Annotated in this window: 55 protein-coding genes and 1 pseudogene (1 of these 56 running past the window's edge); 39 read left to right on the top strand and 17 right to left on the bottom strand. The window is 38.7% G+C overall.

Features of this window, described 5'->3' with window-relative positions; translation table 11 throughout:
- Both B9T33_RS13710 and B9T33_RS13705 read left to right on the top strand, forming a co-directional pair.
- Positions 1–871, top strand: the 3' portion of a protein-coding gene (locus B9T33_RS13710; protein WP_086179460.1) for a nitrite/sulfite reductase. 773 nt of this gene lie to the left of the window's left edge; only the last 871 of its 1,644 coding nucleotides appear in the window; its start codon lies beyond the left edge, outside the window; the stop codon is at positions 869–871.
- The gene (locus B9T33_RS13705) at positions 864–1,349 is read left to right on the top strand and encodes a DUF934 domain-containing protein (protein ID WP_086179459.1); all 486 of its coding nucleotides are present in this window, start codon (positions 864–866) and stop codon (positions 1,347–1,349) included. Before B9T33_RS13710 ends, B9T33_RS13705 begins: the two co-directional genes overlap by 8 nt.
- Positions 1,350–1,406: 57 nt before the next feature.
- Here the strand turns inward: B9T33_RS13705 and B9T33_RS13700 are convergent, their stop codons facing one another.
- From B9T33_RS13700 to B9T33_RS13690, 3 genes are all read right to left on the bottom strand, one after another.
- Positions 1,407–1,853 carry a VOC family protein gene (locus tag B9T33_RS13700; protein WP_086179458.1) on the bottom strand — a complete coding sequence of 149 codons (447 nt, stop codon included), beginning with the start codon at positions 1,851–1,853 and terminating at the stop codon, positions 1,407–1,409.
- A 193-nt stretch (positions 1,854–2,046) separates the two neighbouring features.
- Positions 2,047–3,222 carry a thiolase family protein gene (locus B9T33_RS13695; RefSeq protein WP_086179457.1) on the bottom strand — a complete coding sequence of 392 codons (1,176 nt, stop codon included), beginning with the start codon at positions 3,220–3,222 and terminating at the stop codon, positions 2,047–2,049.
- A gap of 121 nt (positions 3,223–3,343) precedes the next feature.
- Positions 3,344–3,865 (bottom strand): GspH/FimT family protein, encoded by a 522-nt coding sequence (locus B9T33_RS13690; protein WP_086179456.1) that lies wholly within the window; start codon positions 3,863–3,865, stop codon positions 3,344–3,346.
- A 380-nt stretch (positions 3,866–4,245) separates the two neighbouring features.
- Between B9T33_RS13690 and omp38 the strand changes: the two genes are divergently transcribed.
- Positions 4,246–5,283 (top strand): outer membrane protein Omp38, encoded by a 1,038-nt coding sequence (gene omp38 / locus B9T33_RS13685; RefSeq protein WP_086179455.1) that lies wholly within the window; start codon positions 4,246–4,248, stop codon positions 5,281–5,283.
- A gap of 558 nt (positions 5,284–5,841) precedes the next feature.
- On the opposite strand, the gene B9T33_RS13680 is transcribed toward omp38, so the two are convergent.
- From B9T33_RS13680 to B9T33_RS13670, 3 genes are all read right to left on the bottom strand, one after another.
- The gene (locus B9T33_RS13680; RefSeq protein WP_086179454.1) at positions 5,842–7,305 is read right to left on the bottom strand and encodes an amino acid permease; all 1,464 of its coding nucleotides are present in this window, start codon (positions 7,303–7,305) and stop codon (positions 5,842–5,844) included.
- Between the two features lie 2 nt (positions 7,306–7,307).
- Positions 7,308–8,339, bottom strand: coding sequence for a methyltransferase (locus B9T33_RS13675; RefSeq protein ID WP_086179453.1), 1,032 nt, complete (start codon positions 8,337–8,339; stop codon positions 7,308–7,310).
- A 65-nt stretch (positions 8,340–8,404) separates the two neighbouring features.
- Complete coding sequence (locus B9T33_RS13670; protein WP_086179452.1) at positions 8,405–9,775, bottom strand: uracil-xanthine permease family protein; 1,371 nt, start codon at positions 9,773–9,775, stop codon at positions 8,405–8,407.
- Positions 9,776–9,948: 173 nt separating this feature from the next.
- Here B9T33_RS13670 and typA point away from each other — a divergent pair, with 173 nt between their 5' ends.
- Together typA and mscL are read left to right on the top strand one after the other, a co-directional pair.
- Positions 9,949–11,784: a translational GTPase TypA gene (gene typA, locus B9T33_RS13665; RefSeq protein ID WP_086179451.1), complete on the top strand. Its 1,836-nt coding sequence runs from the start codon at positions 9,949–9,951 to the stop codon at positions 11,782–11,784.
- Between the two features lie 288 nt (positions 11,785–12,072).
- On the top strand, positions 12,073–12,507 hold the full coding sequence (mscL, locus tag B9T33_RS13660; RefSeq protein ID WP_086179450.1) for a large conductance mechanosensitive channel protein MscL: 435 nt from the start codon (positions 12,073–12,075) through the stop codon (positions 12,505–12,507).
- A gap of 154 nt (positions 12,508–12,661) precedes the next feature.
- Here mscL and B9T33_RS13655 read toward each other — a convergent pair whose 3' ends face one another.
- Positions 12,662–12,943: a peptidylprolyl isomerase gene (locus tag B9T33_RS13655; protein WP_067764891.1), complete on the bottom strand. Its 282-nt coding sequence runs from the start codon at positions 12,941–12,943 to the stop codon at positions 12,662–12,664.
- The gene (gene mutM, locus B9T33_RS13650) at positions 12,940–13,794 is read right to left on the bottom strand and encodes a bifunctional DNA-formamidopyrimidine glycosylase/DNA-(apurinic or apyrimidinic site) lyase (protein WP_086179449.1); all 855 of its coding nucleotides are present in this window, start codon (positions 13,792–13,794) and stop codon (positions 12,940–12,942) included. Before mutM ends, B9T33_RS13655 begins: the two co-directional genes overlap by 4 nt.
- A 392-nt stretch (positions 13,795–14,186) precedes the next feature.
- Here mutM and B9T33_RS13645 point away from each other — a divergent pair, with 392 nt between their 5' ends.
- From B9T33_RS13645 to B9T33_RS13630, 4 genes are all read left to right on the top strand, one after another.
- Positions 14,187–15,455, top strand: a complete 1,269-nt coding sequence (locus B9T33_RS13645) for a carbohydrate porin (RefSeq protein ID WP_086179448.1) — start codon at positions 14,187–14,189, stop codon at positions 15,453–15,455.
- 19 nt (positions 15,456–15,474) lie between these two features.
- Positions 15,475–17,616, top strand: a complete 2,142-nt coding sequence (locus B9T33_RS13640) for a TonB-dependent receptor (RefSeq protein WP_086179498.1) — start codon at positions 15,475–15,477, stop codon at positions 17,614–17,616.
- Between the two features lie 15 nt (positions 17,617–17,631).
- The gene (locus tag B9T33_RS13635) at positions 17,632–18,747 is read left to right on the top strand and encodes an NADH:flavin oxidoreductase/NADH oxidase (protein WP_086179447.1); all 1,116 of its coding nucleotides are present in this window, start codon (positions 17,632–17,634) and stop codon (positions 18,745–18,747) included.
- Positions 18,748–18,849: 102 nt separating this feature from the next.
- Positions 18,850–19,776 (top strand): AEC family transporter, encoded by a 927-nt coding sequence (locus tag B9T33_RS13630; protein ID WP_086179446.1) that lies wholly within the window; start codon positions 18,850–18,852, stop codon positions 19,774–19,776.
- A gap of 79 nt (positions 19,777–19,855) precedes the next feature.
- Here the strand turns inward: B9T33_RS13630 and B9T33_RS13625 are convergent, their stop codons facing one another.
- Complete coding sequence (locus tag B9T33_RS13625) at positions 19,856–20,665, bottom strand: tetratricopeptide repeat protein (protein WP_086179445.1); 810 nt, start codon at positions 20,663–20,665, stop codon at positions 19,856–19,858.
- A 251-nt stretch (positions 20,666–20,916) separates the two neighbouring features.
- Between B9T33_RS13625 and B9T33_RS13620 the strand changes: the two genes are divergently transcribed.
- Together B9T33_RS13620 and B9T33_RS13615 are read left to right on the top strand one after the other, a co-directional pair.
- Entirely contained in the window at positions 20,917–21,162 is a 246-nt protein-coding gene (locus tag B9T33_RS13620) for a hypothetical protein (RefSeq protein ID WP_086179444.1), read from the top strand.
- Between the two features lie 211 nt (positions 21,163–21,373).
- Positions 21,374–22,552, top strand: a complete 1,179-nt coding sequence (locus tag B9T33_RS13615; protein WP_086179443.1) for a PQQ-dependent sugar dehydrogenase — start codon at positions 21,374–21,376, stop codon at positions 22,550–22,552.
- A 48-nt stretch (positions 22,553–22,600) separates the two neighbouring features.
- Here the strand turns inward: B9T33_RS13615 and B9T33_RS13610 are convergent, their stop codons facing one another.
- The 3 genes from B9T33_RS13610 to B9T33_RS13600 form a co-directional block, all read right to left on the bottom strand.
- A complete protein-coding gene (locus tag B9T33_RS13610; RefSeq protein ID WP_086179442.1) occupies positions 22,601–24,493 on the bottom strand; it encodes an AAA family ATPase in 1,893 nt (630 codons plus the stop codon).
- A gap of 56 nt (positions 24,494–24,549) precedes the next feature.
- Complete coding sequence (locus tag B9T33_RS13605) at positions 24,550–25,275, bottom strand: YgfZ/GcvT domain-containing protein (protein ID WP_086179441.1); 726 nt, start codon at positions 25,273–25,275, stop codon at positions 24,550–24,552.
- Positions 25,276–25,418: 143 nt separating this feature from the next.
- Entirely contained in the window at positions 25,419–27,524 is a 2,106-nt protein-coding gene (locus B9T33_RS13600; RefSeq protein ID WP_086179440.1) for a multicopper oxidase family protein, read from the bottom strand.
- A gap of 590 nt (positions 27,525–28,114) precedes the next feature.
- Here B9T33_RS13600 and acnD point away from each other — a divergent pair.
- The 24 genes and pseudogenes from acnD (at position 28,115) to B9T33_RS13480 (ending at position 49,353) form a co-directional block, all read left to right on the top strand.
- Positions 28,115–30,730, top strand: coding sequence for a Fe/S-dependent 2-methylisocitrate dehydratase AcnD (gene acnD / locus B9T33_RS13595; RefSeq protein ID WP_086179439.1), 2,616 nt, complete (start codon positions 28,115–28,117; stop codon positions 30,728–30,730).
- A 137-nt stretch (positions 30,731–30,867) separates the two neighbouring features.
- Positions 30,868–31,419, top strand: coding sequence for a hypothetical protein (locus tag B9T33_RS13590; RefSeq protein ID WP_086179438.1), 552 nt, complete (start codon positions 30,868–30,870; stop codon positions 31,417–31,419).
- A gap of 171 nt (positions 31,420–31,590) precedes the next feature.
- Entirely contained in the window at positions 31,591–32,343 is a 753-nt protein-coding gene (locus B9T33_RS13585; protein WP_086179437.1) for an abortive infection family protein, read from the top strand.
- Between the two features lie 221 nt (positions 32,344–32,564).
- The gene (locus tag B9T33_RS13580; RefSeq protein WP_086179436.1) at positions 32,565–32,924 is read left to right on the top strand and encodes a hypothetical protein; all 360 of its coding nucleotides are present in this window, start codon (positions 32,565–32,567) and stop codon (positions 32,922–32,924) included.
- 186 nt (positions 32,925–33,110) lie between these two features.
- Positions 33,111–33,254 (top strand): zinc ribbon-containing protein, encoded by a 144-nt coding sequence (locus tag B9T33_RS13575; protein WP_086179435.1) that lies wholly within the window; start codon positions 33,111–33,113, stop codon positions 33,252–33,254.
- A gap of 122 nt (positions 33,255–33,376) precedes the next feature.
- Positions 33,377–33,952: a DUF4126 domain-containing protein gene (locus B9T33_RS13570; protein WP_086179434.1), complete on the top strand. Its 576-nt coding sequence runs from the start codon at positions 33,377–33,379 to the stop codon at positions 33,950–33,952.
- Positions 33,953–34,123: 171 nt separating this feature from the next.
- A complete protein-coding gene (locus B9T33_RS13565) occupies positions 34,124–34,624 on the top strand; it encodes a DUF2569 domain-containing protein (protein WP_086179433.1) in 501 nt (166 codons plus the stop codon).
- A 225-nt stretch (positions 34,625–34,849) separates the two neighbouring features.
- The gene (locus tag B9T33_RS13560) at positions 34,850–35,056 is read left to right on the top strand and encodes a hypothetical protein (RefSeq protein ID WP_086179432.1); all 207 of its coding nucleotides are present in this window, start codon (positions 34,850–34,852) and stop codon (positions 35,054–35,056) included.
- Between the two features lie 280 nt (positions 35,057–35,336).
- Positions 35,337–36,055 (top strand): annotated as a pseudogene (locus tag B9T33_RS13555) (hypothetical protein).
- Between the two features lie 66 nt (positions 36,056–36,121).
- Positions 36,122–36,364 carry a DUF6868 family protein gene (locus B9T33_RS13550; protein WP_086179431.1) on the top strand — a complete coding sequence of 81 codons (243 nt, stop codon included), beginning with the start codon at positions 36,122–36,124 and terminating at the stop codon, positions 36,362–36,364.
- Positions 36,365–36,476: 112 nt separating this feature from the next.
- Positions 36,477–37,181, top strand: coding sequence for a DUF1003 domain-containing protein (locus B9T33_RS13545; RefSeq protein ID WP_086179430.1), 705 nt, complete (start codon positions 36,477–36,479; stop codon positions 37,179–37,181).
- Between the two features lie 1,112 nt (positions 37,182–38,293).
- Entirely contained in the window at positions 38,294–38,752 is a 459-nt protein-coding gene (locus tag B9T33_RS13540) for a hypothetical protein (protein ID WP_086179429.1), read from the top strand.
- Positions 38,753–38,868: 116 nt separating this feature from the next.
- Positions 38,869–39,534 carry an RluA family pseudouridine synthase gene (locus B9T33_RS13535; RefSeq protein ID WP_086179428.1) on the top strand — a complete coding sequence of 222 codons (666 nt, stop codon included), beginning with the start codon at positions 38,869–38,871 and terminating at the stop codon, positions 39,532–39,534.
- Between the two features lie 423 nt (positions 39,535–39,957).
- A complete protein-coding gene (locus tag B9T33_RS13530; RefSeq protein WP_086179427.1) occupies positions 39,958–40,893 on the top strand; it encodes a hypothetical protein in 936 nt (311 codons plus the stop codon).
- 141 nt (positions 40,894–41,034) lie between these two features.
- The gene (locus B9T33_RS13525) at positions 41,035–41,418 is read left to right on the top strand and encodes a ribonuclease E inhibitor RraB (protein WP_086179426.1); all 384 of its coding nucleotides are present in this window, start codon (positions 41,035–41,037) and stop codon (positions 41,416–41,418) included.
- 353 nt (positions 41,419–41,771) lie between these two features.
- Positions 41,772–42,218: an SRPBCC family protein gene (locus tag B9T33_RS13520; RefSeq protein WP_086179425.1), complete on the top strand. Its 447-nt coding sequence runs from the start codon at positions 41,772–41,774 to the stop codon at positions 42,216–42,218.
- A 40-nt stretch (positions 42,219–42,258) separates the two neighbouring features.
- On the top strand, positions 42,259–42,651 hold the full coding sequence (locus tag B9T33_RS13515) for a DUF488 domain-containing protein (RefSeq protein ID WP_086179424.1): 393 nt from the start codon (positions 42,259–42,261) through the stop codon (positions 42,649–42,651).
- Positions 42,652–42,796: 145 nt separating this feature from the next.
- Positions 42,797–43,138 (top strand): zinc ribbon domain-containing protein YjdM, encoded by a 342-nt coding sequence (locus tag B9T33_RS13510; RefSeq protein ID WP_086179423.1) that lies wholly within the window; start codon positions 42,797–42,799, stop codon positions 43,136–43,138.
- Positions 43,139–43,300: 162 nt separating this feature from the next.
- Positions 43,301–43,666, top strand: coding sequence for a 5-carboxymethyl-2-hydroxymuconate Delta-isomerase (locus B9T33_RS13505; protein WP_086179422.1), 366 nt, complete (start codon positions 43,301–43,303; stop codon positions 43,664–43,666).
- 280 nt (positions 43,667–43,946) lie between these two features.
- Positions 43,947–44,282 (top strand): YegP family protein, encoded by a 336-nt coding sequence (locus B9T33_RS13500; RefSeq protein ID WP_086179421.1) that lies wholly within the window; start codon positions 43,947–43,949, stop codon positions 44,280–44,282.
- Between the two features lie 207 nt (positions 44,283–44,489).
- Entirely contained in the window at positions 44,490–45,146 is a 657-nt protein-coding gene (locus tag B9T33_RS13495) for a DUF2939 domain-containing protein (RefSeq protein WP_086179420.1), read from the top strand.
- 45 nt (positions 45,147–45,191) lie between these two features.
- Complete coding sequence (locus tag B9T33_RS13490) at positions 45,192–45,644, top strand: YybH family protein (RefSeq protein WP_228145833.1); 453 nt, start codon at positions 45,192–45,194, stop codon at positions 45,642–45,644.
- A gap of 135 nt (positions 45,645–45,779) precedes the next feature.
- Positions 45,780–48,215, top strand: coding sequence for an AI-2E family transporter (locus B9T33_RS13485; RefSeq protein ID WP_086179419.1), 2,436 nt, complete (start codon positions 45,780–45,782; stop codon positions 48,213–48,215).
- 85 nt (positions 48,216–48,300) lie between these two features.
- Positions 48,301–49,353 carry a DUF1176 domain-containing protein gene (locus B9T33_RS13480; RefSeq protein ID WP_086179418.1) on the top strand — a complete coding sequence of 351 codons (1,053 nt, stop codon included), beginning with the start codon at positions 48,301–48,303 and terminating at the stop codon, positions 49,351–49,353.
- A gap of 66 nt (positions 49,354–49,419) precedes the next feature.
- On the opposite strand, the gene B9T33_RS13475 is transcribed toward B9T33_RS13480, so the two are convergent.
- Positions 49,420–50,187: a hydroxymethylpyrimidine/phosphomethylpyrimidine kinase gene (locus tag B9T33_RS13475; protein WP_086179417.1), complete on the bottom strand. Its 768-nt coding sequence runs from the start codon at positions 50,185–50,187 to the stop codon at positions 49,420–49,422.
- A 98-nt stretch (positions 50,188–50,285) separates the two neighbouring features.
- Between B9T33_RS13475 and B9T33_RS13470 the strand changes: the two genes are divergently transcribed.
- On the top strand, positions 50,286–50,939 hold the full coding sequence (locus tag B9T33_RS13470; RefSeq protein ID WP_086179416.1) for an HAD-IA family hydrolase: 654 nt from the start codon (positions 50,286–50,288) through the stop codon (positions 50,937–50,939).
- A gap of 34 nt (positions 50,940–50,973) precedes the next feature.
- Here B9T33_RS13470 and B9T33_RS13465 read toward each other — a convergent pair whose 3' ends face one another.
- The gene (locus B9T33_RS13465) at positions 50,974–51,441 is read right to left on the bottom strand and encodes a hypothetical protein (RefSeq protein ID WP_086179415.1); all 468 of its coding nucleotides are present in this window, start codon (positions 51,439–51,441) and stop codon (positions 50,974–50,976) included.
- Positions 51,442–51,653: 212 nt separating this feature from the next.
- On the opposite strand from B9T33_RS13465, the gene B9T33_RS13460 reads away from it, so the two are divergent.
- Positions 51,654–52,823 carry a low temperature requirement protein A gene (locus tag B9T33_RS13460; protein ID WP_086179414.1) on the top strand — a complete coding sequence of 390 codons (1,170 nt, stop codon included), beginning with the start codon at positions 51,654–51,656 and terminating at the stop codon, positions 52,821–52,823.
- 91 nt (positions 52,824–52,914) lie between these two features.
- On the top strand, positions 52,915–53,328 hold the full coding sequence (locus tag B9T33_RS13455) for a TM2 domain-containing protein (protein ID WP_213033202.1): 414 nt from the start codon (positions 52,915–52,917) through the stop codon (positions 53,326–53,328).
- Between the two features lie 40 nt (positions 53,329–53,368).
- Here B9T33_RS13455 and B9T33_RS13450 read toward each other — a convergent pair whose 3' ends face one another.
- From B9T33_RS13450 to B9T33_RS13440, 3 genes are all read right to left on the bottom strand, one after another.
- Entirely contained in the window at positions 53,369–53,968 is a 600-nt protein-coding gene (locus B9T33_RS13450; RefSeq protein WP_086179413.1) for a DUF805 domain-containing protein, read from the bottom strand.
- Positions 53,969–54,032: 64 nt separating this feature from the next.
- Positions 54,033–54,641 (bottom strand): DUF805 domain-containing protein, encoded by a 609-nt coding sequence (locus B9T33_RS13445; RefSeq protein ID WP_086179412.1) that lies wholly within the window; start codon positions 54,639–54,641, stop codon positions 54,033–54,035.
- 304 nt (positions 54,642–54,945) lie between these two features.
- A complete protein-coding gene (locus B9T33_RS13440) occupies positions 54,946–57,030 on the bottom strand; it encodes an endonuclease NucS domain-containing protein (protein WP_086179411.1) in 2,085 nt (694 codons plus the stop codon).
- A gap of 306 nt (positions 57,031–57,336) precedes the next feature.
- Between B9T33_RS13440 and B9T33_RS13435 the strand changes: the two genes are divergently transcribed.
- Positions 57,337–57,540 (top strand): hypothetical protein, encoded by a 204-nt coding sequence (locus B9T33_RS13435; protein WP_086179410.1) that lies wholly within the window; start codon positions 57,337–57,339, stop codon positions 57,538–57,540.
- The last annotated feature ends 131 nt before the right edge of the window (positions 57,541–57,671 follow it).

Raw genomic sequence — 57,671 nt, 5'->3', positions numbered from 1 at the left:
ACTGACTCCAGCTGTATTTGCTGAAAAAGTGGAAGCTGAATTTGCACATACCATCAAAACGTTAAAAATTGATGCTGATACCTTGAAGAAAATGGATGAAAACTTCACGCCATTTGATTATCAAGATTATGCAGATGAAGATTTTGCTGAACAATTTGCTGCTGAACCGAAGTTTAAACAATGGTTCAACATCAATACCAATGCACATAAAGTACAAGGTTATCGTATCGTTACGATTTCATTGAAACGTGCAGGTATTGCACCGGGTGACATGACTGTTGAAGAAATGCAATTGATTGCAGATCTTGCAGACAAATACACCTTCGGTGAATTCCGTACAACGCATGAGCAAAATATTGCGCTTGTCGATGTACCGCAAAAAGATTTGTTTGAATTGTGGAAGATCCTTGATCAACACAATTTGGCGCGTGCGCATATCGGTTTCTTAACTGACATTATCTGCTGCCCAGGTGGTGATTTCTGTTCATTGGCAAATGCGAAATCTATTCCAATTTCTGAAGCCATTTCACGCCGTTTCGATGACCTAGATACTATTTACAACTTAGGTAAATTGGATCTAAACATTTCAGGTTGTATGAATGCTTGTGGTCACCATCATGTAGGTAATATTGGTATTTTAGGTGTCGACAAAAAAGGCGCAGAATTCTACCAAATTACTTTGGGTGGTAATGCTGACCATGATGCTTCAATTGGTGACATCTTAGGCCCATCATTTGCAGCTGACGTTGTACCAGACATCATTGAAGAAATTTTAAATACTTATCTTGACCTACGTGCTGAAGGTGAAGAGTTTATTGATACATACCGCCGTGTTGGTATTCAACCATTTAAGGAGCGTGCATATGCTTAATACCGCACTTCAAGTCCTCTCTAAAGATGGCACTGTTGCTGACAACACTTTTCAAGTGATTGGTGAAGATGGCGCGTTACCGCAAGGTGATGTGGTATTAACAGTTGAGCAATTGGATCAATTGGCGAATGTGTCTGGTAAAAAAGGCTTGTTTGTCACTGTAGATGCTTCTCCTGAAGATCATCAGTTCCCGCTAGATCAGTTGGATACGATTTTTATCGACTTCGCTGGCTTCAATGATGGTCGTGGCTATTCATTTGCTGCTTTGCTTCGTCGTCAAGGTTTCCAAGGTGAACTTCGCGCAACAGGTGATGTATTCAAAGATGTTTTGAATTATATGAAGCGTTCTGGTTTTGATACTTTTGTGGTGAAAGAAGGTAAAGATATTCAGGAAGCAGCATTGGGTCTGGGTGATTTTACTAATCCATACCAAGCGTCGACTGCTGTTGCACAAGCACATTATCAAACAGGTGCTTAAGCTACCTTTTGAATAAAAAAAATCCTCCCAAGTGGAGGATTTTTTCATCATAGTTTATTAATGGTCAAGCTCGCAATTTACCATCCATTGAATGCCAAATTGATCGGTAAGTGCGCCATATAAAGCACCCCAAAAGGTCTTCTCAAGCGGCATTTCGATCGTGCCATCTTGAGAAAGCGCATCAAATAAATGGTGTGCCTTGTCTTGTTCCGATGGATCTAAGTTAATCGAAATATAGTGATTGTTGCCGATCGCAAAAGGGCGATTGGTCTGTGCGCAAAACTGTTCATTTACATCTGAGGCCATGAGAATTGTAAATTCATTAATGGGCAAAGAAATATGCATAATTTTTTGCCTGTCTGTCTCGGATAAGTTAACACCATCTTCAGCGGGTAAATCTCCATAACGCGTGAGTGTTAAAAATTCGCCGCCAAAGACAGATTGGTAAAAACGAAAAGCAGCTTCGGTCGTACCTTGAAAATTCAGATAGTGGTTCAGTTGCATTTTTGATTGTCCGTTGTTTTTATAGGTTCACTTCAATTCTAAATCGCTTTTCTTAACTTTAAATGATGCAATGATTAAAAAATGTAAGCATAAAAAATCCTCCACTGAGGGAGGATTTTAATACGCTTTTTTTGACAAGAAGGGCTGAAATAACCCCTCTCAATCTCCCTTTAACAAGGGAGGCTATGAAGCATTAAATTAGTTCAATTGCTACAGCAGTTGCTTCACCGCCGCCAATACAGAGGGCTGCAATACCACGTTTACCGTCAGTACGTTTCAATGCGTGAATCAGCGTCAAAATAATACGAGAGCCTGTAGAGCCAACAGGGTGTCCCAGTGCACATGCACCACCATTGATATTCACTTTCTCAGCATCTAAGTTGAATTCATCGATTGGGCACATCGTCACCATGGCAAAGGCTTCATTGATTTCCCAAAGGTCAACCTCTTGTGCATCCCAACCCGTAGCATTTAATACTTTTTGAATCGCACCGACTGGCGCAATGGTAAACTCAGAAGGGTGTTGAGAGTTAGACGCATAAGCTACAATTTTCGCTAAAGGCGCTAAACCTTTTGCCGCAGCATTTTCAACTGAGGTTAAAACCAAAGCCGACGCACCGTCGGAAATTGAACTGGCATTGGCAGCTGTGATCGTACCGTCTTTGGCAAATGCAGGGCGCAGGGTCGGAATTTTGTCGATGTTGGCATTGAATGGCTGTTCATCTTTATCGACAATCACATCACCATTGCGGCTTGAAACAGTGACAGGTACAATTTCATCAGCAAAATAGCCTTCTGTAATCGCTGTTTGTGCACGCTTAAGTGAACGAATTGCAAAATCATCCATTTGTTCACGGCTATAGCCTTTGGTATTTGCCATATCTTGTGCAAAAGAACCCATGAGGCGGCCAGTTTCAGCATCTTCAAGACCATCCAAGAACATATGATCTTTTACATCGCCATGACCCATACGGTAGCCTGCACGTGCTTTCGTCAAGATGTAAGGTGCATTGGTCATAGATTCCATACCGCCTGCAACTGCAATCTGGGCAGAACCGGCTTTGATCATGTCCGCAGCTTGCATCACGGCTTTCATTCCAGAACCACATAGTTTGTTAATGGTCACCGCACCAGTTGAGTCGGGAAGACCCGCCTGACGCATTGCTTGACGTGCAGGACCTTGTTTTAAGCCAGCTGGTAATACACAGCCCATAATGACTTCTTCAACATCGGTAGGCTGCAGACCTGAGCGCGAAATGGCTTCTTTAATCGCTGCTGCGCCCAATTGTGGTGCGGTTAAGCCTGCTAGGCTACCTTGAAATCCACCCATTGCAGTACGGGCACCATTAACGATGACGATATCAGTCATTATGAATCTCCAATTCCATAGATTAATTTTTAAAATGCACTAGCAGTATATGTAAAACAAGGGAGGAATAAAGACTAATTGATGCTTCCTTGTAGACGCATGGGTTTCCACTTTTAAAGTTTTAACAACTCGCAGGATGTTCTACTCGCATATGTCCCATATTACTCAGCACGATACGAAGGTGCTGGACTGCTGTTTTAGAGCAATAATAAAAGCTTCCATTTGAACCATTGGGTAAGCCATAGCTCGCTTGATAGGTGAGGCTCGGGATTCTAAGCGTACCTTTCCATGCTAAATCACCATACTTTAAATTGAGCTGCTCAAAATGCAGTATTTTTTCATTATTATCTATACGTCTGTTTTTATTGGTGTCGGCAAATACAATTAAACCTGTATTCCACATGTTTGCGAGACATTGCTGCTGATCTATGGTTGGGCAAATTACTATATTTGATCGATATAAGCTTGCGCTGTTACGGGCTAATTGATTGATATTAAATAAAGTGAACTGTAAATTTTTTCGCTCACGCTCGGCCATAAAGTTGTTGAAATGTGGTAGTGCAATAGTTACAACGATTGCGATAATACCAATCACCACCATGAGTTCAATCAAAGTGAACCCTTTCTTTTTTGTATAAAGCATTGATTTAATCCAAATTTTAATATTATTTTTATATTTTTCAGGTAGTATCGAAATTTAATAGCATTATGCAAATTGAGTATAGAATTTTATTACTCAATTTTTGATAAAGCTGTTAAAATAAAAAATAGCAAGTCACAATAAGCGATTCACTGCATAGAATTGAGTAAAAAATTACCGAATTACAACGGAAATTGTAAGTAATTTTGTCAATAATTTACTTGATTAGATTAATCAAGCACTTGGAAAAATAATAAAGTGTTTGTATGATTCAGCGTGAATAGCTTAAAAAAAAAACTGGGGTATTTAGAAAGCCTATCTCAGGATAGCCAAATTTTCGGCTTGAGCTTGAACAACAATTGTTATCTCTGGAGGATAAATCCATGAAAATGAGTCGTATTGCATTAGCAATGCTCGTAGCTGCTCCTTTAGCTGCTGCAAACGCAGGCGTAACTGTTACTCCATTAATGCTTGGTTACACTTTCCAAGACTCTCAACACAATAACGGTCGTGGTAACTTGACTGATAGCCCTGAGCTACAAGACGACTTATTTGTTGGTGCAGCACTTGGTGTTGAATTAACTCCATGGTTAGGTTTCGAAGCTGAATATAACCAAGTGAAAGGTGATGTAGACGTTGATTTTGGCGAATACAAACAAACTCAAATCAATGGTAACTTCTATGCTACTTCTGATTTAATCACTAAAAACTATGACAGCAAAGTTAAACCATATGTATTACTAGGTGCTGGTCACTATAAATACAAATTTGACGAAGCAGCTGCTCGTGGTTTAAATGGTCCTGATCGTGGTACTACTGAAGAAGGTACTTTAGGTAACGCAGGTCTAGGTGCTTTCTGGCGCTTAAACGATGCTTTATCTCTACGTACTGAAGCTCGTGCTACTTACAACATCGACGAAGATTTCTGGAACTACACAGCTTTAGCTGGTCTTAACGTAGTTCTTGGTGGTCACTTGAAACCAGCTGCTCCTGTAGTTGAAGTTGCTCCTGTAGCTCCAGTTGCTCCAGTTGCTCCAGCTCCACAAGAGTTGACTGAAGACCTTAACATGGAACTTCGTGTATTCTTTGATACAAACAAATCAAACATCAAAGATCAATACAAACCAGAAATCGCGAAAGTTGCTGAAAAGTTAGTTGAATACCCTAACGCAACTGCTCGTATTGAAGGTCACACAGATAACACTGGTCCACGTGCGCTAAACGAACGTTTATCACTTGCTCGTGCTAACTCTGTTAAATCTTCATTGGTTAACGAATACAACGTAGATGCTTCACGTTTATCTACTCAAGGTTTCGCTTGGGATCAACCAATTGCAGACAACAACACTAAAGAAGGTCGTGCTATGAACCGTCGTGTATTCGCGACTATTTCTGGTAGCCGTACTGTAGTGGCTCAATAATCTAAACTTGCTTTAGTTTATTGTAGTGAAAAAAAGCGACTCTTCTGAGTCGCTTTTTTTACGTCTAAAATTTTTAAAATATTAAAATTCTTATATTTATAAGTATTGATTCAATATGATTACAAAGTCTTTAAAGTACAGAAACATATAAATTAAAGTGGATATAATACAGTTAAAAATTTAAGAGCGACTTCACGCTAAGTAAAAACATATAGAAATAAGCAGGGCATCAAGGCTATAGCCTTATATGATTACAACATTGTTTTTAATCCTACAGTGTTACTGTGAAGAGTATGATTTTTTTGAGAAATACTAGAGATTAATTAATTGGACTTTTGGAAAGTGGCGATTGTAGATTTTTGAAGTAATGATTGAAGTGCTTAATTTAAACGACAAAGTTGGTGTAAACCTATACGTAGGTTATGATGCGTCATACTCAAGATTTCGGAAAACGACCAATAAGTATATGGATACCAAATAAAAAATAATGAGTAAATTATTTTAGGCGTAAAAAAGCAGTCTGTAGACTGCTTTTTATTTGAACATTTTATATGGGGATTAGTCTTGATCAACTTTCATAGGTTTTACATCCATATCTTGATATGAAATCAACTTGGTTTTGTATTTCAACTTATAACCCAACCAAATGGCAAGGAATAAGAAAATACCAATATAAGTAGAGACAACTGCTAACCATTCACCATCTAAAACGGCTTGATAGTTCTGTCCGAGTACCACGATGGCACACAGAATAAAGGCAAACCACGGTGCAAATGGGAAAAATTTTGCACGGTAAGCAAGGTTTTCCAATTTATTGCCTTGAGCCAAGTAGCCTTTACGGAAGCGATAATGTGAAACAGCAATACCGAGCCACACAATAAAGCCACACATACCCGACATGTTCAGTAGCCAGTTAAATACCGCTTGTTCACCGATAAATGTGGTTAAGAAGCACAGTGCCGCGATCGCTGTCGTAGCATAAAGCGCATTCATCGGTACACCACGTGCATCTAAGTGACCAAAGACTTTAGGTGCACTGCCTTTACGTGCCATATCAAACAGCATACGGGTAGAGGAGTACATGCCAGAGTTACCTGCTGATAAAATCGCAGTTAGGATCACAGCATTCATCACCGATGCAGCAAAGGCAAAACCTGCTTTTTCATACAGTAAGGTAAATGGTGATAGCGCAATATTTTCAGAAGATGCAGCTTGTAATAAGCGTGGGTCATCATAGGCAATCAGTGTGCCGATAATAAAAATACACACGATGTAAAATAACAAGATACGCCAGAAAATTTGCTTGATGGCAATAGGAATGGTCTTTTCAGGATCTTTTGATTCACCTGCAGCCACACCGACCATTTCAGTCCCTTGGAAAGAGAAACCAGCAATCATGGCAACACCAATCAAGGCAGATAAACCACCTACAAATGGAGCTTCACCTCTGCTCCAATTGGCAAATGTTTCTACACCCGGTGTTAGCATGATTTTGCCAATCATAAACAGACCGATAATGATAAAGGCAACAATTGCGAGCACTTTAACAAGCGAGAAGAAGAATTCTGACTCACCAAAGCCTTTTACGGTCAGTGCATTAATGGCAAAGACGATTGCGAGGAAAATCGCACTCCAGTAGAAGCCCGGAATATCTGGAAACCAGAATTTCATAATGAATTGGACTGCAACCAATTCAAATGCCACGGTAATCGCCCAGTTGTACCAATAGTTCCAACCCAAAGCGAAGCCGAAACCACCCTCGACATATTTTGTACCGTAGGTAAAGAATGCACCCGAAGTTGGGTTATGTGTTGCAAGCTCACCTAAGCTGGTCATCAAGAAGTAAATCATGATACCAATTAAACAGTAGGCGAGAAGTGCGCCGCCTGGGCCTGCATTGGCAATGGTTGCACCAGAAGCAAGGAATAAACCTGTACCAATTGAGCCACCGATTGCAATCATGTTGAGATGGCGAGCACCCAACTTACGCTGAAGCTGAGCTGGTTTTTGAGTTTCGCTCATCATTATTCCTTAAGATTTTTTTGCGTGCTCGCGAACAGCACTTTAAAGCCTTGTTGGTCAGCTTTTACTGTGCATTGACCGTAATGTTGCTCAATTAAAGTTGGATAATTGAGGAAGCGGTTTGCAACAATCCAAAGCTCACCCCCAGACTTTAAGTGTCTGCGCGATGTTTTGCATAGATTTTCACTGGCATTGTAGTCGGTTTGAATCCCTTGATGGAAGGGTGGGTTGCTGACAATAGCGTGCAAAAATAGTGGAGCATCTTCAATACCCGATACAGCTTTAATCTCAAGTTGTTCAGGTTGAAGTAAATTTTGTTCAAATGTCATTTGAGTTGAAGCTAAAGCAAAAGCATCAACATCCATCGCGAAAATACGATTTTTAGGATTAAGTTTGGCTAAATAGGCACTAATCACACCTGCACCACAGCCAAAATCCGCAATTTTTCCGGAAGTGACTTGGGACAAATATGGCAATAAAGTTGCGGTTCCAACATCGAGTCGATTCTGACTAAAGACACCTGGCAAGGCACAAATCGTCAGATCACCATTTGGTGTTGCAACGGTATATTGTTGTACCCAGTCTTTTAATGCTTTGGTATTGACTGTTTTTTCTAACTGGGTTTGCCACATTTGGCAATGTCGTGCGCTATCGAGTTTTAATGTTTTACCATAAGGCAGCATTTGTTTCGCAGCACGTTCAACCCCAGCTTTTTTCTCACCGACCAAGAATATTGAAGCACCTTGAGCCAGATGGCTTGCGACATTATGTAGAAGATAATTGAGTAATTCTTTTGATTTAGGCACAAAAATCACGGCTTGGTCAAATTGAGCTTCTGGAAACTCGACACCAAAATGCACGTCGGATTGCTGCGACTGGAAATACTGAAAATCATTATAATTCCAGCACCAAATAGCGGGCTGGACGGATTCGTTGAATTGATTGAGTAAATCATCTGTCGGTGCATTGACGAATAACACACGGCCTTTCAATAAATCGATCTGTCGACAAACGACTTCACTTGTTAGATCCATAGATCTCTCCATCACAAAAAACACTGCCTAGGGCGAACCTAGGCAGTGTCTTTAGACAAATGAACTTACTTCTTCACTTCAGGAAGAACAATATTCAAAATAAGGGCAGCGATACCACCAGTGGCAACACCTGAGCTAAAGATATTACGGAACAATTCAGGAAGATGTTCAAGGATTTGTGGTACTTGTGCAACACCTAAACCCAATGCCAATGAAATCGCAATGATTAATAATGCGCGGCGATCGAGATGAATGCCTGACAAGATATTAATACCCGAGGCAGCCACAGCACCGAACATCACCATTACAGCACCACCTAGAACCGCTTGCGGTACCGCTTGAATCACACCTGCTACAGCAGGAAGTAAGCCTAAAATAACCAATAGAGCAGCAATCCAAATCCCTACATAACGACTTGCAACACCAGTTAATTGAATCACACCATTATTTTGTGCGAAAACAGAACTTGGGAAAGTATTGAAAATACCTGCTAAGAAAGAGTTTGCACCATTGACCAGCACACCACCTTTAATACGCTTCATCCATTCAGGACCATCTACAGCTTGATTTGAAAGCTTAGAAGTCGCAGTAATATCGCCAATCGCTTCTAAAGATGTCACAAGGTAGATAAATGCCATTGGGATGAATAAGCTCCAAGAGAAGCTTAAACCAAAGTGCATTGGTGTAGGGATCTGAACTAATGGTGCATCTTTTAAACCATCAAAGTTTAAATGCCCCATAAAGCCTGCAAGGATATAACCCACTACAAGAGCGATTAAAATTGCAGAACTTTTCACCCATGTAATACGTACGCGGTTGAGTAAAATAATAAGTGCCAAAACTGTACATGACATGATGAGGTTGTCTGCATTGGCAAAGGTTTTATCGCCCATGGCTTGATAACCACCACCCATGCTGATTAAACCCTCTTTAATGAGGGTCAAACCAATCAACAACACCACAATACCAGTGACCAATGGCGTAATCAGTTTTTTCACCCAAGGCAAAATACGTGACACACCCATTTCAATAAATGAACCCGCGATCACCACACCAAAAATGGAAGCCATGACTGCTTCTACAGGCGTACCTGCTGCAACCATCGCTGAACCAATACCGATAATAGGACCAATAAAGTTAAAGCTTGTGCCTTGTACAATTAAAAGACCAGCACCGAAAGGGCCAACTTTTTTACATTGTAGAAAAGTAGCAATACCAGAGATCACCAAAGACATGGAAAGAATCATGTTGGTGTCTTCTTGTGACACGCCAAGCGCCAAACAGATTAACAATCCTGGCGTCACGATTGGAACGATGATAGCCAATAAATGCTGAAAAGCTGCTAAGAAAGCGATAAATGGTTTTGGTCGATCGTTGAGTCCATAGACCAAATCGAGCTGATTTTGTGAGTTGGGAGATTGATTGAGATCAGACATGCGGCACTGAAAATTAAGGCTAGGTGGCGCTATTCTAATCTGTTTACACAGCTTTACAAAACCTAAAGCGTGCCAGTCGTCAAAAAAAATGCCATTGTCAATAAACTGTCACTACTAAAATCTATATTTTTTCTGTATAATTTGCCCTCAAACTTTAGGCGTATCGAATTCACATGTCAGATATTAAAACTCTCCGTAACATTGCCATCATCGCGCACGTCGACCATGGTAAAACTACTCTTGTAGATAAACTTTTACAGCAATCAGGTGCTCTTGGCGATCGCGCAGGCGAGATCGAACGTGTAATGGATTCTGGCGCTATCGAAAGCGAACGTGGTATTACCATTCTTGCAAAAAACACTGCAATCAAATGGTTAGACAAACGTACTGATACTGAATACCGTATCAACATCGTGGACACCCCGGGACACGCCGATTTCGGTGGTGAAGTAGAACGTGTTATGTCGATGGTTGACTGCGTACTTCTTCTTGTAGATTCTCAAGAAGGTCCAATGCCACAAACTCGTTTCGTAACGCAAAAAGCGTTCGCACGTGGTTTGAAACCAATCGTAATTATCAACAAAGTTGATAAACCAAGTGCACGTCCTGACTGGGTAATTGACCAAGTATTCGATTTGTTCGACAACCTTGGCGGTACTGATGAACAGTTAGATTTCCCTGTTGTCTATGCTTCAGGTCTTCGCGGTGTGGCTGGTCCATCTCCAGAAGAACTTGCTGAAGACATGACTCCATTGTTCGAAACAATTGTAGACATCGTTGAACCACCAGCAGTTGACGTTGATGGTCCATTCCAAATGCAAGTATCTTCACTTGACTATAACAGCTTCGTAGGTGTTATCGGTGTTGGTCGTATTCAACGCGGTTCAGTGAAATTAAACACTCCTGTAACCGTAATCGACAAAGAAGGTAAAACTCGTAACGGTCGTATCTTAAAAATCATGGGTTACCATGGTTTAGAACGTATCGATGTTGAATCAGCTCAAGCAGGTGACATCGTTTGTGTAACAGGTATTGATGAACTTCATATCTCTGACACAATCTGTGATCAAAAAGCAGTTGAAGCACTTCCAGCGCTTTCTGTAGATGAGCCTACAGTGTCTATGACTTTCCAAGTAAACAACTCACCGTTTGCTGGTAAAGAAGGTAAATTCGTTACTTCACGTAATATCCGTGAACGTCTTGACCGCGAATTGATTCACAACGTAGCGCTTCGTGTTGAAGATACTGACAGTCCAGACCGTTTCAAAGTATCTGGTCGTGGTGAACTTCACCTTTCAGTTCTTATTGAAAACATGCGTCGTGAAGGCTTCGAAATGGGCGTATCACGTCCACAAGTAATCTTGAAAGAAGTTGATGGTGAAAAACAAGAACCTTACGAAAACGTAACGTTTGACGTTGAAGAACAACACCAAGGTTCTGTAATGGAACAAATGGGTCACCGTAAAGGTGAAATGACCAATATGGAAGTTGATGGCAAAGGCCGTATCCGTATTGAAGCAACTGTTCCTTCACGTGGTTTGATTGGTTTCCGTTCTGAATTCTTAACGATGACTTCAGGTACAGGTATCATGACATCAAGCTTCTCGCATTACGGTCCGATGAAACAAGGTACTGTTGCGAAACGTCAAAACGGTGTGTTGATTTCTATGGTTCAAGGCGTTTGCTTGGGCTACGCATTGTTTACACTTCAAGACCGTGGTCGTCTATTTGCTAAACCACAGTTAGAAGTTTATGAAGGTATGATCGTTGGTATCAACTCACGTTCAGACGACATGACTGTAAACCCAACTAAAGCAAAACAGTTAACAAACGTACGTGCTTCTGGTACTGATGATGCATTAACACTTGTTCCAAACATTGAGTTTACGCTTGAACAAGCGCTTGAATTCATTGAAGACGACGAATTAGTTGAAGTAACACCTAAGTCAATCCGTATCCGTAAACGTTGGTTGACTGAAAACGAACGTAAACGTAACCGTAATAACTAATTTTTAATTAGTCTAAACGGATAAAACCGCAATCTTTTCGAAGATTGCGGTTTTTTTATGTGACTTTTTCTATAGATGAATAAATATGATATTTGGTGGCTGTATTCAACTTTTTAGATATACATAATAAAGTTGAAGCTCGGGACAAAGAAGCTAAATAATTTGTGTGTATTTTTATACATGACATTTAGAAATTGATAAAAACCAAGTAAATTAGGTGGAAATGAAGAAGTATTAATAATGTATACTTCATCACAAAATTAAATCAGAAAAATTTCTGGAGTTCGCATGAGTATTATTCAAGAATTTAGAGAATTTGCCGTAAAAGGTAATGTGATGGATTTGGCTGTCGGTGTGATCATTGGCGGCGCTTTCGGTAAAATTATCGACTCAATGGTTAAAGATATCGTAATGCCATTGATCTCATGGATTTTGGGCGGTGATGTTGATTATTCAAACTGGTTCTTAGTACTAGGTGATAATCCAAACAACCTTACAACCTTAAAAGCAGCTCAGGATGCAGGTTTAAACGTTTTTGCATATGGTAACTTTCTGACCATCTTAATCAACTTCTTGCTATTGGCATGGGTTGTGTTCTGGTTAGTCAAAATAATGAACAAAATGCGCCGCAAACAAGAAGCGGAAGCACCAGCAGAAGAGCCAACTCCAGAAGAAATCGCATTGTTACGTGAAATTCGTGATGAATTGAAACGCAAAGGTTAATTTAACATTTGAATTAAAAACGGCACATTAAGTGCCGTTTTTTTTAAGAATTTCTCACTTTAACAAAGCGAGGAAAAGTTCCCTTTTTTAGAGTGGGCTTTCTTCCCTTTAAATAAGTTGATATGCACAGCACATCGGAAAGGGATTAATGTGATTAATCCATCCGGAATTTAATTTCCAGTAAATGCCAACCAAATTGGCTTTTGATTGGGCCATGCAGTTCACGTTCTGGCAAAGTGAATACGGCTTTATCAATAGGCCCGACCAGCTGACCTTTTTTTATATCACCCAGTTCACCGCCTTTTTTTCCAGAAGGACAGGTTGAATGTTGTTTGGCAATTTTGGCAAAATCAGCACCGCCTTTGATTTTCTTTTTCAGTTGTTCGCACAGCTCTTTATCTTTGACTAAGATATGACGGACGATGGCAGACTTCATGCTTTACTTCCTTTCGGGGATTTCTTGCTGGCTATTTTAACCTTTTTTAAAGGCTGGCACTCTGGGCAAAACACACTTGCGCGCTGTCCAAGTTTCAAATTCTGTAAAGTCGTTTCACAGTTGATGCACATTTCGCCCGCGCGTCCATAGGCCAGTAAGGTTTGTTGGAAATAACCATTTTCACCCATCGCATTGGTGTAGTCGCGTAAAGTTGAGCCCCCCAAATCAATCGCCTGTTTAAGAATACGTTTAATCTCAACGACCATTTTTTCAACTTGTGTAAAGCTTAGACTAGACGCAGGCTGTGCAGGATGAATGCCTAAGTTGAATAAGCTTTCTGTAGCGTAAATATTGCCGACACCCACCACGACATGGTTATCCATAATCGCAACTTTGATACCCGTTTGTTTATTTTTAAATTTATTGAACAGGTATTCTGCATTAAAGGCATCACTTAAGGGTTCAGGCCCTAAAGTATCAATCAATTTGCTTTGTGAATAATCATCTAGCCATAAAATGCAGCCAAAGCGACGCGGATCATGGTAGCGCAATTGCATGTCTTCAAATTGAATCACCAAATGATCATGTTTGCGTAATTCTTCATGACCCTCACAAATACGGAAACTCCCCGACATGCCTAAATGCCACAGCATGGTATCGTGTTCAAACTCTGCCAAAATATACTTAGAACGTCGGCTCAGTTTCAGTAACTTTTGCCCCACTAACTTTTGGATATCGTCTGGAATGGGCCAACGCAGGCTCGACTGATAGACATCCACCTTCAACACTTTTTCATTCAGTAAAGGCAATAGACTGGTTTTAGTGGTTTCAACTTCTGGTAATTCAGGCATACAAGTGATGAAAAGAGAGGTTAAGGATCTTGCAGATAATATTGGGTTTTAGGAGCTGGATTGCAAGGTGTATTCAACTGCATAAAGAGGTTGAAGCTCAAAACATATTGAAAGTAAGACAAAAAAGTAAACCAATCAGTCAATCACATGAGTTTATGTTATTTCATCTAATGTTAAAGTTGTTTGTTTTTATAATGTAATAGATTGAAAACTATAAAATTATTTTCATATTAATAGAGTTGGTTTGATATTTAGCTAATTTTTATAAAAAAAAGTTTAATAAATGATAAAAATTATGCTGAGATAGAATGTGAAAAGTTATGTAATTTTTACGGCATTAATTTCAAGCCATTAGGCTCATATCTGTAGGTTTTACAGATCTAGGTTTTCACATGAAAAAATTCAGTCTCGCATTTTTACCTATTCTTGTTTTGGCAGTCATGACTCAAGCTGATGCAGCAGATGTGTTCGATACCAAAGGTCAGTACATGTTAGGGGATTGGGATGGTAAACGTACCGAACTTGCACAGCAAGGTGTGAAATTTGAAGCAAATATTGCTGCAGATGCCGCTTATCTTGCAGATGGTGGGCGTAATGCAGGGCATTCAGCGACTGTTGCCAGCCAATTGTGGTTGGGTACGCAGCTCGATATGGAAAAATTAGCGGGTTGGAATGGTGTGACTGTTCGTGCGGTGATGACGGCACGTCAAGGTCAAAGTACATCTGTTCGAGATTTACAAGACCCCTCTGCACCACAGTTGGCCAATGTACAAGCTAATTTTGGTCGTGGTAACCAAGACAGTCGTTTAACTGAGCTCTCAATTGAAAAGAATTTCAAAGAACAAGGCATTAGCGTAAAAGCTGGGCGTTTGGGTCTAGGGACGGACTTTAACGTGATGGCATGTGACTTTGAAAGTAATGCCTTCTGTGCTGCACAAATGGGTAAATGGCAAGGTAGCATGTGGATGAACACACCTGTAGCACAATGGGGTGGACGCGTTAAATATCAGGCAACACCAGAGCTTGCTGCACAGGTTGGTGTATACGAATTTAACCCAGACAATGGCAATGCCAAAGCCGAAGGTCAGGGGTGGAGCTTAGATACAGAAAATGCAGATGGTCTAACGATTCCTGTTGAACTCGTTTGGACACCTAAACAATTGGTGAATGGACTACCAGGTAGTTACCGTGTTGGTGCGATGTACAACACCGCAGATGAAGTCAAGAACCAAAAAGATATTGCCAACCCTAGCGATGCCAAAAACCGTACATTTGGTGGATGGGTTGCCGTTGAGCAACAGTTAACGTCTACAGGTGAAGGCCGTCGTGGTTTGCATAGTTTTGCGAACTTTACTTGGCATGATCGTGTCACAACCAAAGTGGATAATTCACAACAATTGGGTCTGAAATATATTGGTTTAGCAGATCGCTTACCGAATGACATGATTGGCTTAGGTGTAAACCGTGCCCATATAAATAGCCGTCTATCGGCAGAAAAATTTGATGCCAGTGCAGAATATAATGTCGAGTTGAACTATAGCCATAACCCTACGAAATGGTTGATGATTCGTCCAAGTTTACAATATGTGATTAACCCAGGCTCAACAAATCGAGTTGGTGATGCTTTCCTAATTGGTTTAAGCTCTAAGGTAACATTCTAATGACCTGATAGGTATGCACATGCAAAGTAAATTTAACGTCAAAACACTATCGACACATTTACTTTGCCTGACGACATGTATCAGTCAGCAACTGTATGCAGAAACAGGTTCTACGGAACCTGTTTTGCTTCCTGAGATTACCATTGAAGCGCCACGAACCAATACCACGTGGTTGAAAACACCTGCTTCTGTATATCGAGTGCAGCAAGCTGAAAATAACAATAATGTTGGGGTCAATCTATCTGAAACGCTAAAAGGTGTACCCGGCTTACAGCTCAATAACCGTGAAAATTATGCGCAGGATTTACAGCTGTCTATGCGTGGATATGGTGCGCGTTCTACCTTTGGTGTTCGTGGTATTCGCTTATATGTTGATGGTATCCCTGCAACCATGCCAGATGGTCAGGGTCAAACTTCAAATATTGATATGAGTAGCTTGAGCCATGCTGAGGTGTTGGGTGGGCCATTTTCATCTCTATATGGTAACTCTTCAGGCGGTGCGATCTTAACGACAACCAAAGAGGGTACAGGCAAAGACTCAATTGAATTGGGTTATTCAGGCGGCAGCCACAATAAAAGCCGTGCCGATGTAGTGTTGCAAGGTGGATCTGAAAAAGCCAGTGAGCCGAGTTATGTGGTGAGTTCCTCATATTTTGAAACTGATGGCTACCGTGATCATAGTGCGGCTAAAAAGGTTTTGAGTAATGCCAAACTCACTTGGGATTTGGATGACGGTTCTAAAGTGAACTGGATTGTGAACCATGTCGATATCAATGCCGATGATCCGCAAGGTTTAACCCGTGTACAGTGGCAGAAAAATCCGAAACAACAAGTGCCATTTTTAAAGCAGTTTGATGTGCGTAAGGAAATTACTCAAACTCAAACGGGCCTTACGTGGAAAAAGCCGATCAATGATCAAAACGAATTGAATGCCATGGTGTATTTGGGACAGCGAGATGTGGTGCAGTATCAGTCTATTCCAAGTAATACACAGTTAAATCCTCGCCATGCTGGTGGAGTGATTGACTTTTCTCGTGATTATTACGGCACGGACTTTCGCTGGACAGGCAAAGACCTATTGCCAAATACACGCTTAACCGCAGGTTTTGCCTTTGACTTTATGGATGAAGATCGGAAAGGCTATGAAAACTTCGATGCCAATGGGCAATATGGAGTAAAAGGCGATATTCGCCGTGATGAAAACAATACTCTGTGGAATTTAGACCCCTATGTGCAAGCCTCATGGAACTTTCTGCCTGCTTGGACACTCGATGCTGGCCTACGTTATAGCAATGTGCATTATGAGTCTAAAGATCATTACATCGTAACGGGTAATGGTGATGACAGTGGCAAAACAGACTATGACAAAGTTTTGCCATCTGCGGCACTTAGCTGGAGCATCAATCCGCAGTTGAATGCATATATGAGTTATGCCAAAGGTTTTGAAACCCCAACCTTTACTGAAATGGCATATTCAAAAGATGATGGAATGAACTTTGCTTTAAAACCCGCTTCAAGTGATAACTATGAGCTGGGTCTTAAAGCACAAAATGCATGGGGTAATTTCACCGCAGCAATCTTCCAAAGTAAAACCCAAGATGACATTGTTTCGGCTGGAACAGAAGATGGACGTGCAACATATCGAAATGCAGACCAAACCTTGCGTGAAGGGGTTGAGTTGTCTTGGAATAAACAACTTTGGCGTGATCTAAGTGCACAAGCGAGCTACAGTTATATTGATGCAAAATTCGATGCATATGTTCCAGAAATTCCAAATCCGAATGATCCGTTAAAACCGAAAGCATCTGCAATAGCATCGGGGAATAAGATTCCCGGTATTGCGAAAAATCAAGCATTTGCAGCATTGAGCTGGCAACCTGACACAGGCTTTAATGCAGGCGTAGACCTACGCTATATAGACAAAATTTATGTCGATGATGCCAATAGCGATGCTGCACCAAGTTATACCCTCGTTTCGGCAAATGCAGGATATGTTTGGAAGCAAGATGATTGGAAAGTAAAAACCTATATACGTGCTGACAATTTATTCGATGAAAAGTATATTGGTTCAGTCATTGTAAATGATGGTAATGGCCGCTTCTTTGAACCTGCTGATGGCTTGAATTGGAGTACGGGCTTGAGTGTGACGAAAGCATTTTAAAATAAGGAGAGTTTTGTGGCGTTGTTATTTCAACCAATTCAGTTTGGCAGTTTGACTTTAAGCAATCGAATTGTGATTGCGCCAATGTGTCAGTACTCAGCCAATGAACAAGGCGAATTAACCTATTGGCATGAACAACAATGGGCGAATTATGCCTTGTCAGGTGCAGGATTATGTATCGTCGAGGCAACGGCTGTGCAGGCTGAAGGTCGCATTAGCTACGCTGATCTGGGGTTGTGGAATGATGTGCAACGGGCTCAAATCAAGGCTTTACTGGCAAATGTTAAGTCCCTTTCACCGATGCCATTTGCGATCCAGCTGGCACATGCTGGTCGTAAGGCTTCAACAGATAAGCCATGGGATGGTAAAGGTCAATTTGCACCCGAACATGCCAAGGGTTGGCAAACCGTGTCCGCAAGTGAATTGCCTTTCAACGTTGATGACCATGTACCACATGCTTTAAGCAAAGCCGAAATTGAAAAAATTATTGATGATTTTGCTGAGTCTGCAAAGCGTGCAGTGGATGCAGGCTTTGATTTGATTGAAGTTCATGCTGCGCATGGTTATCTCTTACATCAGTTTATGTCTCCACTGTCTAATCAGCGAACGGATGAATATGGTGGTAGTTTTGAAAACCGTATTCGTTTAACACTCGAAGTTTTTCAGGCCATGAAAAATGTGGTTCCTGAAGCTTATCCAATTGGTGTACGTATTTCGGCAACGGATTGGATGGAATATACAGGCGAAGACAGTTGGGATGTTGAATCTGCTGTCGGACTATCTAAAGCGCTAGAGCAACTCGGTGCTGCGTATATTCACGTATCGAGCGGTGGTTTACATGCAGCACAAAAAATCGAGTTGCAAGCGAACTATCAAGTTCCCTTTGCAGAAGCGGTCAAAAAGGCGGTAAATATTCCTGTGATTGCAGTAGGCTTAATTACAGAAGCTATGCAAGCCGAAGGTATACTTCAATATGGCATGGCAGATGCGATTGGCCTTGCTCGTGGTATTTTGTATGACCCACGTTGGCCATGGCATGCTGCTGCTGAATTAGGCGAAAATATTCAAATTGCACCGCAATATCTACGTTGCCAACCCCACGCCCAGCGCAGTCAATTTTCGTCATTCTAAAATTTTCAAATCGTTATCGATTTCATACAAAAGCTTCTGTACTAAGCCTGCTTGAGTCGCGGGCTTAGTACTATTTCAATTCACAGCATAGGATATTTCAATATGGTCTTTGAAGTCATTGCGCCAATTTTTCTTCTCTTGGCATTGGGATATCTTTCAGTGAAGATGAATTTGCTCAATAAAGAACAAGTTGGCACGATTGGCGGCTTTGTCATTAAAATTGCTTTACCTGCTTTGTTCTTTCAATCCTTAGCGTCTAAAAACTTACATCAAATTTGGTATCCCGGTTATTTCTTTGTTTATACCAGTGTGACGTTTTTATTATTTGGTTTCGCCTATTGGCTCATGAGGACACATTTTAGTAATAAAATGTCGCATGCCGCTGTGTTATCCCTTGGCGCGGGTATGTCAAATACTGGACTGATTGGTACGGCGGTACTGAGTCTACTGGTTGGGCAAAATGCGATGACCTATACATCCTTAGTGGTCATTATTGAAAGTGTACTCCTGGTCCCAACCGTATTGATTCTTATGCAATTGGGTACACAACAAAAAGCCAATTTCGCTGAAATTATTAAAAGTACCAGTTTAACCCTATTAACAAATCCTCTATTTGCAGGGGTGATGCTTGGCATCATTTTTGCCATTTTCCAAATACGATTACCACACCAAATCAATGATGTGCTGCTGATGTTGGGACAAACAGCTTCACCACTGGCTTTATTTGCTATCGGTGGGGGCATCGTGGGAATGAGCTTGAAATATGTCAATGCACAAAGTTGTTATTTGGTCTTTTCCAGCAATATTATCATGCCGCTTTTGATGTATCTGGGCCTGCGCTATTTCACCGATGTCAGCCAAGAAATGTTGTATGCGGGAACCATTATTGCCGCGCTGCCAATGCCGACGATATTTGCTATGTTAGGACAATCAATTGGCCTAAATGAAAAAACCTTAACCCCACTGTTAATGAGTACTATTTTAGGTTTTGTCGTGTCGGGTATTTTGATCAGTATGTGGTGGTCTTAAGCTTTCATTAAAAGCTTGAGTTTGAAGATTGGGGTCATAAAAAAGCCCTGAAATGACAGGGCTTTCTAAGATCAAAAGATTAACTTTTTTTCGCACTCGTTTGTTTAGGCGATTTTGCTTGTTCAACAAGCATTTTATCCACAGTCGCTAAAGATTCTTTGGCTTGCGGCACATTTTCCTTCGCTAAAGCGGTAAAGATTTTTTTCGCTTCAGCTAAGTTTTGCGGAATGATATTGCCATTTACAAACATATTGCCGACAGCCATTAAAGCAGGAACATAGCCTTTTTTCGCTAAGTCTTGGATGCTGTTTAAGCCTTGTTGAATCGGCTTTTCATTTTTTGCCTTAAACCCTGCACTAATGTCATATAGAGCTTTGGCATGAATAGCAGGGTAGTTGCCTTTTTTAATCAGTGGATCAAGTTTGATCAGAGCAAGTTTATCTGAAGCAGCACTATTTTCAGCAAACAACAAAATTGCATAATCAATGGTGGCATCATCAAAACCTGCTGAAGATGCACGTTCTAAATATTGTTTCGCTTTGGTCGTATCCTGTTTTAAACCGAGTGTACCCGTCGCATAATTTTTACCGAGTACATAGTTTGCCACTGGATAACCTTTTGCACCCGCTTGTTCATAGAGCTGAATGGCTTTCTTTTCGTCTTTGGCTGTGCCTTGTCCCGTTTGGGTCAAGTAACCGAGATTGTAAATGGCCTGAGCATTGCCTGTTGCAGCCAATTTGCTGAGAGCTTGATAGGCACCGTTCATGTCTTTGGCTTGAACTAAGGCTTCAATCTTGGCAAATTCAGGATCTACAGCAGCGGGTTTTGTTTCAGCAGCAGCGAATTGAGCAGACATAGCTAAAATGCTTGCGAGGAGGATTTTTTTCATTTTAAAACCTTTTATAAATCATTCACATAATTCCATTTATGTGATTTTGGGGATTATTTTTCTGTTCTAACATCATAGGTCGATTTATGTAAATGTAAAGTATGGATTTGTGATTTTAATGATCAAAATTAAAAAAATTGTATATGGATTATTTTAAACGGAAGCTAAATATTAAAAATTAAGCCTTTAGACTTTGCAAAGGTTGTTTACTCTGTTCTAATCGCGCTTTATTTATTTGCAGAGGCTCCGTGATGTTTATAAAGGGCATTAAACGTAACTACGATAAAATTAATGCAGATGAGTCGATTGCTGATGAAGACAAAATTGATGCACTTCTGATGAAACTCGGTGCAGAATTTTTAGTGAGTAAAGATGACCGTGTGTACGTCTTTAAAAAGGATGATGTCGAAGCGAAATTTGATGCTAAACATGCACGCGCTTATCACTTTAAAGAATATGTTTGTAAAGATATGAATAAGTTGTTTCATGGCTTTTAAACTAAAGCAAAAATTATAAAAAAGCACGGTATGAGAAGGAGGTAAATTTTACCTCCTTACTTTTACTATTTTTAATAATCTAGGGCTTGAATTAATTTAAAAATCTTCATTATCAAATAGATAAATATTTTAAAAATAAAAAACGAATAAAATATATGCAGCCCATTTATGATGAATAATAATTTACATGATTTATTGAGATGTATTTACGATGATAAAAATAATGTCCATCTTATTCATAAGTTTAGTCTATTCAATGACAGGTATGGCGCAGCAGCCCAAGCTTGTTCCTCACCCAATCACCTTAAAAAATGGCAAGCAATTTAGCTTAAATCTGCCCGCAGAGTACGAAATCGTCCCTGCCGCTGAAGGTTTAAAACGGGTGCGCTTTTTTGCGCAAGCCCCAGATGGCAGAATGTTTGTCACAGATATGTTTGATTTGTCGGACAATAAAAAGGGCACAGTTTATATTTTGGATGATTGGAATGCTGAAACAGGTAAATTCGGCAAAATCATTCCGTATCTGACCGGTTTAAGAAATCCAAATTCAGTTCAATTTTATACCGATGCTCAAGGACAAGATTGGTTGTATGTGGCGGAAACGCACCAACTGACACGGCAAAAATACAGCAAAGGAGAAACCAAGCCATCAAATAAAGCAGACGTGTTGGCGACATTTCCCGATTATGGCTTAAGTTATAAATATGGCGGTTGGCATTTAACACGAACCATTGCGATTGCTGGAAATAGGAAAATTTATGTGTCTGTAGGTTCAAGTTGCAATGCCTGTGCAGAGAAGGAAAAAGTACGGGCCTCAGTCATAGAGATGAATCCAGATGGTTCAGATCAAAAGATTTATGCATCTGGTTTACGTAATGCAGTCGGTTTGAAATGGATTGGAAAGTTTTTATTTGCGACCAATCAAGGCGTAGATCATTTGGGTAAAGCTAAACCTGATGAAACCTTTTATGCGCTCAAATCGAATACAGATTATGGCTGGCCATCGTGTTATTCAGTAAAGGGAAAGGTGATGACTGATCCTAAATTTAAAGGTCTGTCAGACTGCAAAAAAGCACCAGCACCCTATGCTTATTTCCCTTCACATTCCTCCGCTTTAGGTTTTGATTATTTTGATGATCCGAACAGCAATGACATCATCAAAAATTCATTTTTAGTGGCTTTGCACGGTTCTACGGACGAAGCCATTGGTCATGGTTATAAAATTGCGATAATGCGCAAAGGTCAAAAACTTGAAACCTTTATGGATGGCTTTTTAGTCGGTAAAACAGTGCATGGGAGACCTGCTGATATTTATAAGATTGATGAAAAGTCTTTTTATTTTTCGGATGATCGAGTAGGGGTGGTTTATTATGTGAGGGAAAAAGAATAGTTAAAAAAGCCAAAGTTTTTAGGCTTTGGCTTTAAATAGCTATTACTTTTATTTATTACACTTTTCAATATGTTCGAAAATACGTTCGCAAAGTTCTTTTGCTTTAGGTGTAAGTTTCCAATAAGGATTTTCATCAAAATCCTTAATGATTTCACGGCAAAAATCCAGTTTATACTTAATAGTGCCGACACCTTGGCCATCCGCAAAAGCAGTTTTCTTCGTTGTAGATGTGGGCTTTTTGATTGCTTGGTCAAGGAGTTTACCGATTCCGAACTCATTATGATCAAAGTAATTATCACCAGTAATTTTATCGATTAATGATATGTCATAGCTTTTTTTAGTTTCAGATTGCAATCGAGTAAACTTCGATTTAGCTACATTAATAATCGAATTTTTAGGTAGAGTATTTTCGGTTTCTTTACACTTAAGAATATAGTAATTCTCTTTTTTGAGTTCTTTTTGTAAAGCCTTGACACGTTCAGGTTTTGTTTGAATATCTCCATCTGCAATGAGGAGCATTTCACTGGCAATAGCTTTTGCACTTAGTCCTTTGTCATCTAAATGATTTGCATAATCATCATTAAATGACCAATGTGTCAAATTATTTCCCGCATACTCTACGAATGTATAGTGATAATTTGGCATAAAACGACGATATTTTTTATACAGTTTGGTATCAGTTTCTTCTAACTCAGCTAAATATTTTTCCATATATTTAGTGATATACAAACGGTCTGTTATTCCTTCGACCCAAATTGTGCAATTGGCTAAGTAGACAGAAGATGGTTTTACACCCAATGAGGCGAGTAGGTCACGATCTCGGTCACAGCGATAAATTTTAAAAACAAATTCTTTTGAATTTTTTTTAGGCTCTTTAACAAATTTTTGAATAATAACTTGATCAGACTCATCTGCCATATCTAAAAGATGGTTTGAGTGAGTGGTAAAGAAATAATAATGGTTGGTTTCATTCAAATAAAAGTTCATTAACTGACGAATCATACCTGCATGCATGTGAAGTTCAGGTTCTTCAATAAAGAAGGCATGAATATTTTTTTTACTAACAAATGCTTCATAAGTCAAAATAATGACTTGTTGTAAACCATCGCCAAGTTGCGAAATAGGAAATTGTGGTTCATTGCCAATTTTGATGTGTGGAATATTGTCATCATGAATTGGAATAATGACAACTCGTTCATTGTTAAAAAAATAACTGGATAAAGCATTTTGATAATCTTCTATGATTTGCCATTGATGTTCTTGCCCATTTCTAAATTTAGTCAAATTTTCATAAAAATTCTCACCTGAGATGATGAAGTTAGCTAAGTTTTGACGATCTTTTTCTTCTCCATCTGTAAAATAGTCAATCATAGTGCGCCAAATATATGGCCGCTTTGTATTATCGATTTTTTTATCTAAATGAAAATATCTTAACCCTCTTAATGTTGGTATATAATATTTTTCATTAAAAATTTGTTTTATTGAATTTGGATTTTCAATTAAATTTTTAACTTTAATTATTTCTGGAGTTTTAAAATTCACAAGTGAATTAAGAGTCTTATCAATTTGGAGAAGTTTTGTTGCTATTTCAGTGCTATTATTATTTTCTTTTAAAAATAATGATTTATAGTATGTTGAAAATTGGTTACTAAGTTTACTTAATTCGAAAGACATATCTGAGAAATTATCTTTTTCTAAGCTTTCTAAATCATCAAGTTTTTTCCTAGCCTTTTTTTCATAGATTTTTAGAATAAATTTTGTGAATAGCGCTATATGCTGTTGTTCAGTATATAGATTTCTTAAAAATCGACTTTTCCCTGCATTATTTTTACCAATAAAAAAGTTTAAGCGTTTTATTTCTACAACTTGATCATAATCCTGTTCATTGTCAGAACTATAGCCTTCTAAATTTTCCGCCCAATAATATAATTTTTCAGTCATAAAAAAGCCCCTAAACTTAGAGGCTAATGTACCACAACATTCTAAAAATTATAGACTTAAGCCGGTCTCGCCACATCACCATTCAAAGCTTCAGGTAATGCTAAAACAGTCACATCTAACTCTTCCAATGCTTCTGGACGAGCAACAACCAGTGCCACATAACCATTTTCTACAGCCGCGCTATTCACGACTTGTACGCCTTTATTAAGCTGTTCGCCTTGTGCAGGAGCAGTGCCTGTAGCAGAGATTGCGTGTAGCCATGCTTTCGGCTTAGCTTTAAACCATAGACGAGCAATGACTTCCTGACCAAGGTAGCAACCCTTGTCATAGTGCACGCCTTCACGTTGATGTAAACGTAATTCTTGCGGTTGGAATACATGCTCAATGGCTTGATCAATATAAGCTTGACCCGCTTGAATGGCTTGAACTTCCCACGCAGAAATATCGGTCACTTCAGCGGCAAAAGTCGTTTGTTCACCCGTGAGTGATGGATATACTTGACCTGCTTCTTCCAATTTCATTTTAGAGAACGCACCAAATTTTTTAATGTGTTTGGCAAATTCTTCAGCTTGATCTTGTGTAGTCACAATTACAAAACTTTCAGCATTAAGTTTCGTTAACCATAGACCAAAATGGATACGGCCTTTCAGGTCGCAGATTGCTGTATAACGCGTTACATTTTCTTCCAGACGCTCTACATGTAAAGTGACTTGCCCTTGAAGAAATTTTTGTGCATCGACACCATTTAAAGTGAAAGATGTAAATGCCATAGACGTTGTCATGACCAGCCTCTGTGTAAAATTTACATATAATTAATCTTGATATTTTGCAGCAAGCGCAGCCGATAGGCAAACAAAAAGCCCATATTGCTATGGGCTAGTGTTGTGCAGGATTAAATATTGCTGACCAATATCAGCGACAAGTATTAATGATCATGTGCAGACATGTCGCTTGCACTCATATCCATCGTAGAGTGGTGTGACGGCGGTTCGCTATTACAGTCATATTTGTCACCACAAATCCGTACGGTTTCCATCATGCCTTGATCTTCATGATCTAAGATATGACAATGCAATACAAAGTCACCTTCAAATTTTTCATACTTGCTGCGTACAATGAGTTTATAGCCTTGTTTAACAAATAAAGTATCTTTCCATACACCTTTCATGCCGTGATATTGCGAGTCTATATTGCCCGCTGTGTCTTTGTCTGAGCTGCCAATGGCACTGACATCAACACCATCTTCATCCAAAATTTTTACCACTTGAAATGGATTGACATGAATATGGAAAGGGTGACTTGCGACGTTACTGCTTAACTCCCATTCTTGAGTTTTCCCAATTGGTAGCTTGCGAACATAGCTGTGGTGGGTATGATCATCACCATGGTAGGCATCGCCAAAGCTAATTAATGTTCCATTTTCTTCATGGCGCAAACCAAACTTAAAGCTGCCATCTGGATTGAACAGAATGTCAAAATTGGTAATTTGTTTTGCCATATCTTTGATCATTTCATCGACTTCGGTTGTCATCAAACTTGCATGTGAAATAAATGCAGAAAGATCACCTTTCGCGACTTGGCTGATCACTTCTGGCGCAAGACCAATATTTGTTGCCTGAGCTTTTAAATAATCATAAGGGCTTTGTGCAGGAAGCTGTGTGGCTTGAACATTCACCCAACCGAGCAATTGTGTATTCAGTTTTTCTTCTGGCACACGGCGTAGCAATGGATTTTCTTCTGGCGCATTAATTTCATCTTCTAGATTCAATTTTGCATCATAAACACAATATTTATTGGTACTTGGGAAAGACAGCATGGCATCAAAACGGTAGCCTGGTTGGAAGATTGCAATGCCTTGCTTTTGCACCTGTCCCATGGTCAGACCATCTTGTGCAATGGTATACAGCGGCAATGTTTTCAATTTTTTAAATTGAGATGACATTGAGGTTGTTTGATATTTTTTACATTCATCAATGGTTTGTTCAGCGGTGTATGCCGTTGAATCCGGAAGTTCTTTAATGGTCAAACCAATGGTGTCACGAATACCGCCATGAATCATACGCCAGCGGTGATATTGGTTTTGATCGACTTTGATTTCACCGAACATTTTGCCATTAATACTGGTAAAACGGTTTTCTTCTGCCCATGAAGTCGGGATATCCAATTTTGAATAATCTTCCAATGAATAGATGCACGGTGATCCAATCTCTTGGCTCAACTTACTGTCGCAATCTTCATTGTATTGAATTTGCTGGAACAGCATGATTTTTTCATGATCATATTTTTGGGATTTCTGATTTTTCCATAAAATGTCCAAATCACCTGTTTGCTGAATCTGCCCATTGGCAACAACCGGTTTACGATCTCCCTCAATAATCAAAGGACCCGCCATACCGCTGGAAACTTGAATTGCCGTTGAACCATGAACATGCGAGTGATACCAAAACGTACCCGCAGGATGATTGGGTTCAATCTTAAATTCATAATGAAAATCTTGATTTGGTTTTAAGGTGAGAAATACGTTATCGCTATTGCCTTGTGGACTCACCCAAAGACCATGTGTATGTATATTCGTGGTATTAAAACAATTCCCTTGGTTAATGTTTGGTACGGGGTCTGGGCAAGTTTCTGTTGACTCTGCGGGTAGATTATTCACCAAATGAATTTTTAAACTTTCACCTTGTTTAGCGCGTATTTGCGGGCCGACAAGCACATCACTTACGCTACCATCTGCATTTTTACTGCTCCAAAGTTCAGGCTTAGTGAGATACCCACGCACATGAAGTGTGTCATTTTCACCCGTTTCAGGATCAAACAAAGCTTGGCGTTTATAGGCAATGATGAGTTCGTGCTCACCTTGCGTATTGGCTTTTAAGCGCGGTGGATTAGATACCACCGTAGGTGAATCAATTTCTTCCTCTTGCTCAGGTACTTCATTGTTCGATGTTGATTTGTCGTTGTCACCACAGGCAATGAAGGTGAGACAACTTAAGAGGCATCCAGCCCCGATAACTGTTTTAATTTTTGTCATGATCTTTCCCCAAAGCTTGATGACGGGATAACAGTAGTCAAGGTGTATCGAGGCTAACTTATTGTAAATTTGCAATTTATTTGGCAGATACAACAAACTACTATCTTATAAACTATGCGTTTATTATCAGAGAGTAGGAAACTTAGAAGCTATCCCTGTAAATGGGGATTAATTGAGAATTAAGATAAGGTTAACAATAAAAATGTGTATAAGGTCACATAAAAGCCCTATAGATTTCACATATTTATAATGGTATTTAATTTATTGATAATTAAGGTAAAAATAAATAGAGATTAATTTTTACTCAAATCTGAAGATGAATCGATGAATTATTACGCAGTGAATTTATCCTTAGACTAAAGAATGATGCCGAATATCCACTTTTTCCCTCAAAAAAGTCCATTTAGAGCAAATATTTCAAAGTTAATGTAACAAAACGTTTCTAAAAACCCTGTTTTTATATATAAACATTTGAAATTTATAAGATTTGGGAAATGGGTTTTTGGCAGTGTAGTATGCCTAACGAACAAAGATGAATTGTCTATTTAAAGACAACGCATAAAAAATGAAAGACCGAGGGCAGGAACGCTATGAACAACAACTACCGTAAACCGCTGCAAGGCACCCAGCTAGAATTTTTTGATGTGCGTGAAGCCGTTGAAAGCATTCAGCCAGGCGCATATGCCAAACTTCCATATACATCAAAAGTACTTGCAGAACAGTTGGTGCGTAAATGCGACCCTGCAATCTTAGAGCAATCGTTAAAAGAACTTATTTTCCGTAAACAAGATCATGACTTTCCATGGTATCCAGCGCGTGTGGTGTGTCACGACATTCTAGGGCAAACGGCATTGGTTGACCTTGCAGGTCTACGTGATGCGATTGCAGACCAAGGTGGTGATCCATCTAAAGTCAATCCAGTTGTGCCAACACAGCTCATCGTTGACCATTCATTGGCTGTGGAATTTGGTGGTTTTGATCCAGATGCTTTTGAGAAAAACCGTGCGATTGAAGACCGTCGTAACGAAGACCGTTTCCACTTTATTGAATGGACCAAAACAGCCTTTGAAAATGTCGATGTGATTCCTGCGGGTAACGGCATCATGCACCAAATTAACTTGGAGAAAATGTCTCCAGTGGTGCAAAACCGTGAAGGCGTGGCTTTCCCAGACACTTGCGTGGGTACAGACTCACATACGCCACATACTGATGCATTGGGTGTGATTTCAATTGGTGTTGGTGGCTTAGAAGCTGAAAACGTAATGCTCGGTCGTGCATCTTGGATGCGTCTGCCTGACATTATTGGTGTAGAGCTGGTAGGTCAACGTCAAGCAGGCATTACCGCAACAGATATCGTGTTGGCTTTAACTGAGTTCTTACGTAAAGAGCGTGTTGTTGGTGCGTACCTTGAGTTCTTCGGTGAAGGCGCAGACAGCATGTCTGTGGGCGACCGTGCAACCATTTCGAACATGACTCCTGAATATGGCGCAACGGCTGCAATGTTCTACATCGATCAAAACACCATTGATTATCTCACCCTGACAGGCCGTGAAGCAGACCAAGTGAAATTGGTTGAAGCCTATGCCAAAGAAATTGGTCTTTGGGCGTCTGATATGACAGCGGCAGAATATCCACGTGTACTTCGTTTTGACCTTTCAACGGTAACTCGTAACATTGCTGGCCCATCAAACCCACATGCACGTGTTTCAACGGCTGATCTGAAAGAAAAAGGCATTGCAGGCAACTTAGAAGCAGCGCGTGCACAAGAAGCAGAAGGTTTAATGCCAGATGGCGCGGTGATTATTGCAGCCATTACGTCTTGTACCAATACATCAAACCCACGAAATACAGTAGCAGCAGGTTTGCTTGCACGTAAAGCCAATGAGCTAGGACTCGTGCGTAAACCTTGGGTGAAATCATCATTTGCACCGGGTTCTAAAGCAGCAGCGTTATACCTAGAAGAAGCAGGCGTGTTGGGTGATTTAGAAAAACTTGGTTTTGGTATCGTGGCCTATGCGTGTACGACCTGTAATGGTATGTCTGGTGCGTTAGATCCAGTGATTCAGCAAGAAATTATTGACCGTGACTTGTACGCAACTGCGGTACTTTCAGGTAACCGTAACTTTGACGGCCGTATCCATCCTTATGCAAAACAAGCATTCTTGGCATCTCCACCATTAGTTGTGGCGTATGCGATTGCAGGGACGATTCGTTTTGACATCGAAACTGATTCATTGGGCAATGACAAAGACGGTAATCCAATTTACCTTAAAGACATTTGGCCGTCTGATGAAGAAATTGATGCACTGGTAAAAGTGGCTGTAAAACCTGAGCAATTTAAGAAAGTCTACATTCCAATGTTTGATTTGGGCGAGCGTGTACAAGCGGCAAGTCCACTTTATGATTGGCGTCCGCAAAGTACATACATCCGCCGTCCGCCGTATTGGGAAGGCGCTTTGGCTGCACCGCGTACACTTGCCAATATGCGTCCGCTTGCAATCTTGCCAGATAACATCACCACGGATCATTTGTCTCCATCGAATGCGATTATGATGGATTCGGCTGCAGGTGAGTATTTGCATAAAATGGGCGTACCTGAAGAAGACTTCAACTCATACGCAACCCACCGCGGTGACCATTTAACGGCGCAGCGTGCAACATTTGCCAATCCAAAATTGTTCAATGAAATGGTGGTACGTTCTGACGGTACGATCAAGCAAGGTTCAAAAGCGCGTGTAGAGCCTGAAGGCGAAGTGATGCGTATGTGGGAAGCGATTGAAACTTACATGAACCGTAAGCAACCGCTGATCATTATTGCGGGTAAGGACTATGGTCAGGGGTCGAGCCGTGACTGGGCTGCTAAAGGTGTGCGCCTTGCTGGTGTAGAAGTGATTGTTGCGGAAGGTTTTGAGCGTATTCACCGTACTAACCTTGTAGGTATGGGCGTGTTACCGCTTGAGTTTAAAGCGGGTACAGACCGTAAAACGTTAAAGCTTGATGGTACAGAGTTGTATAGCGTGATAGGTAATATTGCGCCGCGTTCTGACTTAACTTTAGTGGTTGAGCGTTCTACGGCAGATGGCAAAAATGAAATTGTTAAAGTGCCTGTAACCTGTCGTTTGGATACTGAAGAAGAAGTGCATGTGTATGAAGCGGGTGGTGTATTGCAGCGCTTTGCACAGGATTTCTTGGAAGGGAATGTTTAATTAAATCTACCCCAACCCTCCTTTGAAAAAGGAGGGAGTTCTCCTCTTTTATAAAGAGGGGTTAGGGGAGATTAAAGTTATTGATATTGTTGTAAAAAGACCCTACATTTATGTAGGGTTTTTATGTAAGTTTAGAAATGGATAACCGTATTTTAAATGGTGATTTTGAATTTTTGTCAGAAGTTTTTGAGAATTTTTTTAAGCAAAAATATATAAGAGAACGCCTAAACGCCATTGAGCAGAATAACATTACAGGATGGGAAATTTGGTTACAAGTTGAGTTTTCTTTCTTTTTGGAAGAACAAGAAAATGTAATGGAATGGCAAAGGGAAGTAGCTTGTAATTTGGATAAAAGAATAGTGAAATTAAAAGATAAAGGCATTATTGACTTTTGGATTCGAGAAAAAAATAAATCAAAGGAAACTATGATTGCTGTTGAATTAAAACAAGCTAGTTCTGCCCAAAGTTGTATTACAGCAATGGTGAAAGATTTGAATAAGTTTAATTCTTTAAAACCAAGTGAACATAGTTTTATTAGAAGCTTTTGGTGCGTTGGTGTTCATAGAACAGTGGAAGAAAGTACTTGTATTGCATACATTAATCAAAATAAGCAAGGCTATGAATTTAATCAAAATCATCTTTTTAGTAAACCCATTAAAGGGACAAAATTTAGTTTTACAATTCTATAAATAAGATTTGCAATGTAACGCTTTGCACAGGATTTGTTGGAAGGGAATGTGGCTTGATGATTTAAGTCGAAAGTAATTGATATTGTTTTAAAAAGACCTATTTATTCAAATAGGACTTTTGATTATGGATTATAATATTTAAAAATTTCATATGGCGTAGGAATTAATTTAATGACTGAATTGAATGAAGCACAAAAACTTGAATTAGCAAAATATTTAATGAATTTTTTAAATGCAGGGGATTGGCAAGAGTTAGCTATTTTGACGAAACTAGAGACTTCATATAATTGGCAATCATTATATAAAGATGTTAAATGGGCTAATGACTCTCTAAAGAAAAATTGTATTGATGCTGTTAGAGTAATTTTAGGGAAAGATCCTGCTAATCTCCAGTTCATATGGAATATAAATGGAGTACAGAATTCATTAAAAAGAAAGAACCTAGAGCTATATAAATTTATTGAAAGTATTATTAATAAGCAAGAATTTAAAACAGTAGAATCACCAAATTTGGCAAATGCTAGTAAGAATGTATTTGAAGCATTAGTCGAGGCTGAGTTACTTATTGGTCAGATGGGAGCTACAAGTGCTTATGACCGTACACACACTGCTTTACATGGTTTTTTGCAAACAGTTTGCGATAAAAATCAGATTGCATATGGTCAGCTAGACTCTATTACTGCTTTATTACCAAAAGTAAATCTACTCATAAAATCAAAAGTAGTTGATGATGGTAGAAATGACAAAGTTTTTGAAATGCTTCGTTCAGCAAATGCTATCTTAGAGAAGATTAATTATTTACGAAACAATCATAGTATGTCACATCCAACAGAAGAATTGTTGAATGAAGATGATGCTCATTTTGCTATTAATCTTACTCGATCAATTATGTCTTATATAGATAATATAATAGAAAAAATTTAATTTATGAAATTCATCTTTCACACGTAGTTATTTGTGGAAGATGAAACGCAGGTTAAAGAATTTTTTTGATTTTGATATGCTCTTTATGAGAAATTATATATTTCAAGTAATTAAAATATTTTTACTTATAAAAAGTCTATTTTTACACATAGGATAGATACGACAACAAGAACGTGAAGATTTGTTAGATATTAATAATTAGAAAGGTATAAAGAGTAACCATGCCCAAAAAATCCCCTGAACAAAAAGCCGAAGAACAACGCCGCTATATCGCTGCAAGTGGTGCAGCAAATAGCGAAGAACTCGAGCCCTTTCTAACAGATCCCAATCAAGCGATCCGAGTCACTGCTGCCATGAACCCCGATGCAGATGCCGAAATACTCGACCGCTTTGCCAACGACAAATTTTGGGGCGTACGCATAGAAGTCGTAAACCATCCAAATGTCAGTGACGCAACATTAGTTAGATTATTAGAAGCTAAAGTCAGTAAAAGAGGAGTCGTTCATCATGCAGCATATAAAAAATTGATGGAGCGAGGCGTCAAAATAGATGAAGATATGAAGCTAGATTTAAATAAATAGAAATAAGACATTGAATTATAAAATTTATTTAATTTAAGGCATTTCTAAAACTAAAAAGCAGCAAAATTTCCAATCGAAATTATGCTTTGCCTAAATGCCATTATCAATTGTCGAAATGACCAATAGACAATCATCACGATAGGGGTATACTGGTTCTACCATTTCTAAAACACATGGAGAACAAAAATGGTTACTGCTGGATCTAAACCCGGAACAGGCTTCTATTTTTGTGTCAAATGCGGACACCGCACCTACTTAGAAATTGGTACTGATCGTTTACCACCGTGTACCAAATGCCAAGGCAATCAATTTAACAATAAGAATGCCTAAGCTGCAAAACACTAACAGTTACCCGCTGTTAAGAAAGAAAAGCCCTATCACTCGATAGGGCTTTTTTGTTAATTTATCCTTAGGCATAAAATATAACAACATTTCAGCGGTGAGGTCAGAGCATGGAAACAATATTAGGCTTATGTATCGGTGTTGGGCTCAGTGCAGCGTGCGGCTTCCGTGTGTTTGTACCATTGCTAGTGATGAGCGTGGCATCATTACTCGGTTGGTTTGAGCCCATGCAAGGCTTTGAATGGCTAGCTATGCCAGCAGTATGTATCGGTTTAGCCGTGGCAACAATCTCTGAAATTGGCGCTTACTATATACCCTGGGTAGACAACGCACTCGACACCATTTCCACCCCCGCAGCCATGATTGCAGGAACACTCGCAACAATGGCAGTAAGCAGTGGGGAAATGTCGCAGTTTGCCAGTTGGGCAGCGGCAATTATTGTCGGTGGTGGTACTGCAACCGCTGTACAAATGAGCACGGTTGCTGCTCGTGGTGTATCAACAGCGACTACAGGTGGTATCGCAAATCCTGTCCTTTCAACAGGTGAATGGGTAGGGGCATTGGTACTTTCAGTACTGAGTTTCTTAATTCCTGTTTTCGTGGTGATCTTGGTGATTGCTATTGTCATTTGGTTGGTTCGACGCATCCGTCAGAAAAACCAAATACATGTCGATACGCCACTATAAATGCAGGTCATTTAAAGGCGTGCTTCAATTTTAAAAATTAAATCAATAGCCCTACAATCTCATTGGTTTGTAGGTTTTTTTTATGCTGTCAAAGTTGAATTAGATTGAATAATCAAAGTGAACTGAATACCATCGGCACATTAAAAATAGCGATAGCAAAACAGTAACGTAATGAATAATCAGCAAGAATTAAAAGGATTGGGTGGATGGCTCATCGTCATGGGGATTGGCGTGATTCTTTCACCTATCGTCCTATTATATGAGGGCTTTAGCTTATTAGAATTTTTTAAACAAGATGGTGTGAGCCAACTCAACAACCCCGCTTCAGATATTTATTACCCTGCATTACTCTGGTTTATTTTGGGTGAATGTGTGGTTAATTTGGTTTTGCTGCTTTTGTCGCTATATGCAGCCTATCTATTTTTTAGTAAGCATTACCGTTTCCCGAAATTTTATATTGGACTCATGATTGGTTATCTACTGGTTTTATTTGCCGACTGTGTCATTTCCGAGCTACTCATTCCACAAGAATCTGCCTTTGATTCTGAAACCATCACCGAATTGGCAAAGAGTGCCTTACGCTGTGTAATTTGGGTGCCGTATTTACTCATGTCAGTTCGCGTAAAAAATACCTTCATTGAACATCGCAAAATGTATCAAGATGCAAAATAGAAGCCGCGTCAACTCAAGCTGCTAAGTTTGAGTTGAACACAGTCAAAAATTCACATTAAAGCTCAAGTATCAAACAAGCAGGGCGGTTAAAAAATAAATTAAAATAATGATTGATTTTTAAACAATAAACACATAATTTTAGTAGGTGGTTAATAAACACATACTTTTTTTATGGATTTAATTTGTATGTTGAATTTGAAGAATAAATGACTTGGGGACATGTGAATGATTAAGTTTATTGTGGATGAAAATGCGCTTAGCGATGGCTCACACCTAATACACAATGGTAGTCGTAGCTGCGAAGATATGCCCATATTTGATGACCAAATACTGATAGGTTATTTTGCCAATTATGAACTGGCGTATAAGCGTGCACGCATGAGTTGGCCAACGGAAAAGATCAAAGGGTGTAGCAAATGCTGTGAGGCTTAAGCGACCTTAAAATGCATAAAATATGTTTAAAACCCATTAAATTAGATTTTATTTAAAGCCTAAACACATGTGAAAACTCTGCCAGCAGGTGGAGTTTTTTATTGAGCTATGAATCGGTTATGTGGAAGATTTTATTGGGAGAATACGACTTGATAAAACTCATCTTTATACTGAACAAAGATGCGTACATCAAAAATGCATCGTTCTACATGAATAATCTTGGCTGATGCTTTATAAAGTAGAACAAGACAGTGAAAAAACAATAAGGATGACGTTCATAATGAAGAGCAAAAATAAAAAGATATGTCGATTGATCACGGCGTTCATTGTGGCAGCATGCTTAAACACCATAACCTATGCAGCCGAACCTTTGTCTGCCGAGCAAATTCAACTGCAAAAAGATCAGGAAAAATACCAAGCCTATATACCTAAAAATTATGAGCTGTTTGAAGCACTGCAAGGTGATCTCAACCAAGACGCAAAAAACGATGTGGTACTTATCGTTAAAGCCACGGACCCTAAAGCGTGGGTGCATGATGAATATCGGGGTGATTTAGACCGTAATCGCCGTGGCATCCTCGTGTTAGTCAATAAAAATGGCGCATACCAAAAGGTGTTACAGAACCTGTCGCTTTTTTCCTCAGAAAACGAAGATGGTGGCGTTTATTTTGCGCCTGAACTTGCCCCATCTGTAGAGAAGGGAAATTTAAAAATTCATTATGCACATGGGCGCTATGGTTATTGGACATACACCTTCCGCCTTGAAGGCAATGATATGCGTTTGATTGGTTACGATGATTCTTCGAATCATGGGCCTTATATAGATAATGAAACCAGTATCAATTTTTTAACTCAGAAAAACTTGTGCGGGATAACCTCAACAAAAATTATGAAGATGATACAACGCGTTTTAAAGAAACGTGGAGCCGTGTAAAAGTTGCCCCCATTTACCTGTCAAAAATAAAAGATATTGAAGACTTAGATAGCTCAACATGGTAATGATTTAATCTGATCTTCAGTTGCTGAGTATAAAATTATCATTAAATGTTTAATTGGAGATCTGCCATGAACATGATGCAATTCAGTGATTTTTTGTTGTATAGCGCATTGATCAACTACGCGATTTTGATCATTTGGTTCCTGCTGTTTATTTTTGCCAAAGATTGGATGAAAAGCCTGCATGGACAATGGTTTAAGTTAACAGATCAACAGTTTGATGTTGTCCATTATAGTGGCATGGCGATCTATAAAATTGGTATTTTGCTGCTCAATCTCGTGCCATTTATTGCATTAAAATTATTGAGTTAATGCCTGCTAGATCGTCTTTTGAAACAAGAGATATCAGCTAAATATCAGTTGCGTATAAATTCTACGCAGTATTAAGCTTAAACCGACAAAGAAAAAAATTGGAGCGGGCTGAATGAATGGGAAAACAGAGTGTCGGGCGTGTTTGGTCTGTAAAAAAAATTATCCGCTAAAAAATATGATTCCTATGGGAACCGTACGTAAAGTTATTACTGAAGTCATTGCTCAAGATTATCCAGACTGGTCGGTGCAAGACTATATCTGTCAGACCGATTTAACCCAATACCGCATGCAGTATGTGCAGTCGATTCTACGTTCAGAGCAGGGTGAAGTATCCAACTTAGAATATGAAGTACTAAACAGTATGCAGCAGCATGACTTAATCAGTAAAAATGTTGAAGATAAACTCGAACAGCAATGGACTTTTGGTGAACGCCTTGCCGATAAAATTGCAACCTTTGGCGGTAGTTGGGCATTTCTGATCTGTTTTTCTGCATTCTTGGCGGTCTGGATTTTGGTCAATACTGTAGTGATGGTGAAGCATCCCGCCGATCCGTATCCTTTTATTTTACTCAACCTCATGCTGTCATGTTTGGCTGCAATACAAGCACCAATTATTATGATGAGCCAGAACCGTCAGGAAGCCAAAGACCGAATGCGTTCGGAAAATGATTATCAGGTAAATTTAAAGGCTGAACTGGAAATTCGCCATTTACATGAAAAAATTGATCACCTCTTGATGCATCAATGGGACAGATTGGCGAAAATTCAGGAAATACAGTTAGATTTACTTTCAGAAATGAGCAAGAAGAAACAATAGTGAGGATGCTTCGGTGAAAGTTGTCTTTTTTTAGGGCTTATTTAGTGAAATTATTTCTTCTTAAAACGTTATTTTGTGCGATAAAAATAGCGAATTTACGTCCTAAAGGGAAAAAATACTTGGTTTGATGATGCCTGCGAAAAATATTCCTTAATTTGCTAAAAATTGCGCAATCTTCGGGAATTAATCCCTAAGGGCTTTGGCTAATATAAGTCTCAAGGGTGTGATAGAGATTGGAAAGAGTAGCATGCTGTCAGTGGTGCAAAACACGCGTACAGTACTCACCCAAAAGGTCTCGATTCAGCTTAGGACGCTATAAACCAGAAGTTTATAGGCTAAAGATCATGACTTACAAAGTGATGATAGTTGAAGTAAACAATATGTTTTCTCTTATACCACCCAAAAAATTTCAAACTGAATAAAAATTTTAGAACAATAATAAGCCTATTAAAAAAGAGTCATTGAAGGTTAAGTTTTGAATTCATTTGTCTATATTCTAAATATCTCATCAAATTTTCTATCTATCCAATTCATCGCCGATTTTTTATGTCCCGCTTTTAATTAGTGCTTTTTCTTATTGAAATAAAGTTGTCTTGCTCTTTAGCTCAAATAAGGTGGGTCAGGGCAATAAAATATTTCAATAATACGCAGACATTGAATGCTAATAATCGAAAAATGGCCTGATTTGGGAAAAAATTTGTATATCATTAAATTTAGTGGGAAATATTTTTATAAACAGCTCAAATGGGTGGAATTGGGGGAAACAATCCCTCGGTCATTTGTCTACTATATATCTCAAGGGTGTTACAGAGATTGAAAAGAGTAGCATGCTGTCAGTGGTGCAAAACACGTGTACAGTACTCACCCAAAAGGTCTCGATTCAGCTTAGGACGCTATAAATCAGAAGTTTATAGGCTATAAGATCATGACTTACAAAGTGATGATAGTTGAAGTAAACAACACTGTTTTCTCTTACACCCTAAAAAATTTTTAAGAATTCAATCTAATCATAAAAACTCCATGCAACTTTAAACTTTTCCAAAGACTTATGTTCTAAAAACTCTCAAATTGTTATCCTGCACTGGTTATTCAAATCACAGGCTGAGTTGTTCGTGCGCTATCTAGATAAAATCATTCAATATTGTGAGCAAGCCAAGCAGACTCAACCTGAGCGCATCTTTGTATATTCAAAAGCTGAACCGCTGGATTTGTGTGCACATTATATTTATGTCATTGAACAAGTGGGTGGGGATATTCAGCAAAGCTATGATGACTTCGCAGCATTTAAAGCGCGGAAAACCCATGCCTGTGCCAAGTTAAATCAACCCAATACAATCCTCTATGTTGGTTCATCGCGTACAGGGGTTCACAAGCGTTTGAAACAGCATTTAGGCTTTGGGCCAAAAGGAACCTATGCATTGCACATGAATGAGTGGTTTCAGGGGGAATATCAAATCAGCTTAAGACAATATCCAGCGACGATTGCCCCTCAAGTATTGCAATTGCTGGAAGATGACTTGGCACAAAGTTTAAAACCGGCGTTTGGCAAATTAGGTGCAAATCATCAATAGTATTTTGGGGATTATAGACATACTTAAGCACAACGTAGGTTTTACTATAAACTGAAGATTGACAGCAAATCATGCACTTGTTATTTTGCCGACTTTCTCCCGCAACGCAGTTTCTCATGCCTTTAGATCCAAATTTTGTCTATACGCCGCCTCAAGACCCACTTCGAATTTTGTATGAAGATGCTGACTTGGTAGTGATTGAGAAACCTGCGGAATTATTGTCTGTTCCTGGTCGTTTACCTGAGCATTTTGACAGTGCTTATTATCGAGTTTTAGAAAAATTTCCCGAAGCGAAGATTACTCATCGTTTAGATATGGCAACGTCAGGTATTTTGATGTTCGCAAAACATCGGGATGCAGAAGTTGCTGTGAGTAAGATGTTCCAAGCTCGGACGGTAAAGAAAAAATATATTGCTTTAGTACAAGGCAAGCTTGAAGGTGAGGGCAGTGTGGATGTGCCTTTAATCACTGACTGGGAAAACCGACCAAGACAAATTGTGCATTTTGAATTGGGTAAACCATCAAAAACGCTATATCAAGCGGTGAGTTATGATTCAGTATTTGATATTACGCGAGTAGAGTTGACCCCTGTTACTGGGCGATCACATCAGTTACGTGTACACATGCAGCATATCGGTCATCCCATTACGGGCGATCAACTTTATCACCCGAATGCCAAACAAAGTACCTTAGGACGTATGGCTCTGCATGCTTGTGACTTAGCTTTTACTCAGCCGTTGTCGCAGCAAGCCATTCATATCCACTGTGCCCCGGAATTTTAATCACATACGATGGATAGATTGCTTTCACGGGCTGAATGAAAATGGAATTTATGTTAATCAGCTGAGTTGAATGCAGATGACTTTTTTACTTATTTTAAAATTTAATTTATAACTAAAAATCCCCACTTTTGGGGATAGAACTGAAAGTTAAATTCATATATTGATAATAGATTAAAGTGCAATCTCTATAATAAAAAATAATTTATATAATATTATTTTTGACTTTAATGTTTTTTAAAATTAAATTTTTTAAAAAACAATGTATTGTTTCACTATTTATGTTTATTTTGATCGGAAATGATTATCTTATTTATATAATTCTGCTAATATAAATCTAATATTGTTTATTATTAACTTTTGTGGTTTTTTAGTTTCATTTTAAATGACTATTAATTATAAGAGTTCGATTTTTAGGATAGGCAAATGCTAAATATTGCTTTCATCTCCCTGATTGTACTGCTAGTCATTATTATTATGATTCTGTTGCAACGTAAGTCTAAAACAGATCAACATTTTCGTTCATTACAAGAAAACTTAGACCATACACGGGTTAAGCTGGCAGAAACTGAAGCGCAACATGATGATTTAAATTTTGAGATTAGCCAACTCCGTATCCAAAATAGTGGGTTAAAAATTCAGGTTGATAAAGTTAAGAAGTATCAAGATATTGTTGATATTGAAAATTATGTTGAACATCGTACTTTGCAAGCCAATGGCTTACTTGAAGTGACGAAAATTAATGCCGACATTATGCTGCAAGATATTAAGTCACACATTGAGCAGGTTCGCCAATTTTTACAACAGGTACAGAAAAAAGCACAGCAACAGGCGGAGGCTGGCACACGAGCGCATCTGAAAAGTGTGTATAACCAAGTGATGGATCAGCAGGAACTTGAACAAATTTCACAAGCCTTACAGCATAAAATTCAGAGCAATAAAGATCAGTTCTTTTTGCCTGTGCCGAATTTAATTAGCCAGCTGATAGATGGTTTTGATGAGCATGCCGCAGCACAAAATTTATTGGCGGTCCGTTGCAAAATTATTGATGCGATGGAGCAGCAGGCCAGCGCTGCTTGTAATTATGTGGATGAAGATCGTCGTTTAGCCTCTATTCAATTGTTTAGTTTGGTTTTTAATAGCCGCGCAGATTTGTATTTGGCTCAATTGAATCTAAATAATTTAGGGGAATTGATTCAAGCATTAAAAGATGACTTTAGCTTGCTTAATATGCATGGCATACATTTTAGTCAATCTCAACTATTTGAAAGTTATCGTGATTTACGTGTTGAAGAGCTAAAAATGGCGGCAATTTTGCTGCAACTTAAGCAAACTGAAAATGCCATAAGAGAATCTGTTTAAAGTCTATTAGACAACAAAAAAGACTGCACATGCTGCAGTCTTTTTTTATGATGAAAATGCAGATTAGTGCTGCAAATTGCAACAATTATCCGTTAATCTATGATCAACAGAATAAAATTGATAAACGATAAGGAAAGTAAAATGTCGCGTGATTTTAAACAATTTCCAGACGATGATAACGGTAATGTGCTGTGGCAAATGCAAGAAGATGGCGATGATCTAAGCGTGCCGCACGAAATTGAATATTCGATTGCATTTTCTACCGAAGAGCTTGCCGAAAAGTGTGCTTTATATCTGTTAAAAGAAGAGCAAAAAATCTCGCTCTTTCAAGATGAAGAATCTGACAGTGTGGAATGGATCATAACCATTTATGTCTATATGGAACCTGACTACGAAGATATTGTCGATCTCGAACAATGGTTTACCAAAATAGCTGAACAGCACTCAGGTCAATATGATGGTTGGGGCTGCATGGCATATATCTATGAAGATGATGATTTAGATGAAGAAGGTCAATTAAGCTAAATCTTAAATTTTTTGTATCTATTCAATTCACCCAGTTAGCGACTGGGTGAATTGTTTTTTATCTTTAAAATATTTTGATTTAGGGATCTATCACAGATACCAATCTCCTTTATCGCTATGAATTTGACACATATAACAATAAAATCTTTATTTTTTAAATTATTGATAATAAAAAAATTTTTTGATTCACAAAAATATACAGGGTGTCACCATGCTGAAATAGGATTTGTCAGCAAATTTGAATACCATAAAAGAGATTCTATGTGCATTGCAGTTTGGACGAATTGATTTCAATCAATCCAATCCAATGTTATACGGGATAGTCCCAAACAATTAAAAAAGGAAGGCATAAAATGAGTAATACAGTCCGCTTACATCGCGTTTTTAGTGCACCACCTGAACGGGTATTTCGGGCATTTGTTGATCATGATGCCTTAGTTAAATGGATGCCACCTCATGGCTTCACAGCGCATGTTGAACACTCGGATGTGCGAAAAGGTGGTTCTTATCGTATGTCATTTACAAACTTTTCTACAGGTATGAAGCATTCATTTCATGGTGACTATCATGAAGTGGTTGAAAACAAATTACTGCGTTATACCGATCAGTTTGATATGCCAGAATTGGCAGGTGAAATTGAAGTGACAATTGAACTAAAAGAAGTCTCGGTTGGGACGGATGTGACGATTGTTCAAGCAGGTCTACCGAGTGTAATTCCAGCCGATGCATGTTATTTGGGTTGGCAGGAATCTTTGCAACTCTTATCTTTTTTAGTTAATCCTGCTATTCCAGATGAATAAAGAGATAGATCGTCTGATTTTTCATGAGGATCGATGAATCATGACTATAGAGATTAAGCGCATATATGACGATATTGCCCCGACAGATGGTGCACGTATTTTGGTGGATCGTTTATGGCCGCGCGGTATGAGTAAAGAAAAAGCGCAGATAAGCTTATGGCCGAAGGAACTCACGCCTTCGACAGAATTGCGGCGTTGGTATCATCAAGATGAGGCAATGGAGCTTAGATGGCCAGAGTTTCAACAACGCTATGCACAAGAACTCGATGCACAACAAGAAAGTTTGCATCAATTACAGGCGTTGGCACAGCATAGAGATTTAACCTTGTTGACTGCAGCGAAAAATATGCAAAATAATCACGCGCACATTTTAAAAGCAGTTTTATTGAAAGCACATAAAAGGAAACAAAAGGAGAGTGCGCCCAAAGAATAAAGAACAATGGGTTTTAGACGAGCAATAAGTGAATGATAAAAAACCTTATTTAAAATAGGGTTTTTAAGTCGATGAAATCAAGAACAATGGTATATTGAGACCTTTATAGCATTGATACGCTATATCTTTTTTTTTGAGGTTTTTTATGTCTTTACCGAATTGTCCCCAATGTAACTCAGAATATACTTATAACGATGGCGATTTACTTATTTGTCCAGAATGCTCACATGAATGGCGTGAGGGTGAAAGTACAAGCGAAGAACAGGCCGTTATTAAGGATGCCAACGGCAATCTATTGACCGATGGTGATACTGTGACTGTCGTGAAAGATTTAAAAATTAAAGGTTCTTCATCAGTTGTGAAAGTGGGAACCAAAGTTAAAAATATTCGGTTATTGACGGATGCAGCAGATGGTCACGATATCGATTGCAAGATTGATGGTATTGGCGCGATGAAATTAAAATCTGAATATGTGAAAAAAGTTTAAGCCAAATTTAATCTTTTAGATCGCGAAACACCGATTAGCCTAAACAGCATTTCGTGTTGTTTAGGACGCTTTGCAAATAAAGCACACTCTGCCTTTAATTTAAACTCAGCTTTCAGTCGAATCACGGCATAATAAAGCACTAATTTTTCAATGGTGTTCACCATGCCGCATATTCATTTGGAATATTCAGACAATCTTGACATTCAAGCCCGTCCTTTATTAAAAGCGCTGAACAATGCTTTATTTGCAACAGGGCATGTGAATGCAATCAATGACATTAAAAGTCGTGCCGTAGTCCAACATGAGTACGTTGTGGGCTTGGATGATCAATCAAATCTGGCTTATGTCCATGCCAAGGTGTCACTATTGACTGGCCGTAGCATCGAAGTACAACAACAAATTTCCGAAAGCTTACTTGATGTGTTGAAAAAGCATGTTTCAACGACGCATGAATTACAGCTTTGCGTTGAAATGTTAGAAATGAATAAAGCAACCTATTCGAAATTGGTACTTAGTGCTAAAGCATAGAATATAAGCTCATTGGACTGACTCAGTTTAGATAGCTTGATGATTGCTGCAAAAACCCAATACAACCGGCGCTGTCCGGTTTTTTTATGGGTTGAAAATGAGTAGCTTTAAATATGAAAAAAGCCTTTAAATTGTTTCATAAATAAACAGACATGCTGTAAAAAAAAAGCATTGAAAAGTGTGATGGAGTTCATTTATATTCGAAGTATCAAGTGCAATTTTATAAACAATAAATCTTGATGAAATAAGCGTTAAAACAATTATTAATAAGGGGATACGTATGTCTGGTTGGTATGAAATTAGTCAATCAAGTGATCAGCAATACCGTTTTGTACTTAAAGCAGGGAACGGTGAAATCATCTTGACCAGTGAACTCTATAAAGCCAAAGCTTCTGCTCACAATGGCATTGAGTCGGTACAAAAAAATAGTGCAGATGATAGTCGTTATGATCGACTTACTGCAAAAAATGGTAAGCCCTATTTCAATTTGAAAGCAGTAAACCATCAAATCATTGGATCAAGTCAATTTTATGCTTCTGAACAATCACGTGACAAAGGTATTGAATCTGTGAAAACCAATGGGCCGAGTACCCAAATTAAAGATTTAACAAACTAATATTGAAGTTTCGACTGATTTATAAGTTAAAGCTTAAAACTGTTTTTTAAAATATTAGCTTATAACCATCAGTTGTTCTGCATAGGTTTAAAAGTGGTTCTTGAATATTGTATATCTATGAAAAATTCTCATTGAATTTATTGTAAATATCACACTATTCCACGGTACAAGGATGTACCATAATTGCACTAGGATGTGTGGTGAATCATGAAAAAACAGAATCGTATTTGGTTATACGGGCTGTTTGCCCTCTGTATATTTCTTTTAGGTGGCTTTATTGCATCACCTTACTGGGTGCTGTATCAAATTCGGCAAGCTTTTGAACAAAATCAGCCAGAGAAGATTTCTCAATATATTGATTTTCCAGCAGTGAAGGCCAGTCTCAAGCCCCAAATTCAGCAGTTGATTGATGATCGTTCTGGCTTAAGTCAGATGCCTGATATTTTACAATCTTGGGGAGGAAAACTTAGTGCTTTAGCGAGTGATGCTGTTGTGGACGCGACCGTCAATCCCACAACATTGATGTTGTTAATGCAAGGCAAAGCCTTAAAAGATTCAATTCAAATTTCAAATCAACCGCATTTGAAAACTTTAGATCATTTAGCACGTTCAATCAGCCAGATTTCAAATCGTGCAGATCAAAATCAGCCAACTGCTCAGGCAAATTCGACCTTGGGTCAGTCAGCCAAACCTAATCCAAAGACTTTAAAACGTGCTTCCGCAGGCTATAGCGCGTGGAATCGTTTTGATATTCATATTCCTGTAGAAACGGAGAACGCTGTAGACATAGATAAAACCACATTTAGCATGCAGCGAAATGGAGTGAGCTGGAAAATTGTTTCAATTCAGCTCGCTACAGATTAAGCAAAGAAAAATGTTATTATAAAATGCACATGAATGGTGGCAAGAATGCAAGACAAAATTAAGATTTTAGGTGATCAACACATTGGACAAGAAATTAAGCAATTTTTAGCGCGTTGGGATGAAGTGGTATGCCAGTTAAAAATACAAAATATTGCTGAACTTTGTGCGGCAGATGTATGTTTTTTCGATGCCAGCGGAGAAATGTACGGTTTCATGGCCTATCAAAAAATGTGGGAAGCCTACCGAGAATATTTTAGAGATGGATTGAAAGTATTTCGTCGTGATGTGGTGATCCAAGCCGATACGACACAAGCTTTTGTTCATTGTTACTCTAAAATTGACAATGAAAATGGTGTGGCAACGCCTGGCATTACATGGTGTCGTTCAACCATTGGTTTACGTAAATCAGATACAAAATGGAAAATTATACATCAGCATATTTCCGTTCCAGTTGATATATTGACCCATCGCAGTAAGCCAATTACGTTCTCATCTTAAAATGAGCAAATTCTAAAATTTATAACAGGGCATTGAAAGCCCTGTTTTTTTTGCAAATCATTACATGAAAAATATATTCATCACGGGGACAGAAGCCTAAATTAAAAGAACGATTCATGGCTAAGGACAATAACAATGGATCATAAAAATAATAAAGAGCAGCAGGATGCAAATGCACTGCAAGATGAAAATTCACCAAGTTTACAAAAGTTAAAAACTGAGTCGGAAGCACCAACGGCAGATTTTCAAAAGTTAATTCGAATGACTGCTGGGTTTGTGATTTGTACCATCCTGATTGCAGCCTTATATCTTGGAAAAGATATTTTAATTCCATTGGCATTGGCGATTTTATTGGCCTTTTTAGTTGATCCTTTGGTGATGCGCCTACGCAAATGGGGGCTGCCACAATTAGCTTCGATTATTTTAGTTGTGGCTTTGGTACTGGCAATTTTATCTGGAGCAGCGTCCTATTTAGGTTTTCAATTGGGTCAGTTAAGCCAAGAATTACCACAATATCATGGCACCATTCAGAAAAAGATGAATTCCTTGCGGCAATATGCGCGCGGACCAAGCGTGTGGGATGGCGCAAAAAACACCTTAGATACAGTTGAAAACTCGATTGAAAATGTAGTGCCTGAAAAGAAAGACCCAAATGTACAAGAAGTCAAAATCGTTGGTCAGGAGCAAACCACTGCTGAAGCTGCGATGGAGTGGAGTGATAAAGTGCTTAATCCGCTGGCAACAGCGGGTATCGTTTTTCTATTTGTCATCTTAATTTTAGTGAATCGCAAAGATTTGCATGATCGCTTTTTAAAACTATTGGGTGGAAACCTGAACATTGGGACTGAGGCCTTAGATGAAGCTGCTAATCGCATTGGAACTTACTTGCGGATGCAATTAACGGTGAATGTCACCTATGGCATTCCAATGGCATTCGGTCTTTGGTTTATTGGGGTTCCTGCCGCCATTATGTGGGGCATGGTCGCCATTGTGATGCGTTTTGTTCCCTATGTTGGTCCCATGATTTCCGCTATCTTCCCCATTGTATTGGCCTTTGCCGTAGATCCAACATGGCATATGGTCCTGTGGACAGTCGGGCTAATATTATTACTGGAGTTAATCAGTAATAACATTGTCGAACCGTGGCTCTATGGGGAAAGTACGGGCTTATCAACATTGGCAATTATTCTCTCTGCAACATTTTGGGCATCTATTTGGGGACCGATTGGACTGATTTTATCTACACCTTTGACCGCTTGTTTATTGGTATTATCCAATTATGTACCATCGCTGGGCTTTGTTAAAACCCTCATCGGCAGTGCTCCTGCACTTGAACCACATGAACGTTTTTATCAGCGCTTGGTGGCGGATGATGTAAACGATGCAATGGATGTAGCGAATAGTTTTATTGCGGCAAAATTACCGAAAAAGCCGACACCTGAAATGAAAGTACGCCGAGTCAATGTGTTCTATGAGCAAGTGGCAATACCTGCAATTCGGATTTTTTCTCGTGGACACAATACCGATGCTAGTGCAGAACATCGCTTGCGCTTACATCAAGGACTAAAACTATTTAATCATACTTTTCAGCAAGCCTATCCCGTAGATACAAAAGAGATTTCACCTGAAGTATGGTGTGCGGGTGCCCGTTGGGAAATTGACGTCCAAGTTTCAACGATGGTCGCACATAGCCTGAATTTAGGAGGTATTCCAGCGCAGTCTTCCAAAGACATCTTGATTCAACATCAGCACCAAGATTTTACTCAGCTAGCAGAATCAATCGAAATCATCTGTATTTCTATCTTTCATACGGCGCCAGAAGCGCAGATTCGATTGCTCAGTCATAGCTTTCGTGCGCAATTCCCAGCAAAAAAACTGATTTTTGCTTTGTGGAGTTGTGACGATATTCAACGTTTAGATCTCATCAAAGAAAATTTTTCTCTCGATGCGGTGGTAAATAATCTCAATGATTTATGTTTAAGTATTGAAGCACTACGTTTAAGGCAGGGGGAATCTTGGTTAGAGGAACCTGATACTGAGTTAGAAGAAGAGCGGCTAAAAGCTTTGGACGAGCTCAATGTACTAGATGAACGTAATCAAACCATTTATGAACAATATGTTGAGGAAGCACGACAAGCATTTGATGTGAAATATGCGCAGATTTCTTGGGTTAAACAAGATTGGGTCTATACTCCATGTAGTCCGCTGGGTAATCCAGCTACCGAGCCAATGCACATGCGGCAATCTAAGCAAGATGCCGTGTGCAGTCATTTGGTCTATCAAAATGAAAATATCATCATAGAAGACTTGCAGCGCGACCCACGCTTTGCCCATTTACCCGAGTTAATGCATAACCGTATTCGGTTTTATGCAGGCGTGGTATTACGTAATAGTAAAGGCATGTCCTTAGGTAGCTTTTGCATATTAGATCGTCAGCCCAAAGAATTAACCGAAAATGATATGAGCCTCTTAAAAGCACTTGCTGAGGATTTGATGCACACCATTGGCGATGAAAATATTCGACGCAGAAAGTTAGAAGAAATTCAGCAACTGAGTGATTCATCGTCATGAATGTATTGTAATAAATGCATGTGACTAGTATTTGATCTTTCATGGAACTATGATGGATACAATATAATCTTTAAGAGCCATAGACATGAAAAATAGCAATGTCATCTGGCCGTCTATAATCAGCCTTGCTGCTGTCCTGTATAGTGTATTGGGTCATGCTCAGATTCAAGGAACTTATTTTTCCCATAAGGATTGGGAGATTGCTTGTGACAATACTGGAACGTGTCGTGTTGCAGGCTATCAAGCAGATGAAGAAAACCAAGCCATTTCTGTTTTGTTACAACGTGCTGCGGGGCCACAGGCTCAAGTCAATGCGCGGGTAAAAATTAATAATAAGCATGTGGGAACTGAACTTACACAACTACAATTGTTGATCGCAGGACAAAATCAGGGCAGTATCCAGATTGATGCCAAAACAGCAGAAGGGCAGTTGAGTGCCATTCAAACACAGAAATTGGTTCAAGCCTTACAAGGCACGCAGCCGATTATCTGGACATGGAAAAATCAAGAATGGAAGCTTTCTGTACAAGGTGCAACGGCAGCATTGCTACGTATGGATGATTTTCAAAAACGCATAGGTACAAACTCTGCATTGCTGAGAAAAACCACAGTATCTTCCGCACAAGTCTTAAAGCCGCAAAGCATTCCAAAAGTTAATATTAGAAACTATGTTATTGGGATGCAAAGTCGGTATACGGTCCAGTCGCAGGCCGCACAACAACTTTTCGAAAAAATTAAAAAACAAACTAACGCAGAGCTTTGCCCACAGCTTTATGACGGCAATTTTTTAACAGATGATCGTCTTATAATTTTTCCTCTAAATAGCCAAAATGTTTTGGCTGAGGTGCCGTGTTGGCGTGGTGCTTATAATGTCGGACATAGCTATTGGGTTATGGATCGAGGTCTAAAACAGATTAAGCAAAGCGTTACATTTATAGATAACAGTTTTAGTGAAGGACAGATTTTTTCAAATCAACGAGGTCGTGGTATAGGGGATTGTTTAAGCGTTGAGGAATGGGCTTGGAACGGGCAACGATTTATCAAAACCTATAAAGCGCAAACCACCATGTGTAAAGGTTTTAGTGGTGGTGCATGGGATATTCCAAGTTTGATCAGTCGAGTACAAATCGGCTCTTGAATAAAACTTTGTTCTAATAAAAAGCCCTGATGAACAGGGCTTTTTAGGGAAAGTATTTATGTCACATTAAAATCGTTTCGGGATTTTTTGGCCACCTGCAACGGGTGATTCAGCAATTTGCAAAACCCCAAATAACCATGCTTCAGCATGTTGCACAGCGACTTTTAATTCGTCACCTAAGGCTAAACGACCTGCAATAAAGCTTGCCAATGAACAGCCTGAACCATGATATTCACCTTCCAGACGCGGGCAGCGTGTTTGTGAAACCAGCTCACCATTGATATAGAGTGAGTTCTGAATGTAGTCTGGGGTATCTTCATGACCACCTTTGACTAAAACTGCTTGAGCACCCATTTCAAATAACTTGGATGTGGCTTGAGTAATGTCTTCGACACCTGTAAGCGCACGAAGTTCAACAGTATTTGGTGTTAGCACGGTTGCGAGTGGAATCAATTGCATAAAGGATTTGACTAAGGTTGCTTGATCTCCAAGTGAGCCGCCACTATTGGCAACTAAAACAGGGTCAAGCACATAGCGATATTCAGGATGCTCTAATAAAAATTCGGCCAATGCGGCAATATTTTCTGTCGTGCCTAACATACCCGATTTTACACAGCGAATCGGTAAATCACCGACCACAGCATGTGCTTGAGCAAGCAATAATTCACGTGAAGTTGCGCTAAATGAAAAGACTTGCTGAGAGTTTTGTACAGTTAATGCGGTACAGGCAATTGCGGCATGTGCACCACTTTGGCCGATAGCTTCAATATCAGCCTGTAGACCTGCACCACCTGATGGATCGAGACCAGAAAAGCAAAGTACAGTCGGGCGCACGGTGATGTCCTTATTACACAAAATTTGCGATAGTATAGGCAACTTTGAACGAACACTCGATAGTATTTTTGCTGAATTGAAGGGATATGGGATAGTCTGTGATTAAGAATATATTGATCGACCTTGATGGCACATTAACAGACCCGAAAGTAGGGATTACCACCTCAGCACGTTATGGCCTGGAGAAAATTGGGCATCCAATTTCAGAAGATACCAATATTGATTGGATCATTGGTCCGCCATTAAAAGCATCTTTGGCAAAAATCTTAAATGTAGATGTGCATGATGTTTTGGCGGAAAAAGCGCTAATGGGTTACCGTGAGCGTTTTGCGGTGACGGGTTTATTTGAAAATAAGGTCTATGCGGGCGTTGCGGAAACTTTGGCGCAATTACAAAAAATGGGTTTTAAACTCTTTGTCGCAACGGCGAAGCCAACGGTCTATGCACGTCAAATTTTAGATCATTTTGATTTAGCACAATATTTTACGGTCATTTATGGTAGCGAGCTGAATGGTGAGCGGACCAATAAGGGCGACTTAATTGAATATATTTTGCAGCAAGAACAGTTGATCGCAGCTGAATGCATCATGGTTGGTGACCGTGAGTATGACATTTTAGGTGCACGCCGTAATGGCATTCAAGGCATTGGCGTGAGTTATGGTTATGGCAGTCCCGAAGAGTTAAAAAATGCTGAACCTGCATACCAAATTGCAGCATTTTCAGAGTTAATTGCGTGTCTTGAAAATATTTAATAAGCGAATTGAGCTTTAATCCTCTTCCGCCATGCTATGACGGCTCGAGTCCATGACTGAGTAAAACGACAGCCACCACAAAGACAAGAGTGAGGCACAATAATTTGAGAAAGCGAGAATGATCATTCTTGAGCGTATCAGGTTCGAGTGCTTCGCCATCTTTGTCATAGACATTGACCAAATGAGCGTTGTTGCCTAAAGCCATTTCTTTGATGGCTTGTAGTTCGAGCGCGGTCACTTGTTGATCTGAACGGTTAATCAATTGAATGAAAACCATTGGCTGCCCAAACTCGTACCATTTGCAATCTATGCCTTGCATCAGTTGATTGAAACAGCGTTCGGCAATATTAAAGTCACGAGCAAAACTTCCCAAGTCCATAAATGAAACAGGGCAGTCTTCTTGCGCAACTACATCATGTTCTCGGTTGAGGACTTGCATACGATGATCGCTGATTTGTACCCAAATGGCGTCAGGAAATGACGCTAAATTTTCTTTTAACATAGCCAACAGATTTAATTATTTTTTTAGTCTGCCTAAGTATGTCACTGATTTTTTATTAAAAAAAGTACGTTCATCGAAATCTTAAGTAAATGAAGTCACAAGATTGTCCCTGATATAGAAAAGAGTATCTCAATAAATTTTTGTAAGGTGGCTTGTCTTCATATTTTAGATTTGAAAAAATTAAAGAAATAAAATAATACAGCTGATTGTTCATGCCTAATTCTTTTCTTATTCCACGTGAATGGCTTAAACCGTTGTTACCACGGGACCCGCATGAAAAGCACCGTGTTGCCACCTCGTTAGAACTACTCTTTGACCTGATCTTTGTGGTGGCGATTGCCACAGCAGGGCAACAATTGCATCACGCAATGATTCACAATCATGTTGCACAAGGTTTGACGCTCTATGGCATGGTGTTCTTTGCCTTATGGTGGGCATGGATGAATTTTAGCTGGTTTGCTTCGGCTTATGACAATGATGATGCCTTATATCGGATTTTGACCTTTGTGCAGATTATCGGTTCCTTAGTGATTGCTGCCGGTATTCCATATGCATTTCAACAGCAAGATTTTGATGTGATTATCATTGGTTATGCCATTATGCGGCTAGGTTTAGTCACCCAGTGGTTTCGGGTGGCGAAAAATGATCTTGCTCGACGTAAAACTGCTCTTCGTTATGCTTTTGGCATTATTATCGTGCAATGTGGCTGGTTGCTTTTTCACTTTACACCGATACATTTTAGTGTGTATTTGTTTGTGCTTTTGGCAATTGCAGAGCTATGTGTGCCAATTTTTGCTGAGGCGGCCAACCGAACCCCATGGCATGCACATCATATTGCTGAGCGTTATTCATTGTTAACTATCATTGTATTGGGTGAATCCATCGTTGGTTGTTCAATTGCAATTAGTGATGCACTGAGCAATCAACGATTTAGCACTGAACTGCTGTTTCTTATGATTGGTGGATTAATCATGATGTTCACCATGTGGTGGTCGTATTTTGATACCAGTATTGCGGAGCGCTTGAATAGCCGAAAAATGGCATTTACATGGGGCTATGGGCATTTCTTTGTTTTTATCAGTATTGCTGCCATTGGCGCAGGTCTGGCGGCTGCCGTTGATGTTGTGTCACATGAAGCTTTAATCAGCTCAGAGAAAGAAAGTTATTTTGTCGCAATTAGCTTGATCATTTACACCACCAGTTTATACGTCTTGCATGAACTGCATCATCAGCATGGATTGAAAAAATTATTGTATCCACTGACTGTGGTGATTGTACTGTGCATTCCATTGCTGATCACGCCAGCAGGTTATGCCATTTTTGCGATGGCTGTGGTCTATGCACTGCGTTTGATGTTTTCGAAGTGTTACTTATCGCAATAAGTTAATTATTTGATTTATCAAATAAATCGTTATATAAGTTGTGTGTTATACGATATTAACAAGTATAAAAATTATTGAAAAAGAGGGTGTAATGAAAGGTCAAATTTTAGATTTTTCTGTGCAGACCAATACAGGTGTCATTAGTGGCGATGATCAAAATCGTTACCAATTTTCTGGACGTGATTGGATGGGGCAATCTTCACCTGCACGTGGTCAATTTATTGATTTTGAAATTAAGGGCGTTGGTCATGCAACCAATATTTACTTAATTTCAGTGCCGAATGCTTTGGGTACTCAATATGGTCAAAAGAGTCGTATTGTTGCCGCAATTTTGGCATTTTTTCTGGGTGGTTTCGGTATCCATAAGTTTTACTTAGGCCGTATTGGGTGGGGGATTGTCTATTTACTCTTCTGTTGGACCTTTATCCCATCGATCGTGGCATTTATTGAATTTATTATATATTTATGTACGTCAGATGAAGACTTTGCGCGTAAATATGGCTAATAACTTTTGACAAAAGATAAGGCGCATAGTGCGCCTTATTTTATTGTTGCAGATCGCGAGCGGGTTGGCCCCATTGATTTGTCTCGGCTTTAGTATCTGTCGCCCACCATATAATCAGTGGAATAATTCCAATGATTGTGAGCATTAATAGCTGCCACCAGCCTGAACGTCCAGTGTCGTGTAGTCGACGTGCACCAACAGCTAAACTTGGAATAAGTAAGACCACACTGGAAATATTTTCTAACCAAGGTTCACTGCCTATGACTAAATCGCAAACAGAGGCAAGTATGCTGACCAATATACAAAATAGCCAAAAGAACCAAAATTCTTTACGTCGAGCGCGACCTTCAAATTCAGCAAATTTCTTCAGTGGTTTGAATGACCACGCGAAAAAATCATAGTTTTCCTCTTCTTCACTGTAGTTAGTTCGCGTATTCGTAGCAAAACTGTGTTGGTGTAATGCAATATAGACTTGAATCGCTTGTCCACTTTCATCCAAAGCAAAATCAACCTGATCCCCACGTGCAGGCGGTCTTTGGCCACGCCATTCGTGACCAGCAAATTGATAATGTTTTCCATCTTCAGCACTGATCACACCCGTATTGGTTTGGATCGAAAAATCTAAAATTTGTCCTTTCATATTTTTCCCAAGTTGACTTATTTTTAATAATCTAGTGAACCAATCATCTAGCCTTATCTATGGGTTATTTTGCAGGTTGTCCCCATTGGTTTACTTCAGGTTTGGTTTCCGTTGCAAGCCAAATTAGAACCAGAATTGGTCCAACGAGTGGAATCATTTGCATTAACCAATACCAACCAGATTTATTAATATCATGCAAACGACGTACTGCCACAGAAATTGATGGAATAACCATTGCTAAGATGAATATAACCGTAAATATGCCATTGGTTCCAAGTACCGAATCGACTATAAGTGTAATAATGATTGCGATAATATAGACCAATACAAAAAACCAATATTCTTTACGACGTGCACGTCCAGTAAAGTTTGCATAATTTTTTAGACATTTTACAAACCAGTCAATCATGTTGAATTGTGATTCTGATTGATCTTGATTTGAAATTTTATCGAGTTGCTGTGAAATTTGTTGAATAGGATTGCTGCTGCCAAGAGCATTGAATACTTGAATGACTTGACCTTCTGGACTGATATCGAAATCTACATGATCGCCACGTTTAGGTGAATTTTGGCCACGCCATTCGGCACCTGTAAATTCATAGCGATTTTGATCATCAGCACTTATGATGCCTGAATTGGTTTGTACTGAATAATCTAATATCTGACCTTTCATTATGTCCTCTATTATTATGTGATTTTTATTAATTGATGTATTTTTATACTGTTTTATATTAGCAGAATACGAATTAAATTAAATGCATAGATATGCTTGGGCAAATAAATTTCTTCATAAAAAAAGCGGAACACTTTAGTTCCGCTTTTTTTATGCTGACGTCATGCGACACATTGTTTGTCATTGTGAGAATTTAAATTCAATAACTTAGGAAGTATTGCGACACATGATGACAAGAAGTAACGACACAACCTCTGTCAATTTCCGAAAACATATTTTCAAGTCATTATTGAAGAGTAGTCTATTAGTCAGAAAAAAGATATTCAATTGTTTCTTCCGAAATAATTTTGTTTTCTTCTTCCGAAAGGGAAAGTCTATCAGTTAGTTCATTTAAGCCTTCGAACTGTTGTGTCATAAATATTTCAAGAGGTGAGTAATTGTCTAACACAATTTTTTTATCACTCTTAATATAGCAGTTTGCGAAAACTTTAAGAGTTCCATAATTACCATCTAGTTTTGTAAAGAAAAATAAATATGGGAAAGCTTCTGATAAATTGATTACATAATTTCTTACCTCTTCTATTTCATATAATTCCCTGATATCGTGATTGTAGCCATCAAACGAAAACTCAATTTTTCTACGCATTTTAAGTGCAAGATTGTCGCTCATTATCAGATATTCTAATTTGGATAAAACTCTAGTTAAATCATTAGTTTCAACTTCTTCACGTGAAATTTTTATGACTAAGACGTCAGGCAAACAGTGTTCAAAGAAGGAGCCATTATCTCTAATGCCTATTTCCGCCATAATTTCATTAATTAATTTAGTACTTGAATTTAGGTAATTCTGAAAATTATTTAATAGGTTAGGTGGCTCGCAATTTCGCCATCTGCCATCATTCATAACAAAAAAAATAGTTTTTTCTGATTCAATATCACACCTGTAATTTTTATAAATCAATCCTAAGTTTTCTAAAATATCAACATCTCTATTGTCGTATCCTCCCCAAGTGGTTGAGCTAACTAATTCGCTAATACCATATGGATAGTATTTATTAATAATATCATTGAATTTTAATGGTGGTCTGAATATATCCAATGCGCCAAAATAAATTCTTTTTTTATTGTCCGAGGAAGCTTTCATAAAATAATTTGGCATGTACTCAAAATTGGAGCCTTTTGATAGGGTATTGTAAATGGTAAATATACCTGTGGATGGATTGAATAAATGAAAATCTAAAGAGCTATTTGGGAATTCATGTTGTAAGTTGTCGATATTTCTTATTATTCTTTCGCACCATATATTGTTGTCTTTGAGTAAAATTTCTATTTCTTTCTTAAGTGCTGTAATGTGAGAAATATCTGATAAAGATATGTTTTTTTTGATATGTCCACTGCCTGAAAGAGAGCCATTAAATCCTTTTAACTCTTCTATTAAAATATCTTTTGTAAGGAGTTTGTTTCTTTCAAAAGCACCAAATTTAATTATTTCAGTTAATATGAAATTTTCGTTGTTGAAATAATCATGAAATTTAGCTGGATAACCAATTTCACCATCATCACTGTATGGAAGCGGTTCAAGACCTGAGACTGCCTCATGCAAAATACATAGTTTTTCTACTTCATCTATATCTTCAATTATAGATATAGTTTCTTCATATATATCATTACAACTTTCTAATAAGTCTGTATATTGTTGTACTGTTCTTATTTGTGATGCACAAAATATAACATATGAATATAATTCTAATTTTGAATTTTTACTTGGACCAAAAATTGCTTCTAATGCACTCTTACGTTTTTCATGAGGTATTGATGGTATTGAATTTTTAAGTTCAAAAATAGCTATAATATAGTCATTGATTTTCTTTTCTATATAGCTTTCTTTAATGGTTTTAATGCCTTTGGAAAGATTGTCAAAGTTTTTATACCAAAATATTTCGTACCATGGGGCTATAAATCTTCCTTCATTAATTTTTAAAGGTACTACTTTCTCAGCAGTAATAGAATTTGATGTATCATCAATATTTAACTTCATTCCTGTGATTGATATATTAGCCATGCTCAGAAATCTAGAGTAGGGTACTATTAGCTCAGACCACTCGGTTGAAGCAATTATTACTCTAACTTCATCTTCTCTGGCACCAAAATGTAATTTAACCCCTTCCACATACTTTAATATTTCGTGTAAAGTTTCTCTCGTAGCAGGCTTACTTCTCTTCAATTCTATAAGTACATGATTTCCCTTTGTGTCTTGGGCATAAATATCAATAAAACCTTTAGTTCCAAGATCATTTGGAATGTATTGTTCTTTTTCTTGTAATATTAAACCGTCTTCTATTACATGAAGATTAACTGCTAAAATATCTCTAATTTCTGATTCTTTCATTGATAGTTCTACTATATCAGTGGCTATTTAAAAATGTTTTCGGCATCAATAGCTTATATGCTCTTGCTCTCAAGAGGAAGTGAGGATTAACTTGGTTTAGTAATTGATTTGCCGTGCAAATAGTATAATTTTCTAAGTTTCCTAGCCATTCTAAAAGACTAGATTTTCCCATTCCCGCTTCACCTACAATAATCAATGAATTAGTTATTTCAAGTATTTCATATTGAATACAGGATATGCAGCACCTTGGATATTTAATTTATTAAAAAATTTTAAGAAAAAGAAAATTTCTTTATATTTTATAATATGGCTTTAAATCATTGGGAAAAAACAGCACCTCCGAGAGCCAATAAGTTAAGGAAATCTATGGATTTCTTTTTTATTGATAGTCAAGTTAAATTACAAGTTGAAAATTTACCTAAATGGAAAATTGATACGCATTGTAAGGATTTAGCTAATAAAGGAATGCAAAGAGGTTTCTTTAGTTCTGAAGTTGTTAAGAAGACTTAAATCTAAAAAAATTTAGTTTAAGTAACCTTCGCATATTATATATTATTGATACTTTCAATATGTGTCAGTTTTACTCCATGAAACTGCATGTAATGTTTAATAAAAAACCGCCAATAATGGCGGTTTTTTTT

The sequence above is a fragment of the Acinetobacter sp. ANC 5054 genome, assembly GCF_002135295.1.
Lineage (GTDB): Bacteria > Pseudomonadota > Gammaproteobacteria > Pseudomonadales > Moraxellaceae > Acinetobacter.
This window is presented reverse-complemented; position numbering and strand designations above follow the sequence as displayed.

What these genes read in the sequence shown, in the direction of transcription:
- B9T33_RS13705 (WP_086179459.1), top strand. Translation starts at nt 864, where the DNA reads ATGCTTAATACCGCACTTCAAGTCCTCTCTAAAGATGGCACTGTTGCT.
- B9T33_RS13700 (WP_086179458.1), bottom strand. Translation starts at nt 1,853, where the DNA reads ATGCAACTGAACCACTATCTGAATTTTCAAGGTACGACCGAAGCTGCT.
- B9T33_RS13695 (WP_086179457.1), bottom strand. Translation starts at nt 3,222, where the DNA reads ATGACTGATATCGTCATCGTTAATGGTGCCCGTACTGCAATGGGTGGA.
- B9T33_RS13690 (WP_086179456.1), bottom strand. Translation starts at nt 3,865, where the DNA reads ATGCTTTATACAAAAAAGAAAGGGTTCACTTTGATTGAACTCATGGTG.
- omp38 (WP_086179455.1), top strand. Translation starts at nt 4,246, where the DNA reads ATGAAAATGAGTCGTATTGCATTAGCAATGCTCGTAGCTGCTCCTTTA.
- B9T33_RS13680 (WP_086179454.1), bottom strand. Translation starts at nt 7,305, where the DNA reads ATGAGCGAAACTCAAAAACCAGCTCAGCTTCAGCGTAAGTTGGGTGCT.
- B9T33_RS13675 (WP_086179453.1), bottom strand. Translation starts at nt 8,339, where the DNA reads ATGGATCTAACAAGTGAAGTCGTTTGTCGACAGATCGATTTATTGAAA.
- B9T33_RS13670 (WP_086179452.1), bottom strand. Translation starts at nt 9,775, where the DNA reads ATGTCTGATCTCAATCAATCTCCCAACTCACAAAATCAGCTCGATTTG.
- typA (WP_086179451.1), top strand. Translation starts at nt 9,949, where the DNA reads ATGTCAGATATTAAAACTCTCCGTAACATTGCCATCATCGCGCACGTC.
- mscL (WP_086179450.1), top strand. Translation starts at nt 12,073, where the DNA reads ATGAGTATTATTCAAGAATTTAGAGAATTTGCCGTAAAAGGTAATGTG.
- B9T33_RS13655 (WP_067764891.1), bottom strand. Translation starts at nt 12,943, where the DNA reads ATGAAGTCTGCCATCGTCCGTCATATCTTAGTCAAAGATAAAGAGCTG.
- mutM (WP_086179449.1), bottom strand. Translation starts at nt 13,794, where the DNA reads ATGCCTGAATTACCAGAAGTTGAAACCACTAAAACCAGTCTATTGCCT.
- B9T33_RS13645 (WP_086179448.1), top strand. Translation starts at nt 14,187, where the DNA reads ATGAAAAAATTCAGTCTCGCATTTTTACCTATTCTTGTTTTGGCAGTC.
- B9T33_RS13640 (WP_086179498.1), top strand. Translation starts at nt 15,475, where the DNA reads ATGCAAAGTAAATTTAACGTCAAAACACTATCGACACATTTACTTTGC.
- B9T33_RS13630 (WP_086179446.1), top strand. Translation starts at nt 18,850, where the DNA reads ATGGTCTTTGAAGTCATTGCGCCAATTTTTCTTCTCTTGGCATTGGGA.
- B9T33_RS13625 (WP_086179445.1), bottom strand. Translation starts at nt 20,665, where the DNA reads ATGAAAAAAATCCTCCTCGCAAGCATTTTAGCTATGTCTGCTCAATTC.
- B9T33_RS13620 (WP_086179444.1), top strand. Translation starts at nt 20,917, where the DNA reads ATGTTTATAAAGGGCATTAAACGTAACTACGATAAAATTAATGCAGAT.
- B9T33_RS13615 (WP_086179443.1), top strand. Translation starts at nt 21,374, where the DNA reads ATGATAAAAATAATGTCCATCTTATTCATAAGTTTAGTCTATTCAATG.
- B9T33_RS13610 (WP_086179442.1), bottom strand. Translation starts at nt 24,493, where the DNA reads ATGACTGAAAAATTATATTATTGGGCGGAAAATTTAGAAGGCTATAGT.
- B9T33_RS13605 (WP_086179441.1), bottom strand. Translation starts at nt 25,275, where the DNA reads ATGACAACGTCTATGGCATTTACATCTTTCACTTTAAATGGTGTCGAT.
- B9T33_RS13600 (WP_086179440.1), bottom strand. Translation starts at nt 27,524, where the DNA reads ATGACAAAAATTAAAACAGTTATCGGGGCTGGATGCCTCTTAAGTTGT.
- acnD (WP_086179439.1), top strand. Translation starts at nt 28,115, where the DNA reads ATGAACAACAACTACCGTAAACCGCTGCAAGGCACCCAGCTAGAATTT.
- B9T33_RS13590 (WP_086179438.1), top strand. Translation starts at nt 30,868, where the DNA reads ATGGATAACCGTATTTTAAATGGTGATTTTGAATTTTTGTCAGAAGTT.
- B9T33_RS13585 (WP_086179437.1), top strand. Translation starts at nt 31,591, where the DNA reads ATGACTGAATTGAATGAAGCACAAAAACTTGAATTAGCAAAATATTTA.
- B9T33_RS13580 (WP_086179436.1), top strand. Translation starts at nt 32,565, where the DNA reads ATGCCCAAAAAATCCCCTGAACAAAAAGCCGAAGAACAACGCCGCTAT.
- B9T33_RS13575 (WP_086179435.1), top strand. Translation starts at nt 33,111, where the DNA reads ATGGTTACTGCTGGATCTAAACCCGGAACAGGCTTCTATTTTTGTGTC.
- B9T33_RS13570 (WP_086179434.1), top strand. Translation starts at nt 33,377, where the DNA reads ATGGAAACAATATTAGGCTTATGTATCGGTGTTGGGCTCAGTGCAGCG.
- B9T33_RS13565 (WP_086179433.1), top strand. Translation starts at nt 34,124, where the DNA reads ATGAATAATCAGCAAGAATTAAAAGGATTGGGTGGATGGCTCATCGTC.
- B9T33_RS13560 (WP_086179432.1), top strand. Translation starts at nt 34,850, where the DNA reads ATGATTAAGTTTATTGTGGATGAAAATGCGCTTAGCGATGGCTCACAC.
- B9T33_RS13550 (WP_086179431.1), top strand. Translation starts at nt 36,122, where the DNA reads ATGAACATGATGCAATTCAGTGATTTTTTGTTGTATAGCGCATTGATC.
- B9T33_RS13545 (WP_086179430.1), top strand. Translation starts at nt 36,477, where the DNA reads ATGAATGGGAAAACAGAGTGTCGGGCGTGTTTGGTCTGTAAAAAAAAT.
- B9T33_RS13535 (WP_086179428.1), top strand. Translation starts at nt 38,869, where the DNA reads ATGCCTTTAGATCCAAATTTTGTCTATACGCCGCCTCAAGACCCACTT.
- B9T33_RS13530 (WP_086179427.1), top strand. Translation starts at nt 39,958, where the DNA reads ATGCTAAATATTGCTTTCATCTCCCTGATTGTACTGCTAGTCATTATT.
- B9T33_RS13525 (WP_086179426.1), top strand. Translation starts at nt 41,035, where the DNA reads ATGTCGCGTGATTTTAAACAATTTCCAGACGATGATAACGGTAATGTG.
- B9T33_RS13520 (WP_086179425.1), top strand. Translation starts at nt 41,772, where the DNA reads ATGAGTAATACAGTCCGCTTACATCGCGTTTTTAGTGCACCACCTGAA.
- B9T33_RS13515 (WP_086179424.1), top strand. Translation starts at nt 42,259, where the DNA reads ATGACTATAGAGATTAAGCGCATATATGACGATATTGCCCCGACAGAT.
- B9T33_RS13510 (WP_086179423.1), top strand. Translation starts at nt 42,797, where the DNA reads ATGTCTTTACCGAATTGTCCCCAATGTAACTCAGAATATACTTATAAC.
- B9T33_RS13505 (WP_086179422.1), top strand. Translation starts at nt 43,301, where the DNA reads ATGCCGCATATTCATTTGGAATATTCAGACAATCTTGACATTCAAGCC.
- B9T33_RS13500 (WP_086179421.1), top strand. Translation starts at nt 43,947, where the DNA reads ATGTCTGGTTGGTATGAAATTAGTCAATCAAGTGATCAGCAATACCGT.
- B9T33_RS13495 (WP_086179420.1), top strand. Translation starts at nt 44,490, where the DNA reads ATGAAAAAACAGAATCGTATTTGGTTATACGGGCTGTTTGCCCTCTGT.
- B9T33_RS13490 (WP_228145833.1), top strand. Translation starts at nt 45,192, where the DNA reads ATGCAAGACAAAATTAAGATTTTAGGTGATCAACACATTGGACAAGAA.
- B9T33_RS13485 (WP_086179419.1), top strand. Translation starts at nt 45,780, where the DNA reads ATGGATCATAAAAATAATAAAGAGCAGCAGGATGCAAATGCACTGCAA.
- B9T33_RS13480 (WP_086179418.1), top strand. Translation starts at nt 48,301, where the DNA reads ATGAAAAATAGCAATGTCATCTGGCCGTCTATAATCAGCCTTGCTGCT.
- B9T33_RS13465 (WP_086179415.1), bottom strand. Translation starts at nt 51,441, where the DNA reads ATGTTAAAAGAAAATTTAGCGTCATTTCCTGACGCCATTTGGGTACAA.
- B9T33_RS13460 (WP_086179414.1), top strand. Translation starts at nt 51,654, where the DNA reads ATGCCTAATTCTTTTCTTATTCCACGTGAATGGCTTAAACCGTTGTTA.
- B9T33_RS13455 (WP_213033202.1), top strand. Translation starts at nt 52,915, where the DNA reads ATGAAAGGTCAAATTTTAGATTTTTCTGTGCAGACCAATACAGGTGTC.
- B9T33_RS13450 (WP_086179413.1), bottom strand. Translation starts at nt 53,968, where the DNA reads ATGAAAGGACAAATTTTAGATTTTTCGATCCAAACCAATACGGGTGTG.
- B9T33_RS13445 (WP_086179412.1), bottom strand. Translation starts at nt 54,641, where the DNA reads ATGAAAGGTCAGATATTAGATTATTCAGTACAAACCAATTCAGGCATC.
- B9T33_RS13440 (WP_086179411.1), bottom strand. Translation starts at nt 57,030, where the DNA reads ATGAAAGAATCAGAAATTAGAGATATTTTAGCAGTTAATCTTCATGTA.
- B9T33_RS13435 (WP_086179410.1), top strand. Translation starts at nt 57,337, where the DNA reads ATGGCTTTAAATCATTGGGAAAAAACAGCACCTCCGAGAGCCAATAAG.